Annotated in this window: 47 protein-coding genes, 1 tRNA gene and 1 pseudogene (2 of these 49 running past the window's edge); 26 read left to right on the forward strand and 23 right to left on the reverse strand. The window is 50.6% G+C overall.

From position 1 onward, the window contains the following. From H9I36_RS00620 to H9I36_RS00650, 7 genes are all read left to right on the forward strand, one after another. On the forward strand, window positions 1–1,104 hold the end of the coding sequence (locus H9I36_RS00620; protein WP_187383456.1) for a right-handed parallel beta-helix repeat-containing protein. It extends 5,109 nt beyond the left edge of the window; only the last 1,104 of its 6,213 coding nucleotides appear in the window; its start codon lies beyond the left edge, outside the window; it ends in the stop codon at window positions 1,102–1,104. A 72-nt stretch (window positions 1,105–1,176) separates the two neighbouring features. Beyond that, the gene (fabF, locus tag H9I36_RS00625; protein WP_187383457.1) at window positions 1,177–2,445 is read left to right on the forward strand and encodes a beta-ketoacyl-ACP synthase II; all 1,269 of its coding nucleotides are present in this window, start codon (window positions 1,177–1,179) and stop codon (window positions 2,443–2,445) included. 50 nt (window positions 2,446–2,495) lie between these two features. After that, on the forward strand, window positions 2,496–3,713 hold the full coding sequence (fabV, locus tag H9I36_RS00630) for an enoyl-ACP reductase FabV (RefSeq protein WP_187383458.1): 1,218 nt from the start codon (window positions 2,496–2,498) through the stop codon (window positions 3,711–3,713). A gap of 101 nt (window positions 3,714–3,814) precedes the next feature. Next, window positions 3,815–4,738, forward strand: a complete 924-nt coding sequence (gene pyrB / locus H9I36_RS00635) for an aspartate carbamoyltransferase (protein WP_187383459.1) — start codon at window positions 3,815–3,817, stop codon at window positions 4,736–4,738. Window positions 4,739–4,819: 81 nt separating this feature from the next. After that, entirely contained in the window at window positions 4,820–5,272 is a 453-nt protein-coding gene (locus tag H9I36_RS00640) for an aspartate carbamoyltransferase regulatory subunit (RefSeq protein WP_255422611.1), read from the forward strand. After that, window positions 5,269–6,768 carry a dihydroorotase gene (locus H9I36_RS00645; protein WP_187383461.1) on the forward strand — a complete coding sequence of 500 codons (1,500 nt, stop codon included), beginning with the start codon at window positions 5,269–5,271 and terminating at the stop codon, window positions 6,766–6,768. Before H9I36_RS00640 ends, H9I36_RS00645 begins: the two co-directional genes overlap by 4 nt. 175 nt (window positions 6,769–6,943) lie before the next feature. After that, complete coding sequence (locus tag H9I36_RS00650; protein ID WP_255422613.1) at window positions 6,944–8,200, forward strand: M48 family metallopeptidase; 1,257 nt, start codon at window positions 6,944–6,946, stop codon at window positions 8,198–8,200. Between the two features lie 99 nt (window positions 8,201–8,299). Here H9I36_RS00650 and amrB read toward each other — a convergent pair whose 3' ends face one another. The 9 genes from amrB to H9I36_RS00695 all read right to left on the reverse strand — a co-directional run bounded on the left by amrB (window position 8,300) and on the right by H9I36_RS00695 (window position 18,973). Beyond that, on the reverse strand, window positions 8,300–9,085 hold the full coding sequence (gene amrB, locus H9I36_RS00655) for an AmmeMemoRadiSam system protein B (RefSeq protein ID WP_187383462.1): 786 nt from the start codon (window positions 9,083–9,085) through the stop codon (window positions 8,300–8,302). A 74-nt stretch (window positions 9,086–9,159) separates the two neighbouring features. Then, complete coding sequence (locus tag H9I36_RS00660) at window positions 9,160–11,883, reverse strand: DUF3160 domain-containing protein (RefSeq protein WP_187383463.1); 2,724 nt, start codon at window positions 11,881–11,883, stop codon at window positions 9,160–9,162. 208 nt (window positions 11,884–12,091) lie between these two features. Beyond that, entirely contained in the window at window positions 12,092–13,846 is a 1,755-nt protein-coding gene (locus H9I36_RS00665) for a S1C family serine protease (protein ID WP_187383464.1), read from the reverse strand. Window positions 13,847–13,918: 72 nt separating this feature from the next. Next, window positions 13,919–14,527, reverse strand: coding sequence for a hypothetical protein (locus H9I36_RS00670; RefSeq protein WP_187383465.1), 609 nt, complete (start codon window positions 14,525–14,527; stop codon window positions 13,919–13,921). Next, complete coding sequence (locus H9I36_RS00675) at window positions 14,517–15,203, reverse strand: hypothetical protein (RefSeq protein ID WP_187383466.1); 687 nt, start codon at window positions 15,201–15,203, stop codon at window positions 14,517–14,519. The genes H9I36_RS00670 and H9I36_RS00675 overlap by 11 nt, the downstream gene beginning before the upstream one ends. A 158-nt stretch (window positions 15,204–15,361) precedes the next feature. Further along, on the reverse strand, window positions 15,362–16,069 hold the full coding sequence (locus tag H9I36_RS00680) for an SGNH/GDSL hydrolase family protein (protein WP_187383467.1): 708 nt from the start codon (window positions 16,067–16,069) through the stop codon (window positions 15,362–15,364). Between the two features lie 8 nt (window positions 16,070–16,077). Continuing rightward, window positions 16,078–16,701, reverse strand: a complete 624-nt coding sequence (locus H9I36_RS00685) for an imidazoleglycerol-phosphate dehydratase (RefSeq protein ID WP_187383468.1) — start codon at window positions 16,699–16,701, stop codon at window positions 16,078–16,080. 30 nt (window positions 16,702–16,731) lie between these two features. Next, window positions 16,732–17,586, reverse strand: a complete 855-nt coding sequence (gene hisG, locus H9I36_RS00690; protein WP_187383469.1) for an ATP phosphoribosyltransferase — start codon at window positions 17,584–17,586, stop codon at window positions 16,732–16,734. Between the two features lie 232 nt (window positions 17,587–17,818). After that, on the reverse strand, window positions 17,819–18,973 hold the full coding sequence (locus H9I36_RS00695) for an iron-containing alcohol dehydrogenase (RefSeq protein ID WP_187383470.1): 1,155 nt from the start codon (window positions 18,971–18,973) through the stop codon (window positions 17,819–17,821). 203 nt (window positions 18,974–19,176) lie between these two features. Between H9I36_RS00695 and H9I36_RS00700 the strand changes: the two genes are divergently transcribed. The 3 genes from H9I36_RS00700 (at window position 19,177) to H9I36_RS00710 (ending at window position 28,025) form a co-directional block, all read left to right on the forward strand. Beyond that, window positions 19,177–24,864, forward strand: coding sequence for an alpha-2-macroglobulin family protein (locus tag H9I36_RS00700; RefSeq protein ID WP_187383471.1), 5,688 nt, complete (start codon window positions 19,177–19,179; stop codon window positions 24,862–24,864). Continuing rightward, window positions 24,861–27,221, forward strand: coding sequence for a penicillin-binding protein 1C (gene pbpC / locus H9I36_RS00705; RefSeq protein ID WP_187383472.1), 2,361 nt, complete (start codon window positions 24,861–24,863; stop codon window positions 27,219–27,221). Before H9I36_RS00700 ends, pbpC begins: the two co-directional genes overlap by 4 nt. Window positions 27,222–27,335: 114 nt before the next feature. After that, window positions 27,336–28,025 carry a metallophosphoesterase gene (locus H9I36_RS00710; RefSeq protein WP_187383473.1) on the forward strand — a complete coding sequence of 230 codons (690 nt, stop codon included), beginning with the start codon at window positions 27,336–27,338 and terminating at the stop codon, window positions 28,023–28,025. Between the two features lie 127 nt (window positions 28,026–28,152). Here the strand turns inward: H9I36_RS00710 and H9I36_RS00715 are convergent, their stop codons facing one another. Further along, window positions 28,153–29,115: a formylglycine-generating enzyme family protein gene (locus tag H9I36_RS00715; RefSeq protein WP_187383474.1), complete on the reverse strand. Its 963-nt coding sequence runs from the start codon at window positions 29,113–29,115 to the stop codon at window positions 28,153–28,155. A 179-nt stretch (window positions 29,116–29,294) separates the two neighbouring features. Next, a complete protein-coding gene (locus tag H9I36_RS00720) occupies window positions 29,295–30,245 on the reverse strand; it encodes a magnesium transporter CorA family protein (RefSeq protein WP_187383475.1) in 951 nt (316 codons plus the stop codon). Between the two features lie 189 nt (window positions 30,246–30,434). Here H9I36_RS00720 and H9I36_RS00725 point away from each other — a divergent pair, with 189 nt between their 5' ends. The 5 genes from H9I36_RS00725 to H9I36_RS00745 all read left to right on the forward strand — a co-directional run bounded on the left by H9I36_RS00725 (window position 30,435) and on the right by H9I36_RS00745 (window position 32,436). After that, window positions 30,435–31,007, forward strand: a complete 573-nt coding sequence (locus H9I36_RS00725) for a hypothetical protein (protein ID WP_187383476.1) — start codon at window positions 30,435–30,437, stop codon at window positions 31,005–31,007. A gap of 102 nt (window positions 31,008–31,109) precedes the next feature. Next, the gene (locus tag H9I36_RS00730; protein WP_187383477.1) at window positions 31,110–31,355 is read left to right on the forward strand and encodes a hypothetical protein; all 246 of its coding nucleotides are present in this window, start codon (window positions 31,110–31,112) and stop codon (window positions 31,353–31,355) included. A gap of 131 nt (window positions 31,356–31,486) precedes the next feature. Continuing rightward, complete coding sequence (locus H9I36_RS00735; protein ID WP_187383478.1) at window positions 31,487–31,735, forward strand: hypothetical protein; 249 nt, start codon at window positions 31,487–31,489, stop codon at window positions 31,733–31,735. A 43-nt stretch (window positions 31,736–31,778) separates the two neighbouring features. Beyond that, entirely contained in the window at window positions 31,779–32,018 is a 240-nt protein-coding gene (locus H9I36_RS00740; RefSeq protein ID WP_187383479.1) for a DUF6364 family protein, read from the forward strand. Beyond that, entirely contained in the window at window positions 32,011–32,436 is a 426-nt protein-coding gene (locus H9I36_RS00745) for a type II toxin-antitoxin system VapC family toxin (protein ID WP_187383480.1), read from the forward strand. The genes H9I36_RS00740 and H9I36_RS00745 overlap by 8 nt, the downstream gene beginning before the upstream one ends. 205 nt (window positions 32,437–32,641) lie before the next feature. On the opposite strand, the gene H9I36_RS00750 is transcribed toward H9I36_RS00745, so the two are convergent. From H9I36_RS00750 to cysS, 4 genes are all read right to left on the reverse strand, one after another. Continuing rightward, complete coding sequence (locus H9I36_RS00750; RefSeq protein ID WP_187383481.1) at window positions 32,642–34,231, reverse strand: transglutaminase domain-containing protein; 1,590 nt, start codon at window positions 34,229–34,231, stop codon at window positions 32,642–32,644. A gap of 113 nt (window positions 34,232–34,344) precedes the next feature. Continuing rightward, window positions 34,345–35,067, reverse strand: a complete 723-nt coding sequence (locus tag H9I36_RS00755) for a hypothetical protein (protein ID WP_187383482.1) — start codon at window positions 35,065–35,067, stop codon at window positions 34,345–34,347. Continuing rightward, on the reverse strand, window positions 35,048–35,617 hold the full coding sequence (locus H9I36_RS00760; protein WP_187383483.1) for an RNA polymerase sigma factor: 570 nt from the start codon (window positions 35,615–35,617) through the stop codon (window positions 35,048–35,050). Before H9I36_RS00760 ends, H9I36_RS00755 begins: the two co-directional genes overlap by 20 nt. A 15-nt stretch (window positions 35,618–35,632) precedes the next feature. Further along, a complete protein-coding gene (gene cysS / locus H9I36_RS00765; RefSeq protein ID WP_187383484.1) occupies window positions 35,633–37,102 on the reverse strand; it encodes a cysteine--tRNA ligase in 1,470 nt (489 codons plus the stop codon). 49 nt (window positions 37,103–37,151) lie between these two features. Between cysS and murB the strand changes: the two genes are divergently transcribed. The 4 genes from murB (at window position 37,152) to H9I36_RS00785 (ending at window position 40,514) form a co-directional block, all read left to right on the forward strand. Continuing rightward, on the forward strand, window positions 37,152–38,084 hold the full coding sequence (gene murB, locus H9I36_RS00770; RefSeq protein WP_187383485.1) for a UDP-N-acetylmuramate dehydrogenase: 933 nt from the start codon (window positions 37,152–37,154) through the stop codon (window positions 38,082–38,084). A gap of 83 nt (window positions 38,085–38,167) precedes the next feature. Then, entirely contained in the window at window positions 38,168–39,358 is a 1,191-nt protein-coding gene (locus H9I36_RS00775; RefSeq protein ID WP_187383486.1) for a Crp/Fnr family transcriptional regulator, read from the forward strand. Window positions 39,359–39,383: 25 nt separating this feature from the next. Then, window positions 39,384–39,926, forward strand: a complete 543-nt coding sequence (locus H9I36_RS00780) for a hypothetical protein (RefSeq protein WP_187383487.1) — start codon at window positions 39,384–39,386, stop codon at window positions 39,924–39,926. A gap of 81 nt (window positions 39,927–40,007) precedes the next feature. Continuing rightward, a complete protein-coding gene (locus tag H9I36_RS00785) occupies window positions 40,008–40,514 on the forward strand; it encodes a DUF192 domain-containing protein (RefSeq protein ID WP_187383488.1) in 507 nt (168 codons plus the stop codon). Window positions 40,515–40,683: 169 nt separating this feature from the next. Here the strand turns inward: H9I36_RS00785 and H9I36_RS00790 are convergent, their stop codons facing one another. From H9I36_RS00790 to H9I36_RS00820, 7 genes are all read right to left on the reverse strand, one after another. Next, window positions 40,684–42,582 carry an FAD-dependent oxidoreductase gene (locus tag H9I36_RS00790; protein ID WP_187383489.1) on the reverse strand — a complete coding sequence of 633 codons (1,899 nt, stop codon included), beginning with the start codon at window positions 42,580–42,582 and terminating at the stop codon, window positions 40,684–40,686. A gap of 12 nt (window positions 42,583–42,594) precedes the next feature. Next, entirely contained in the window at window positions 42,595–43,761 is a 1,167-nt protein-coding gene (locus tag H9I36_RS00795) for a tetratricopeptide repeat protein (RefSeq protein WP_187383490.1), read from the reverse strand. A 1-nt stretch (window position 43,762) separates the two neighbouring features. Then, entirely contained in the window at window positions 43,763–44,710 is a 948-nt protein-coding gene (locus tag H9I36_RS00800) for a PilZ domain-containing protein (protein WP_187383491.1), read from the reverse strand. 202 nt (window positions 44,711–44,912) lie between these two features. Beyond that, on the reverse strand, window positions 44,913–45,125 hold the full coding sequence (rpsU, locus tag H9I36_RS00805; RefSeq protein WP_016520808.1) for a 30S ribosomal protein S21: 213 nt from the start codon (window positions 45,123–45,125) through the stop codon (window positions 44,913–44,915). Between the two features lie 119 nt (window positions 45,126–45,244). After that, window positions 45,245–45,853: a helix-turn-helix domain-containing protein gene (locus H9I36_RS00810; RefSeq protein WP_187383492.1), complete on the reverse strand. Its 609-nt coding sequence runs from the start codon at window positions 45,851–45,853 to the stop codon at window positions 45,245–45,247. Window positions 45,854–45,929: 76 nt separating this feature from the next. Further along, window positions 45,930–46,964, reverse strand: coding sequence for a hypothetical protein (locus tag H9I36_RS00815; RefSeq protein ID WP_255422614.1), 1,035 nt, complete (start codon window positions 46,962–46,964; stop codon window positions 45,930–45,932). 128 nt (window positions 46,965–47,092) lie between these two features. Further along, the gene (locus H9I36_RS00820; protein WP_187383493.1) at window positions 47,093–47,632 is read right to left on the reverse strand and encodes an outer membrane protein assembly factor BamD; all 540 of its coding nucleotides are present in this window, start codon (window positions 47,630–47,632) and stop codon (window positions 47,093–47,095) included. A gap of 648 nt (window positions 47,633–48,280) precedes the next feature. Between H9I36_RS00820 and H9I36_RS00825 the strand changes: the two genes are divergently transcribed. After that, window positions 48,281–49,840, forward strand: a complete 1,560-nt coding sequence (locus H9I36_RS00825; RefSeq protein ID WP_187383494.1) for a YifB family Mg chelatase-like AAA ATPase — start codon at window positions 48,281–48,283, stop codon at window positions 49,838–49,840. 123 nt (window positions 49,841–49,963) lie between these two features. Further along, entirely contained in the window at window positions 49,964–51,610 is a 1,647-nt protein-coding gene (locus H9I36_RS00830; RefSeq protein WP_187383495.1) for a DUF438 domain-containing protein, read from the forward strand. 446 nt (window positions 51,611–52,056) lie between these two features. Here H9I36_RS00830 and H9I36_RS00835 read toward each other — a convergent pair. Then, a tRNA-Leu gene (locus H9I36_RS00835) sits at window positions 52,057–52,139 on the reverse strand. Between the two features lie 70 nt (window positions 52,140–52,209). Between H9I36_RS00835 and recQ the strand changes: the two are divergent. The 5 genes and pseudogenes from recQ to H9I36_RS00860 all read left to right on the forward strand — a co-directional run. Continuing rightward, window positions 52,210–54,117 (forward strand): annotated as a pseudogene (gene recQ, locus H9I36_RS00840) (DNA helicase RecQ). 141 nt (window positions 54,118–54,258) lie between these two features. Then, window positions 54,259–55,515, forward strand: coding sequence for an ABC transporter substrate-binding protein (locus tag H9I36_RS00845; protein WP_187383496.1), 1,257 nt, complete (start codon window positions 54,259–54,261; stop codon window positions 55,513–55,515). Between the two features lie 395 nt (window positions 55,516–55,910). Then, window positions 55,911–56,801 carry a carbohydrate ABC transporter permease gene (locus tag H9I36_RS00850; RefSeq protein ID WP_187383497.1) on the forward strand — a complete coding sequence of 297 codons (891 nt, stop codon included), beginning with the start codon at window positions 55,911–55,913 and terminating at the stop codon, window positions 56,799–56,801. After that, window positions 56,794–57,633, forward strand: a complete 840-nt coding sequence (locus tag H9I36_RS00855; RefSeq protein WP_187383498.1) for a carbohydrate ABC transporter permease — start codon at window positions 56,794–56,796, stop codon at window positions 57,631–57,633. The genes H9I36_RS00850 and H9I36_RS00855 overlap by 8 nt, the downstream gene beginning before the upstream one ends. Continuing rightward, a protein-coding gene (locus tag H9I36_RS00860) for a sugar-binding transcriptional regulator (protein ID WP_187383499.1) crosses the window boundary here: on the forward strand, window positions 57,630–57,671 show its 5' end (the start). 894 nt of this gene lie beyond the right edge of the window; only the first 42 of its 936 coding nucleotides appear in the window; it begins with the start codon at window positions 57,630–57,632; its stop codon lies off the right edge, out of view. The genes H9I36_RS00855 and H9I36_RS00860 overlap by 4 nt, the downstream gene beginning before the upstream one ends.

Here is a 57,671-nt window from a genome sequence, read left to right on the forward strand (position 1 = left end):
GGCAGCGGCAGCACGTTTGTTATGAAAGACAGCAGCGAAACCAGGATCTACGGCAATGAAGTTAAAAAATCCGGTGGCACAAATATTACGACGATAGGCGGCGGCGTATGCGTGGTAGATGGCGCTTCGTTCACAATGGAAAAAGGTTATATAACCGAAAACAAAGCTGTCGAAGGAACTGTGCCGTACTTCGGAAAAGTCGGCGGCGGCGTGTGCGTGGGCGGGCACGGAAGTGCCGACGACACCGGTTATACCGACGATAACGCAACGTTTACGATGAAAGGCGGCATGATCCGCAAAAACGAAGCCGGGGCAGGCGGCGGCGTTGCCGTTATGAGTAAGGCATCCTTTATCATGAAAGGCGGTACTATCGGCGGTGAGGAAGCGTACGCAAACAAAGCGACCGGAACCGGAAACGACGGCTTCGGCGGCGGCGTTGCCGTCATGCACGGTACCTTCACTATGGAAGGTGAAAGCAGCATCGTAGGCAATACGGCAGACGGCTCAGGCGGCGGCATATACGGCATGAAGATGAACGGCAATGAAGGAGAAATCATCATCAAAGGCTCAAGCATAATAAAACGCAATACAGCGAATGTATCGAATAGCCCTGCAGGCGGCGGAATATATGCATCTCATAAACTGACCGTAGAGGGTTCGGCACGGATAGAAAATAACAAAGCGCCGAACGGCGATGGCGGCGGTATTGTCTGTACCAATAATGCACAAGTTGACTTTGCCGGCGGTACGATTACCGGCAACACTGCAACACGCTATGGAAAGGGCGTGTATATCAGCCCCTTGTCTTCGGGTGCATTTAATATGTCAGGCGGTGCAAAAGCAGATACAAACAACGACGTGTATTTGGACGCAAGCGGCTCCGATAGTGCAAAGATCACCGTTAACAGTTCGCTCACCCCTGCAGGCGGCACGGCGGCGCGTATTACGGTACCGGATGCAAATTATCAGACGACTACGCAAGTGCTTACGGGCAGCGCAGTAGGCTCGGAATACGGCAAGTTTACGGTAACGCCGCAAGACTCAGGCGGCGGCAATGTGCAGAACTGGAAAGTAGACAGTAGCGGCAACTTGCAAACGCAGTAAAGTTACCTCTAAAAACTGCAATTTTTAGAGGTTCCCATTGAATAAAAACGTCATACCTTGTACACTGAATCAATGGATATTCAATCACGGCGGCGTGTTGTCATTACGGGTTTGGGTGCCGTCACTCCGCTCGGAAACGATGTCGCATCGACATGGGCGGGCATTAAAGCCGGCAAAAGCGGCATCGGAAAAATTACTCTTTTCGATGCTTCCGATTATCCCGTAAAGATCGCGGCCGAAGTAAAAGATTTTTCACTCGACGCGTACGGTTTGGATCACAAAGTCGTGCGAAAAATGGCGCGATTTACGCGCTTTCTTACGGCCGCTTCTCTGCAGGCCGTTCGCGATGCGGGCTACGACGAATCGTCTTTCGGGGCGGATGCATCGGGTATCGTAAACGGCGTCGGTATCGGCGGCTACGATGCGATCGAAGACGGTTTTAAAAAATATTGCGATCCCCGCTTCGGCGTGAGCCGTCTGCCTCCGCTCACCGCTCCGATGATGCTGCAAAACGAAGCTGCCGCAAACGTCAGTATGCTTCTCGGCGTGCACGGTCCTGTATGGACGATTTCGACGGCATGCGCTTCAGGTACCGATGCGATCGGTCTTGCCTCCGATTTGATTCGAAGCGGCAGGGTGGATGTATGCATCGGAAGCGGCACGGAAGCGTGCATTACGGGATTTAGCATCGGCTGCTTTCAAGTGTTGCAGGCGCTCGCATCTTCGTTCAACGATTGTCCGGAAAAAGCGAGCCGCCCCTTCGACAAAGCGAGAGACGGCTTTGTCATGGCCGAAGGAAGCGCCGCCCTCGTGCTCGAAGAACTCGAACACGCGAAAAAGCGCGGTGCACGCATCTACGCGGAAATCGCAGGTTACGGATCGTCGAGCGACGCTTATCATATAACCGCGCCTACTCCCGACGGTTCGGGGGGGGCGCTTTGCATCGAGCGCGCTTTTGCCGACGCGGGTATGCAGCCTTCTTCGGTTCAGTATTACAACGCGCACGGCACGTCCACTCAGGCGAACGACGAAACGGAAACGAAAATGATAAAGCGCGCTTTCGGCGATCACGCGTATACATTGGCGGTATCTTCGACGAAGAGTATGACCGGTCACATGATCGGAGCGGCAGGTATTATCGAAGCGCTCTTTTGCATCAAAGCGATCGGAGACGGTTTTGCACCTCCGACGATGAACCTCGACGACCCCGATGTCGAGCACGGCTGCGATTTGGATTACGTTCCGAACAAAGGCAGAAAAATGAGCATCGACGCGGCGGCGAGCGTATCGCTCGGTTTCGGCGGACATAACGGGTGCGTCATCGTTAAGCGGTACGAATAAAGAGAGGCGGAAGTTGATACTTCCTGCAAAAGTTTTTATGAGAGGTAGTTATGATTATTAAACCGATGGTTCGAAGCAGCATCTGTATCAACGCGCATCCTGTTGGCTGTGCAAAAGAAACGGAAAACGAAATTGCGTATATCAAGACGCAAAAAGAAAAGCGCGGCATCAAGGGTGCAAAAGAAGGCGGGGCGGGACCGAAAACCGTGCTCGTGCTCGGCTGTTCGACGGGATACGGACTCGCAAGCCGCATCGTGGCCGCATTCGAATACGGAGCCGACACGATCGGCGTTTCGTTCGAAAAAGCGGGAACTGAAACGAAGGGCGGCACACCCGGCTGGTACAATAATGCGGCTTTCGACCGCGCGGCGAAAAAAGAAGGACTTGCATCCGTCACGCTGAATGCAGACGCCTTTGCCGACGAAACGAGAGCGCTCGTCATCGACGAAGTGAAAAAGCTCGGAGCTAAATTCGATTTAATAATTTACAGTCTTGCAAGTCCCGTGCGTACCGATCCCGATACGAAAGTGCTCTACAAATCGGTAATCAAGCCGCGCGGAAAACCCTACAGCGGAAAGTGTATCGACATTATGACCGAAACGCTGAAAGAGTCGAGCGCGGAGCCGGCGACGGAAAAAGAGATCGCAAGTACGATCAAAGTGATGGGCGGAGACGACTGGAGACGCTGGATCAAACAGTTGTCCGATGCGGGAGTCCTTGCGCAAGGCTGCCGTACGATCGCGTATTCGTATATCGGACCGGAACTCAGCCATGCGATTTACCGCGACGGCACGATCGGTACTGCAAAGCTCGATTTGGAAAAAGCGGCGCTTGACTTGGACAAAGATCTGAAATCGTCGGTCGGTGGAGGCGCGTACATTTCCGTCAACAAGGGACTCGTCACGCGTTCGAGCGCCGTCATCCCGATCATATCGCTGTACCTGTCGATTTTATTTAAAGTGATGAAAGAAAAGGGAACACACGAAGGATGCATCGAACAGATGGAGCGTCTCTTTGCCGAACGGCTTTATACGGTCGACGGTACGGTTCCGACCGACAGCGAGCACCGCATCAGAATCGACGATCTCGAACTTGCGGACGACGTGCAGAAAAAATGTCTCGAAAATATGAAGTCGGTAACGCAGGAAAATCTTCGCGAGCTCTGCGACCTCGAAGGTTACAAGCACGACTTTCTCGCTGCAAACGGGTTCGATATCGCGGGCGTCGATTACGATAAGGACGTCGCTCGCATGGATACGATCGATTGAACGGCGCTTGATGCCGATAAAAATTATTAATTAATAATTTTGCTCCGTCTTTTGTGCCGAGCGCAAGAGTCGGGGCGGAGCCTAAGCCGCGGGAGGTTCGTATGTTGGAAGGACGCCACCTTATTGAGCCGGATGATCTTTCCGTCGAAGAGATCGATGAAATCTGCTCTCTTTCCGAACAGATGATCGTCGATCCCGCAGCGTTTCAAGATGTGTGCCGCGGGAAAATCCTCGCGGCGCTTTTTTTTGAACCGAGCACGCGCACGCGTCTTTCCTTTGAAGCGGCGATGCTCCGTCTCGGAGGCGCGGTCGAGGGTTTTTCGGATGCGCAGTCAAGCTCCGCGGCAAAAGGGGAATCTCTTTCCGATACGATTCGGGTCGTTTCATCCTATGTAGACGTCATCGCGATGCGCAGTCCGAAAGAAGGTGCGGCGCTCCTCGCATCCCGTTTTTCGTCGTGTCCGATCATAAATGCGGGCGACGGAGGCCACTTCCACCCGACGCAGACGCTCACCGATTTGGTGACGATACGAGAGCTTCGCGGCGGTTTTGAAAATCTTACCGTAGGTTTTTGCGGGGATTTGAAATTCGGGCGCACCGTACACAGTCTCGTGCAGGCTATGTGCCGCTATAAAAATAATAAATTCGTCTTTATCAGTCCGAGCGAACTGGCGATTCCCGAATACATTCAGGAAAGCGTGCTCGATGCCTCGGGCGCCGAATATGAAAGCGCGTACCGTCTCGAAGACGTTATCGATAAAATCGATATCCTCTATATGACGCGCGTGCAAAAAGAACGCTTTTTCAACGAGCAGGATTACATCCGCTTAAAGGACAGCTACATCCTGGACAAAGCGAAGATGAAGCTTGCGAGACCGGATATGATCGTGCTTCATCCGCTGCCGCGCGTAAACGAAATAGCGCCGGAAGTCGACGACGATCCGCGCTCTGCGTATTTTAGGCAGGTGAAGTACGGCATGTATGCGCGCATGGCGCTCATTGCAAAATTGACGGGCTGTCTGTAGGACGGTTTTAAAAATTCGGTCGGTTTTTTAAGCGGCCTTACATTGCAGTTTTTTTGGTTCCCGATACAAGCGGAGGCGTTGATGAACGTAACGGCAATTAAAAACGGTTTGGTAATAGATCACATCAGAGCGGGTACGGGCTGGCGTATTTTCCGCCGGCTCGGTCTCGACGCTTCTTCTTTTACGTCGGCGCTCATCATGAACGTGCCGTCGCAAAAGAGCGGCAAAAAAGATATGATCAAAATCGATAATATCATCGACATCGATTTTTCGGTACTCGGTTTTATCGATCCCGACATCTGCGTCAATATTATTAAAGACGAAAAAGTCGTTCGGAAAATCAATATGGCCTTGCCGCCGCGCGTGCAAAACGTATTCCGCTGTAAAAATCCGCGCTGTATCACGGCGAGCGAAAACTTCGTTCCGTCGACCTTTTTGCTTGTCGACCGCACGAAGAGATTGTACCGCTGCGAATTCTGCGATGCGCTGTATACGGCGGGTGAAGGCGGAAATCCCGTGGAGGCGAAGTCGTGACTCGCGCTCTTCTTTTTTACAATGCGCGCCTCCTCGACGAAGCGATCGACACGCCCGGTGCCCTGCTTGTCGTGGACGATAAAATCCGCGCGGTCTATACCGGCTATTTTACGAATAAAAAAACGACGGAAGCTCTCGCACTTTCGGTGCTTGCAGAAGACGGCTATGAGCATCCCTTCGTCGAATATGTCGACGCGCAGGGGCTCACGCTCATGCCCGCTTTTATCGATATGCATGTGCACTTGCGCTATCCCGGGCAGACCCAAAAAGAAGATTTGACAAGCGGATTGCGCGCGGCTTGTGCCGGAGGCTTCGGTACCGTCGTCGCGATGCCGAACACAAAGCCCGTCGTTTCATCGCAGATGAGTGCGCTCGAAATCGATCGGGAAGCCGCTTCTCTCGGACTTGCCGGTGTGATACAGTCGGTGAGCATCACGAAGGATTTCGGAGGCTCGGATACCCGACACATCGAAGACCTCGACGCATCCCGCGTGCCGCTTATCACCGAAGACGGAAACGATGTCGCATCCGCTTCCGTCATGCTCGACGCGATGACGAGAGCTGCCCGGCGCGGCATCATCGTAAGCTGTCACAGTGAAGACGCATCGCTTGCGGCCGCGGCAAAGACAGATCGACGTGAAGCGCTCAAACTGATGGAAGCTTATCACCTTGTCGCGTGGGGAGCGGACGACGACGATGACGTTCCCGACGAAGTGCTCGACAAAATCGCGAGCCTTTTGACAAAAGCGAACGATCTGCTCGCGCTTGCGGAAAACAGCGCGACGATCCGCAATATCATGATCGCGCGCGAAGCGGGATGCCGCGTACACATCGCACACGTGAGTACGGCCGCCGCCCTCGATGCGGTGCGCAGCGCAAAAGAATCGCTTTCGGACGATGAAGAAGACTACCTTGCCGATGAAGCGGACGCCGCCTACGAAGCCGTCCTTGACGGTACGCGCTATGTACCCGAAGCGAGGGAAGAAAAACGTTTCCGCGTTACCTGCGAAGTAACTCCGCATCACTTGGCTCTCTGCGGTACCGACGAACCCTTTATACGCGCGCTCGTAAATCCGCCGCTCAGGAGCGAAGACGACAGAGTCGTACTCCTTGAAGGGCTCCGCGACGGTACGGTCGATGTCATCGCAACCGATCATGCGCCGCATACGCTCGAAGACAAAGCGGCGGGCAGTCCCGGCTTTACGGGGCTTGAAACGGCCTTTGCGGTGTGCAATACCGTTCTCGTTGCAGGCGGTCAGCTCGGAGCGAAGAGATTGTCGGCTCTCATGTCGGCAAATCCCGCGCGCATTCTCGGTCTCAACAAAGGCGTGCTTGCTCCCGGTTTCGATGCCGACATCGTGTTCGTCGATCCAGAAGAAAAGTGGACGGTGGACGCGAACACTTTTTTCAGTAAGGGGAAAGCGACTCCGTTCGACGGACGGGAACTCGTCGGCAAAGTAAAAGAGCTCTTTGTCGGAGGCAGGCGGGTACTGTAACGGATGCTCACGCATCGTCGCTGTCGGGTGAACGCGATCGTGCAGGGCAAATGTCGCGCAAACGTCGTACGTGCCAAGCGAATGCCGCGCACGGGACGCATCTTGTGCAAACGCCGAGCGCGGACTTCATTTCACGCGCTTGCTCCGTGCAAACGCTGCGTGCTATACTCGTGCCATGCAATTTTCAAACCTTTTTGTCATCCTCTATTGTGTCGGAACTTTTCTTTCGTTTTTATTAAATAATTTTATTGAGAGACTCCAATACGTGTTTCGAAAAAAATACGGACGCGACATACCTCCGGAACTCGCGCCGTATATCACGTCGCGTGATGCGGAAAAAACCTGTGCGTATAAAGATGCGCGCTATCGTCTTTGGGTTTTCGAATACGGTGCATCGACGGCGCTCGGCGCGGCTTTGCTGCTTTCGGGCTTTTATCCCTGCGTTTTCCGTGCTCTTAAGTCCGTATCCGATAATCCGTATGCGCTGACGCTCATCTTCGCGATTACGGTATCAATCCCGTCCGCCGTCTTATCGCTCCCGTTCGAATGGTATGAAGAGTTCGTCATCGAAAAGCGTTTCGGTTTTTCTTCGATGACGCTTCGGCTTTGGATCGCGGATAAGCTCAAATCGATCGCCTTAGCCCTCATCGTGTCGGTGCTTTTACTTTCGGCGATGACGGCGATCTTCGAACACGTGAGTGCATGGCCCTTCGTGCTCGCAAGTGTTTACGTTGCGTTTTCGCTTCTCATGTCGTTTATTTATCCGCGCCTCATCGCCCCACTTTTTAATAAATTTACTCCTCTCGGAGAGGGTGCGCTCAAGTCGCGCATTTCAGATTTTATGGAGCGCACGGGATTCAAATCGAGCGGAGTTTTTATCATGGATGCGTCGAAACGCAGCAAACATTCGAATGCGTATTTCACGGGCTTCGGAAAAACCAAGCGCGTCGTGCTTTACGATACGCTCGTCGAACAGCTTTCGGTCGATGAAGTCGGCGCCGTCCTCGCGCACGAACTCGGCCACTATAAAAAACATCACATCGTAAAGCGTTTTGCCGTGACGATCCCGCTCGTGTACATCGTCCTCTTTGCCGCCGCCCGGCTCACTTCATGCGAAGCGCTCTACAGCGGATTCGGCTTTTCGTATGATGCGGCGCTTCCGTACATGAAATTCATCGCGCTCTTTTTGTTGTCGGAAGTTTTCGGCGGCTACGGCATCTTTGTTCGGCTTGTTTCCAATTTCTTTTCGCGAAAAGACGAATACGAAGCCGACGCATACGCAAAGAAATTATGCGGCTCCGGAAAACCGCTTTCGTCCGCGCTCATCGCATTGAATCGGGAAAATAACGGCGAAGTACGGACGGCGAAAATCTACAGCGCGTTTACCTATTCGCACCCGACACTGCTCGAACGCCTTCGCGCGCTGGAGTAGGGGCGGTTTTCGCTGCGCTTGCGGGCTTATAAGCGGGCGAAGTATCGCTGTAAGCGCAGCTTTATCAGCTGATACTTTCCAAGCTCGCCATTTACCCTTTTAATAAAACAGCGAAAAATAATAACTTGTAATATCGTCTTCCCCTTTTCCCGAAAGTTCGTACGATGTCGTGTGAAACAAACGGGCGCATTTCGTATCTTCGTCGATGAGATGTGCGAGCGCATAGATGCCGGGTCGATTGTCGCACACCGCGTATATCCACGTCTTCTTCGACGGTGCATCGAAAAAGATGCGCGAAGATGCATCCTTGCGAGCGGTCTCTTTTATATCGCTTAAATGAGAAAAGTCGGTCGAGATCAATAAAAAATTGTGTTTTCTGTTTCGGCGTGTAAAGTAAGGCGCGAGTGCACTTGTCAATTTTTCGGCATCGCTTTGGTTTACGGGCGGTTCTCCGCCAACGGCGACGGCTGCGACGCGGGCGTTCGGAAAATAGCGCGCGATATAGGGGATGAGCGTCGTGATGCCGTGTTCGAGCGGAAACACTTGCGCATCGTATGAAACGCCGAGCGCCTTTGCGAGGGCAGCTTCCGTCTTTCGTTCGGTCATCGTCGTGCGCCCGCCTCCTGCGTTCCATGAAACGTCGTCAAGCGACCACTGCTTTGTCGAAAGACCCCAATGCGAGGGGCTTACGATAAAAAACGTCCGCACCTTCCGCCTTGCGGCGATCTCGCGAAAGAGAGCGTCGATTTGCCCGTGCGCGAGCAAGTGGTGGCTTACAGTCGCCGCCCACGGAAACGAATCGGAGGGCGGAAGCGCTTCGAAGGGAAGTTCGATCGAATACGGTTCGCTATCCTGCTCTGCCGCCCATGTCGGTATGAAATGCACCGTATCCGCCTGTTTGCTTGTTAGGCGGAAAGCGCACATACATATTGTTAATAATGCGGCGGCAAAGAGTGGGCTTAATAATATGAGAAAACGCCGTCGTCGGGTATGATCCATCCTCTTTCCCAAAACGGATAATACGCTTCGATATTTCCGTCTTTTCGATATACGATTTTTTTCCATTCTTCATCGGTCATACGTTTGTTGATCGGTACGGCGAATTCCGCGTAGCTGAAACAATAGCCGACTGCGATACGCTTGCCGCCCTGTCCGTCGTTGAGCGCGACATAGATGCGCAAAGGAGAGGCGATGCCCGTTTCGAGAACCGTTCCCGACTCCGCATCCGTAAATACATCGGCGATGCATGCCATTTTAAAAGCGTCTTCGTTGTTCGTGTACGCAGCGTCGAAACCGTTGTGAACCAAAACGTATTTTTCGAGTTCGGCGGCGATTACGGGTATCCATCGATTTTCTTCGTCGCTTATCAGCTTGTCGACCGCTTCTTTTTTGCATATCGCGAGTATCTTTTGATACATTTTCAAAAGACCGTTGAGCACGATTTCCGCATCGGCGTCGAGCAGATCGTAAGTCGTGTACACCGAGCGCAGCTTTTGTACCGAATTGAGCGATGCGATCCAAAAGGGGATATTCGGTTCTATGTAATGCGTCGGGCGCGGGATCGGCTCGGTCCTGAACGTCGGTTCGAAATCGCCGCCGCCGCCTTTTTCCGCATAGCACTGTTTGGTATATAAAATCGTATCGTGCCGAAGTTCCGCCCACGCACCGTGAGCCGTTATAAGCGATTTTAAATTCCACAGCGGTGTTTCGGTAAAATAAAATCCCGCACCGCTTTCAAATTGTGCAAGCGTTTTGATTTGACGCAGCACTTGCGTATAATAGGTTTTATTCCAATAGTCGTCGCCATACGAATCGATTTCGCGTTCGATCGCATCAAGCGTTTCGCGGAACCCGATCGCTTCATGCTCTTTATATTCGTTTTCCAAAAGCAGATCCGCCGATCGGGAACCGAACGCTTTTATGATATCAAGACCGCTTACCATAGTGCGGCCGTAGATCGTATCGCCGACGATTTTCAGAAGGCGGGGAGAAGAAACTCTGTAATGAATTGCCGAGTCGAGCGTAAATCGCTGACCGAAAAGTCTCCAGCCCGCAGGCGGCTCTGCCCCATCGTTTGATCTGCCGTAAAACGCGCTTTCGGAACCGATCGCAGGGGGACGAAGCTTTTCCCGGCACAGCTTCATAAAATTAATAATATTTTTTCTGTCGGACGACCACGATGCGAAATCGGATGTGCGCGCCTCTTTCCACAGCGGAAGCACGTCGTAAAAACTCAAATCGTCCGAAAGACCGATGAGGTCGGTGATCGGATTGAAAAGCGAAGCCCATTGATCATAGAGCGCCGCATTTTTCCGCACCGTATCGATTATAAAAAGCGCGGCTTTTTCCGCTTCGAGAGTCTCGCCCGAATCGACCTTTTCACGGGCAATCAAAAAGTGAATGCGCCCGTACCACATCTGCGCGCGAAAATACGCTTCGAGCGCTCCGTTTTTCGTGTAGTGTCCGCGCGCTTTATACTGCGAAAAGTCTTCCCGTACGCTCGGAAATACGGAAAGCGGCAGCGCCGAACCGAAGCCAGCTTCCGTTTCCGCTTTTTTTATGCGCTTGTAATCTTCGACGACTTCTTTCGGGTACTCGGAAAGAATTTTATTTTCATCGCGCTCTTCGTATGTTACGGTTTTTTCGTAGCCTATGTTTTTTTCGATTCTTTCGGGCGCCGTACGGAGAAGCGCTTCGGCGACTTGAAAATACATGATCGCTTTGTTTTTCGTTTCGGCATCGGCGTCCGCATTCGCTTGAAGAGAAGCGATACAGTTTTGAGTGAGCGAAAACAGCTTCGGCATAAATGTGAACTCTTCCGTGTATTGCAGCATTCTGTCGAATATGAGATGCTGCGAATGCGCAATCAAATCCGTCGATATAAAATACGGGATAAACGAATCCTTCCTGCCGATTTCGCGGTAAAATGAAATCATATCATCCGGGCGGTAATATTTCCGAAGCGGTGTTTTTTGAAAGGCGATTCTGTTCGCTTCGAGCGCCGCTGCGATATCCTCGCCGAGGGGTGTATACCCAACGACGGGATAAAACGCATCGTAGTCGGAATGCGTTCGATAAAGCTCTGCGGAAATCCTGTTTTTTTCGGGCGGATCGTCGAGACCGAAGAGGTCGGCGCCGAATACATAGCCCGTTTTGCCCTGCCACTCGACGGGATAAAACCAATTGTAATTGTCTTGAAACGGAAATGTGCGGCGCGTGTAATCCGGCTGCGTCGTATCGGCATTGATGATTTTTTCTCCGAATATCCTGACGATAGAAGCAAAGGGAATAGGAGTGCCGTGCATATCGTTTTCGTTTTTGATCGAAGCTTCTCCGTTCGATATATCGATATCGAAATCCGATTCGGGATAGAGCATGCATACGCGGCTTCCGACTACAGCCGTGCGTGCATATTTCATCCCCTGATCGGGAAAAGGCACGAACGTAAGTGCGTCGTTTACATACGCTGCGTGAGCGTCGGTATGAAAGGTACCGTCGGCGGCATCGAGCCGTTCGAATGATACGGCGCTTGTATTGTTATAGCGGGGGAGCGGTAGAATTTCTTCGGTCGTTTCCGCTTCGCTCGTCGATCTCATTTTCGTCTCCTGACGCGCAGGATCGACTTTCGCTTTTGTGCAGCTTATAAACAATATCGATAAAAAAAGAAATATGTATGCACGCATTACATAAGTATATCGTCGTACCGGGGATTTAACAATATACGGATGGCGCACTATCGATGCTACACACGATATAAACAATATGTGTACCGCCTCCGCGCACCGGAACAGGAGATCGGCAATATGCGAACGGGCAAAAAAAATCCCGCCCGATTGAGAGCAGGATTTTATCGGTGATAACGGATTTTATTTCTTTAATTTATATGTTCTGTTATCTTTCAAACAATTTTACGCCTGCGAATATGAGAACGCCGTTCGACCGTACTCCGAGGTCTTTGAACACTACGGAATAATTCGAATGCATATACTGTACGCCGACCATCGGAGCGAAGCCGTCGGTTACGTAATACGCAACGTATGCGCCGCCGCCGATACCGAAGTAGAGACGGTCGGAACGATTATCGCCCGCGAGTGTCGTTATGTTTGTAAGACCGAGGCGCGCTTCCGCAAAGGGCGCTACGATGAATTTATTAAACGCAAGAGGCACTTGAAAACGGATCGCACCGCCGACGGTCGTCATCGATTTTGTTTCCCGATATTTTTCCTCACCGTACTTATCGAGGATGGCAACATTGTCGATTTTTTCGCTTTGTATGAAGGGACCGCCGCCGAAGAATTTATTCATAAACAGAGCCGACAGATTGAAACCCGCCGATTTCTTTTCCAACGGAATGATCACGCCGCCCGAAATATTGATAACGTAGGGATCGTCGATTTCAAAGCCCTTTACGCTGCCGGACGAATTTCTTTTTTTGGTGCTCTTTTTTGCGGTTTTCGTATTTTTTGCATTCCCGAATTCCGAAAGCCTCCAGTTTCCCTGCTCTTCCGTCCACAGCGAAGGAATCGCTTCTTTGCCTTCGGGCGTAAAGGAAACCTTCATGCCGTTTGCCGATTCTTCCGCAGCGCTTGCTTCCGTTACGAGTGCACCGTCCGTACCTTGAAATTCGTTCCACACTTTGTATGCGAGTGCATAGCGCAAGCCTTCGATCGGATCGTATGCAAATATTTTAACGATGACGGTACGGATGCTTGACGGCGCCGTAGCGAGCGCTTTTATAAATTCGTCGCCGGCGCTTTTCGCGACCATTTCGTTCGAAATGTATTTTCCGAGCGAAAAAAACATTTCGTCTTTGTTCGCCGTCGATGCGATAAATTGTTTTACGCGGTCGTCGATGTTTTGCTTTTTTCCGCCGGCAATGCTTTTTTCAACAAAGGATTTGACGACTGCCGCGGGGATCGAAAAATTCGTCGATTCGCGGTATGTCGCTTTCCACGTGTTGATTCCGACGACGGTGTATCCCGCTTCGGTATTTGCATCCGCCGTCAAAAGCGGGCCGCCCGAATTTCCCGCATCGACTTGCGCCGAATGCTGAATGAGCGTGGAAATATCGGGCGAGAGGAGTTCTTTGATTTTCGCTCTCGCATTCGTTACCGTGCCCTTGCCGAGCTGCCACATCGGCTCTCCTCCCAATCCGGGAAAGCCCGCCGACCACACTTCCTCTCCATCGCGCACTGTGCTGCCGCTCAGCGTAAAACCTTTCCGCGCATACGTGTCGGGCAGGGCGACGAGCGCGATATCGATATCTTCGTCTGCGGCGATGATTTTGAGTTCTTTGTAATTGGAATTGGAACCGTCTTCGTTTTCAAATTCGACGTCGACCGTTTCCGCTTCTTTGACGACGTGCCGGTTCGTGACGACATAGGGCTTGCCGTTCGACGCATAGAACACGAAGCCCGAACCGAAGGACCCTTTGAGGTATGCGTCGATGTCTTTTGCATACGAAGCGTATCCGCGGTTTGAAAGTTTGTCGCGGTATTCTTCCAAAAAGGAAACCGTTTTTTCAGGCAGATTGCTGCGCACGATACAAACGTAATTTCGCAGCGGCGCCGTAAAAGCTGCTGTCGCTAAAAAGTACAGGACCAAAACGCCGAAAAAGCGTTTTTTGTTAAAATTGGTGATCGCCATGCTTTATATTATAGCGACGGGAAAATAATTGTGCAATGTTCCGCCGTACGGTTTCCCCGTACGGCTTTGCAGTCACTCTTCAGCGCTTGTCAATGCCGCACGATAGAGCTGTACGTTTTTTCCGAGTTTTTCGTTAAGCGCTTTATTCGCCGCTTCGAATTCGTCGAGCAGAACCGGTTTTGCCGGCCGCAGATAAAATCCTTCAAGCGTGTACACGAACGTACCGAGGTATACGTATTGCGCTTCATCGGGAAACCGGATTTTAAATCGTGCCGGCAGCGAGAGGCGCGCTTTTTCGTTTTCGAATAAAAGCACGCTGAACGAATGCAAAGTATACCCTTTTTTAAAAAGGCTTTTATCGAGTATGAGTTCGGAAAAGTCGCCGAATGTAAACGTTTTGTCATAGACGGAAAATAATGTTTCGACGGCTTTTGACTTCGTAGGATCCGTTCCGGGATAGATAATAAAATTATATTTTATCGGAACGTCTTTTTTTCTCTGCGAATCGAAACCCGTCGCATAGAATTCTGTATCCAGAGGTTCGGCAAATACGACGCGGCAGATAAACGCGACTTCACCCTTTTTCGCCGCCTGCCAATCCTCACTCTTCGGACTTCCGGCATACAGCGCAATGCAAAACCAACACGCAATGCAATACAACAATATTTTTTTACCGTGCATGATTCAACTCCTCCAAACGCGCCCGCAGCAGGGGCTCCCATGCCGTATCCGCATAAAACTTGAGAGCGTAATTGACGGCATTTTTTTCACAATCGATTAAATCCATCGCGTATTTTTCGGGCAGTAAACCGGGATCCTCTTTATACGTGCGCAGATATACTTTGATTTCGCTCTGCGATATAACGTTTTCAAAATCGCCGATAAAGTATAAACCCGGCTTTTGCGGCGCGGTAAAATCGTGGACGGAGGGATCGGATTGAATTCCGTCGTCGCCGACAGTAACGGTGTTGTACTTTTGATATGCCCGGAAATAATACGCTTTGTATTGTCCGCCCGGCACGACGGGCTTAAAGAAAAAATATTTCCCGCCGATATATTCGAGGTGCTGAGCGGGTTTCCTTCTGTCTACCTGCAGATACGATATTGTCGACGGCGGTGCGTTGGTGAGGACGCCGACGTGGTACGTATTGTAACTGCCGTAGACGAGGACGGAATTTTCCGGCGTATAGGTTTCGCTCAGCATTTTGATAATTTCCCGTTTTTTTACGGGAGACGTGGATTGATACAATTCTCCGGCAGTGTCGTTCCCGGTTTCGGCGAGCTTTGTCGTCGCGCAGCCCGCCGTAATAAAAATACAGCACAGGGCGGCAAAAATACCGGCGAGTGATTTTTTCATGTGACCTCCGATAACATTTGGAAAGCACCGGTTGTATCGGAAAAGCGTCAACCGGCATCGATCATATCTTAGCACTGCGTTGCGAAGCTGTCAACGAAGAACACGTTAACATATCGATGAACGATACCGCATCTTTGCACCGCACATCGGTCTGCCGTTTAAAATTCTTTGTGCAGGCGCGGCAGTTCCCGGATCCACACGTCCGCCATGTATGCGTAGCCCGAAGCGTTCGGATGAATCCCGTCTTCGCACATGAGCGAACGATAATCTTTCGCTTCGAGCATGACCATACGCATATCGATGTACTGGACACCGTGACTGAGGGCGTATTTTTCGATCGAAAGCGAATAGAGTTCGTGAGCACGGTACAATTCGAACACATCGCCGGAGAGAAAGGCGTCGATGTTTTTTTTGTTTTGACCCGAGGTGATCGTTTTATACCAGCGGTCGAGAACGAGCGGCGGCATCGTCATCAAAAGCGGGGTGATCTTGTACGCGCGGAGCGTTTCGACCGCTTCGTCGAGCATACGCAAAAAGTCAGGCAGCGGATTTCGAGGTTTGTGCGGAGCATCGGGGTTTTTGCTTATCGGCGTCCAATCGTAATCGCAGTCGTTGCCGCCGCTTTCGACGATACCGAGGTCGCAGCTTAAACCTTTTTCCATGTCGCGCTTGAGCGTGCGAAGCGCTTTATTGATGATGTTGCCGAATACGCTTTTATTGATGAGCGTAAAGCCGAGCTTTTTTTGAGCGAGGACGAGACTGTTTTCTTCTTCAAGGATGTCAAAGCGGCTTTCGCTGTAACCGGTGACCGCCCCTTTTAATATCGAATCTCCCCAGACCGCTATCGTGTGTATTCCGTTTTCCATACTGCGCCTCAGACGATGATGCCCTTGGTCGAAGGGATTTCCCCGCACCTTCGAACGTCGAGTTCGACGGCGCTCCGTATCGCGCGGGCGGCTGCTTTAAACATCGCTTCGATTTTGTGGTGATCGCTTCTGCCGCGAATCGTGTCCAAATGCAGATTGCATTTTGCGCCTCCGACAAAGCCCTGCCAAAAATCTTCAACGCAGTCCGTTTGAAAGCTCGCTTCTTTTCCGTCATCGCCGAGCGACACGAGGGGTATGCCCGAAATTTTTCCGTCGAAGACGAGGTAGGAACGTCCTCCGAAATCGACTGCGGCACGCGAAAGCGTTTCGTCCATCGGATAGATAAAAAATCCCGAACGCGAGATACCGGCGCAGTCGCCGAGCGCTTTTGCAAAGCAGCTTCCGAGCACGATGCCCGTATCTTCGATGAGGTGATGCTGATCGACGTTCAAATCGCCTGAAAGCGTGCCGCTCAAATCGAAGAGGCCGTGTTTGCAAAAAGAGCGCAGCATATGATCGAAAAATCCTATCGGATTTTCTACCGTGTATTTTCCGCTCCCGTCGAGGTTGAGGGTGAGCGCTATCCGCGTTTCGCCCGTGTTCCGTTCTATCGATGCGATTCGTCCTGCCATAGCACGCTCCGTGATTTGTTAATTATTAATTTATGCCAGCACTTTCCGAAGCTCGTATTCGAGGATATCGACCGCACCGAGTTTTTTCAGTTTCGGTAAAAGGAGCGGCACTTCGGATTTATCGACCGCAATTTTGACCGCGTAGCCGTCATCCCCGTACAGCGGAGAAACGGTCGGACTTTTCATCGCTGGAATCTCTTTGATGAGCGTATCGAAGATGTCTTTCGGACAATTCATTTCGAGCATCACTTTGTTCCGCGCATTGAGCACCGCTTCGAAGAGCATTTTCAGTTCGTCGATCTTTTGCTTTTTTTGCGGGTCTGCGAGCGCCGTCTTCGATGCGAAAAAACACGTCGAGCTTTTCAAAATCGTGTCGACGATGCGGAGTCCGTTTTCCTGCAGCGTGCGCCCCGTCGCAGTATTGTCGATGATCATGTCGGCATCGTCCGGCGGGAACACTTCGGTTGCGCCGTATGTCCGCACGATGATACTGTCGATTTTTTTGCTTTCGAGCCACTTGCGCGCGATCTGTTCGTATTCGGTTGCGACGACGACGCGCTTCGTTTGAAGCGTGTGATCGTCGAGCACGTTCGGCACTGCCGCGACGATGCGCACTTTGTCGAAGCCCAAGTCCATGATTTCTTCGACATCGGCTTTCGTCTCTTCGATCCAGTCGCGGCCGGTAAAGCCCGCATCGTGAGAACCCAGTTCGAGCAGTTTGCCGATGTTCTGCGGTTTCATCACTTTCGCTTCCAAATCGCTTTGATTGACGATGGGGCGGTATGCACGCTCGGGCAAATCGACTTTGATGCCCGCGCCGCTTAAGAGGCCGACGACGTTTTCGTAGATCCTTCCTTTCGGAAGAAGCAGTTTTAATTTTTCCATAGATTTTAAACTATAGCCCAAAGGCTCGGATAAATCAATCGTTCGTTCGCGCGTTGTTCATTCGCGCGTGCAGGTTTATCGCGCTGCATCATTCGTCGATTGTCTGTCAAAACGGAGAGACGGAGCTGTTTCAAAAGTCGGGGACAATCCCATGCGAAAAAAAACCGCAGCGAAAGCCTTATACTTCCGTTGCGGTTAGAATCACGCTGCTGCACAAAGCGCGCGGCTGCTTTTAGAAGTCGATGTCTTTGCCGTAGTATGCAGCGAGGTAAATCTTTTTAATATCGGCAGGCGATGTTTTTCTCGGATTGGTAAGCGTACACGCATCGTTGAATGCCCGCTCGCTCATCAGATCCAATACTTTGAGGAATGCATCTTCGGGGATGACGGTGTTTTTGCCTTCTTGAATCGTGCGCGTAATGCCGACCTTTCTATTTAAAGCCGTCACCGCTTTTGCGATATCATCTATACCCAAAGCGCCTTCCAATTTGCTGTAGCGGTCGGTTTCCTTTCTGTTGTAGTCGATGATGTACGGAAGCATGATGGCGTTCGCCTCTCCGTGTGTCAAATGAAATTCTCCGCCGATTTTATGCGCCATAGAATGCACGATGCCGAGCGAACAGTTGCTGAACGCGATACCCGCAACGGTAGATGCCGTATGCATCTTTCCGCGCGCTTCCATATCGCCGCCGTTTGCGACTGCCCGTTCGAGATATTCGAATACGAGCCGGATCGCTTCGAGCGCATAGGGATCGGTGTAATCGTCATGGGCGGTCGAAACATACGCTTCGATCGCATGCGTCATGACGTCCATACCGGTTTGCGCCGTAACGAGCGGCGGCATCTTTGCCGGAATTCTATCGTCGACGATGGCGATGTCGGGGATGATATCGGGACTGACCAAAGGATATTTGATATTTTTTTCTCTGTCGGTGATAACGGAAAACGCCGTGATTTCGGAGGCCGTACCGGACGTGGACGGAATGCCGATCAGTTTCGCTTTTGTCCGCAGCTTCGGAAATTTGAATGCGACCAAATCGTCGAAATTATAGCCGGGATATTCGTAATACACCCACATGATTTTGGCTGCGTCCATCGAAGAGCCGCCGCCCAATGCGATGATCCAGTCGGGTTTGAATTCGGCCATCTTCGCCCCGCCGTCTTTACAGGTTTTAACGGACGGATCGGGTTCGACGCCGTCTATGACTTGCACCTGCATTCCCGCTTTTTCCAAATAGCCTTTGGCTTCGTCGATGAATCCGAATTTTTTCATCGAACTTCCGCCGGTGACTATGACCGCTTTTTTCCCTTCCAGCGTGGAAAGGAACTCCAATGCACCTGCACCGTGGACGATCCTGTTGGGGATACTGAACGTTGCGTACTTCATATTACCTCCTGGTTTGTATATGAGCTGAAAGCGGCGCCGATGCAGGCGTCTCTTCCAGCGTTCTTCCGCATGGCCGTATATATGTATTCGATCGATTTCGTCCCGTTTATCATAGTGATCTGCGATTGTTTAGTAAAGATTAAAACGGTATAATTTTTTGAAATCTGCGGCGGCATATCGCATTTTTATTTGGAGACAGCTGTATGGGTAAAATCGCGTGGTCAAAAATTTTCGGAAAATATGAAGCGCCTGAATGGATGAAGGCGATCGGTCGTTTTTTTTTCCGCAATAAAGCCGGATTTAAAAAGGCGCGGAAAATCGCGCTCATTTCGCTTGCGTCCCTTGTCGGTCTCATCGTGCTCGCCGTTGCGGCTTTGTTCGCGTGGGTGTTTATCGAGTCGAAGATGCCGGTCAAAATGGAAATAGGTTATTCGGTCGAAGAGCCGGATTTGCTCGAAAATGCGAAAGATCCGCTCGTCATTTCATTCAACGGTTCCGCGGCGAAAATCGACGATGCCGATAAAATCATTGCCGGCGGCATAGCGATGAAACCCGATATGGCCGGCGAATGGCGATGGATCGGTTCCGACGAACTCGTCTTTACGCCTTCCGAACCGTGGCCGCTCGGTACGCAGTATCAGATTTCATTTTCAAAAAAAGATTTTGCAGACCACGTTAAAATCCGTTCGTATACGGCAAAATTTTCAACCGACGATTTTTATGCGGAAATCGAAGATGAGGAATTCTGCATCGACGCCGCCGATCCCGCAAAAAAATATATCTCTTTTTCGCTTCGTGCGAATTTTCCGATAAACTCCGACGGCATAGAAAAGCTCGTCTCGCTTTCTCCCGATATGAAAAATCCGAAAAGCGGTACTTTCGAAAAGCGCAGCTATACGGTCACGGCAGGTTTGAGCGACGATAAGCGCACGGCGTTTTTTGCATCCGAACCGCTCGGCGTGCCTGCAAAAGACGTAACGATGAACATCGCGATTGCGGCGGGAATCAAATCGGCTTCGGGCGGATCGCCTTTGAAAAAGATGACGGCTTCGGTTACCGTTCCCGGTTCTTCAAGCTATGCTAAAATCGAATCGATAGATTTTACCCTTGTCAAAAACGACGCGCAGGAATACGAGCAGGTGATCGCGATCGAAACGACGGCGAAGATAAGCGCCGATAATTTGCAAAGCGCGCTTTCGGTATACGAGCTGCCGCAGGATAAACCTGCAGAACCGGGCAGACGCGGCGAAAAAGATTACGAGTGGTACAGCGAAGAAGAAGTTACCGACACCGTTATTAAAAACAGTAAAGCGCTTTCGTTTACGGCGCTGCCGTCGGAACTCGAATACGATACGATGCATTCGTTTGTAATCGATGCGAAGCCGGGCACGTATCTGTACGTCACGGTAAAAGACGGCGCAAAATTTTACGGCGATTATTATCTGACCGACCCTCACGGAGAAGTCGTAAAGGTGCGCTCCTATCCGAAAGAGACGACGATTTTATCGGACGGTACGATCATTTCGATGCGCGGCAGCAAAAAGATTCCAGTGCTTACGCGCGGCGTCGACAAAGTATACTACACGGTGTGGCGCATGCAGAGCGACGAAATCAATCACATCGCGTCGATGTCGAACGGCGATATGAAAAATTTTTCGTTCAACTACGACTATATCTTCAATCAAAACAATGTGAGTGCGGTCTATCGTTCCGACGCTACGGTCGCTGCGACAAGCGCGAAAAAACCGTCGTACACGAACTTCGATTTTTCAAGCTATTTGAATTCGATCCCGTCGCAGCATCTCAAATACGGTCTCTTTTTGTTCCGCGTGTCGAGCGAAAAAAACGGGCACGGAGACGAGCGGCTCATCCTCGTAACCGATCAGGGGATCATCGTTAAAAAAAATGCAGATAAAACCTGCGACGTATTCGTGCAGTCGATTGCGACGGGACGGCCACTTGCGGGCTCTGAAATACGAGTCGTCGCGCTCAACGGCGACACGCTCGCTTCGGGCATTACGGCATCCGACGGTCACGTAACGCTTCCCGCTCTTTCGATGAACGACAAGGAACATCGTCCCGTCGCCTATACTGCGATAAACGGAGGCGACTTCGCGTTTATGCCGTATGCCGATTACGGACGCTCGCTCGATTATTCGGATTTCAATACGGGCGGCGAATACGGCGCGCTCGACCCCGATGCGATTCACACCTATATTTTTTCCGACCGCGGCATCTACCGGCCGGGAGATACCGCAAAGCTCGGTCTCATCGTCAAAGCGGGGGATTGGGCGAAGAGCCTTGCAGGAACACCTCTCGCCTACGTCGTTACGGATCCGAACGGCACGGAGATAGTCGATAAAGAATTCGCGCTCAACGACGCGGGCTTTGAAGAAATCAAATTCGCCACGCAGTCCTACTCTCCGACCGGCGAATACAACGTTTCCGCATATTTCAGAAAACAGCGTTCCGACGGAAAAATCGAACGCGTTTTTCTCGGAAACGAAACGGTCAAAGTCGAAGAATTTTTGCCGGATACGCTTTCGATTTCGACGGCTTTCGACCCGCTTCCGGCTTTAGGCTGGATCCGGCCGGCAAAGCTTACGGGTGTCGTAAAGCTGAGAAACCTCTTCGGCACGGTCGCGGCGGGCAATAAAGTTTCGGCGGAGATTTCGCTCGCTCCGGGATATATGCGTTTTCCGCAGTACCGCGGCTACGTATTTTCCGATCCGTATACCGGAAAAGATTCGTATACGGAAACGCTCGACGAAAAGACGACCGACGATGAGGGACGGGCTGAGTTTGCGCTCGACGTCGAAAAATTTGCCAAAGCGTCGTACCGCATGACCTTTACGGCCGACGGTTATGAAAAAGGCAGCGGCCGTGCGGTCTCTTCGCAGTCGTCGGTGTACGTTTCCCCGCTCGAATATCTCATCGGTGTAAAAGCCGACGGCGATCTTTCATACATCAAAAAGGATTCGGCGCGCGAACTGACGCTCATCGCAGTCGGCCCCGATCTCAAACAGAGAGCGGTGTCGGGAGTCGAACTTGCCGTCACGGAAAACCGCTACGTGTCCGTGCTCGTCAAACAGCCGAACGGCGCGTATAGATATCAATCGGTAAAAAAAGAATATCCGGTATTTACGAAAACGGTTACGATCCCCGAAGCGGGATTGAAATATCGGCTTCCCGTTTCGGATGAAGGCGATTTTACGCTGACGCTGAAAAACGGAGAAGGTCTCGAATTTAATAAAACGCCGTATTCCGTTATCGGTGAAAAGAATTTGCAGCGAAGCCTGTCGCGTACCGCGGAACTCGAAGTAAAGATGGAAAAAAGCGATTTCCGTCCGGGAGACACGGCGCAGCTTTTTATCAAAGCGCCGTATGCGGGAAGCGGTCTCATCGCCGTCGAACGCGATAAAGTGTATACGTACAAATGGTTCCGTTCCGACGGCGCGTCCTCTCTGCAGGCGATTGCGATTCCGCAGGGACTTGAAGGAAACGGCTATATCACGATCATGTACGCGCGCTCCTACGACTCCGAAGAAATCTACATGAGTCCCTTCTGCTATGCGGCCGTTCCGTTTTCGGTCAGCCTCGAGCGGCGTACAAACGAAATCACGCTCGATGTAGCGCGTGAAGCCAAGCCCGGAACCGATTACACGATTTCGTATTCGAGTAAGAGGCCGGGGAAAATCGTCGTCATGGCGATCGACGAAGGCATTTTGCAAGTTGCGCGCTATAAAACGCCCGATCCGCTTGCATACTTTTTTAAAAAGCGCGCGCTCGAAGTTTCGACGTCTCAAGTGCTCGATTTGGTTTTGCCCGAATACAATATCCTCCGTACGCTCGCTGCAGCAGGCGGCGGTGAAGACTACGATCTGCTCGCGCACAATTTGAATCCGTTTAAGCGAAAACAAAACGAGCCGGCCGCTTATTGGTCGGGCATCGTCGACACGGGGCCCCAAAAGAGAAACCTTACCTACCGCATTCCCGATTACTTCAACGGAAGCCTCCGCGTTATGGCCGTCGCCGTGTCGTCCGAGGCGATAGGCGTCGCACAGGCGTCGTCGGAGATAAAAGACACTTACGTCATCGTGCCGAATGCTCCGACTTTCGCGTCCCCCGGAGATACTTTCGACATATCGGTGACGGTAACGAACAACGATAAGGGTTCGGGCAGCGATGCATCCGTCGTGCTCAGCGCCGTTCCGACCGCTCACTTTTCGATCACATCCGCGCAGTCGGTAACGCTCAAGATCCCCGAAGGGCGGGATGCGACGGCGACGTTCGGCATAAAAACGAATGACGTACTCGGAGCTGCGGATATCGCATTTACTGCAAAGGGCGCTTCGCATTCGTCGCGCATCACTTCCTCGATGAGCGTCCGCCCGTCCATGCCGTATCAAGTGCGGCTTACGAGCGGGCGCGTTACAAAAGACAAAGCGAGCGTCGACGTCGATAAAAAAATGTACAACGAATACGCGACGAGGGAAATCGCGCTTTCGTATCTGCCGAGCGGGCTGGCAAAGGGTTTGCAGTTTTATCTCGAAAAATATCCCTACGGCTGTTCGGAGCAGCAAGTGAGTATGGGCTATCCCTACCTCTTCCCCAACTTGCTCAAAGAGTCGGGCAAAACGAAGGCCGATGCGCAGGAAGCGATCGACAATGTCGTCGCAGCTCTTCAGTCGAGACAAAAGTCGGACGGTTCGATCGGATTTTGGACGCACCGTTCGGAAAGCTGGGCTGCGCTCGACGCATACTGTGCAATGTTTTTAACAGACGCGCGCGAAAACGGTTATTACGTCCCCGACGTATTTTTTAACAATCTGCTCGGCGTTTTGAAAAAGAGGGCTGCCGACACGGACGGCGGCGTATACGGCCGCGCGTTCTGCGTTTACGTGCTCACGCGGAACGAAACGGTGACGACGGATTATATCAATTCTCTGCGCAAAGATATGGATCGCGACGATAAAGCTTCCGTTGCGGGCGTTTTCCTCGCCGCATCGTATAAAATGCTCGGCATGGCGTCGGAAGGCGAAAAGCTCGTCTCGCGCGTAAAACGCGGGGTCAAAACGGCCGATACCATCGGCTTTTTCGAAGATGACTTGTATTTCAAATCGGCGTACCTCTACCTCATTTCGGAATATTATCCCGAAAAACTTTCCGCCCTTTCCGCACATCTGCTCGAATCGATCGAAGACGAAATCGTTCACCGCCGTTACGCATCCCTTTCGGCCGCGATGACGCTCATCGCGATAAAAAGCTATCTCGCGGCAATGCCCGCATCTGAAACGGGAAAATTTACCGTTGTCGAAGAATCGGGCAAAACGACGAAGACGCTTACGCCGCAGGGCGAAAAAGTCTTTACCGCCGAGTTCGCATCCGATGCGCAAAAACTTCGCTTGACGAACGAGGAAAAGACGAATCTCTTTTATCAAGTAACGCAGGGCGGATTTTTACACGATATCCCCTCAGGCGAAACGAAAGACGGCATCGAAGTGTACCGCGAATTTGTCGATGCGAACGGCAAAAAAATCGATGCGGTAAAACTCGGCGATGAAGTGACGGTAAAAGTGAACGTCCGTTCGACGAAAAACAGATCGATACGCAACGTCGCCGTCGTCGATATGCTGCCCTGCGGTTTGGAAGCGGATATCGCGTCCGTACGCGAAAGCGATACCGGCTGGAAACCCGATTACGTGGACATACGCGAAGACCGCATCGTGCTCTTCGGAACTGTGACGCAGGAACTTAAAACGTTCACGTACAAAGTGCGAGCCGTCAACTCAGGGAAGTACACGGTGCCGCCGCTCTTTGCCGAAGCGATGTACGACGGCACGCAGCGCGCGCTCCGTCCGCAAAAAAGCATAACGATCTCCGATAAATGAAAAAGCGTCATGCGGCAGCTCTCGGCGTTGCGGGAGCGCTGCTGCTTTTTTGCGTTGTCGATGTCGTCCGCAGCAAAGCGAACGGCATCCTCGACGGCATCTCTTTTTCAGGCGCCTATGCCGATCGAAACGGAAAACTCCTTCGCGTATACCTGACGCCGGACGAACGCTTTCGCATTTATAAACCCGTTACGGAATTTCCGAAAGAATTTCTCGAAGCGCTTTTGCTTCGGGAAGACCGGCGCTTTTACCTGCATCACGGCATCAATCCCGCATCCCTCATACGCGCGGGCTGGGAAACCTACGTAAAGCGATCGCGCGTTATAGGCGCGTCGACGATTACGATGCAGACAGCAAAATTGAAATACCGTCTGTACACGCGAAGCATTCCCGGAAAACTCGCGCAGATTTTTTTAGCGCTCCGCCTCGAAGTTTTGTATTCGAAACAGGACATACTCGACGCGTACGTCAACCTCGCACCCTGCGGAAAGAATATCGAAGGCTTCGAAGCGGCTTCTTATTATTTTTTCGGAAAAAGCATCGAAAAAACGGATCTGCCGCAGCGCCTCATGCTCTGCGTACTTCCGCAAAATCCCGCAAAGCGATGTCCCTCCGCATCTCGTGTCCCGGACGAACTCATCGACGCGAGACTCTCGCTTTTCGACGAATGGATAAAGGAACGTCCGGCGGCAAGCGGCGAGCGCTCTTTCGTCGCATCTCATCCTCAGCTCGTCTGCGCTTTTCCCGACGAAGCGCCGCACTATACCCGCATGCTCGAATTGCAAAGACCGCATCGCGCACATCCGCAAAAAATTATTAAGACGACAATCGATTCGAATTTGCAGGAACTCGTTGAATCGCGCATCCGTTTTTTTATCAACAGGAAGCGGCATTTGGGCATTACGAACGCTGCAGTCCTTCTCGCAGATTCCGAAACGATGGAAGTGCTTGCGGCAGTCGGTTCGGCGCGTTTTTACGACGATGCCATTCAGGGGCAGGTAGACGGAAACATTGCAAAGCGTTCGCCCGGCTCCGCGCTGAAACCTTTTATATACGCGCTCGCCCTCGATCAGGGGATCATCCATTACGGTACGATGCTCAAAGACACGCCGTCGAGCTTCAGCGAATATACGCCCGACAACTACGGCAACACATTTAAAGGCCCGATAAAAGCGTGGCAGGCGCTTACGGAAAGCCGCAATATCCCCGCAATAACGCTCGCACGGAAATTGAAAAATCCCGACCTCTACGATTTTTTAGCGGACGCGGGCATCTCCGCTCTCAAAGCGAAGGACAGCTACGGACTTTCGATCGTGCTCGGAAGCGCGGACGTAACGCCCTTCGAACTTACGACGCTGTACGCTTCTCTCGTAAACGGAGGCACGGAGCGGCCGCTTAAAACGGTTATGAGCGAAAGCCGTGCGGCAATCGACGACGCATTAACAATTAATAATTTTAAAGAGCATCGACTGTTTTCGCCCGAAGCTGCATTTATCGTGTGCAAAATGCTCGAGCAGAATCCTCCGCCCGTCGAAGCAAGATCTGCCGAAGCGAAAGCCGTTCCTGTCGCCTACAAAACGGGAACGTCCGTCGGCTTCCGCGATTCGTGGACGGCGGGCTTTTTCGGCAAGTACGTGATGTGCGTGTGGATAGGAAATTTCGACGGCGTCGGAAACAATGCCTTTCTCGGACGCAGTGCCGCAGCTCCTCTTTTTTTTGCCATCGCCGACAGTATGATCGCGTCGGGCAGAGTCGGCGTATCCTTGAAGTTTCCGCATGAGGGAGTGACGAAGATACGCGTGTGTTCCGTGTCGGGTGCCGTTCCGACCGACGACTGCCCGAATACCGAAGAAGCGTGGTTTATCCCCGGAGTGTCGCCGATAGCGAAGTGCCGCATTCATCGAAAGATAACGATCGACACGAGAAGCGGCTACCGCACCGATGAAACCGGAAAGCCGTATTGCAAAGAAGTCGTGCGCGAATTTTGGCCGAGCGATTTACAGGCGCTTTTTGCCGAAGCGGGACTGCCGCGGCTTCTTCCTCCCGATTATCCGCCCGAGCAAAGCAAAAGCGGTTTATACAAAAGCGGCTATCCGCCGGAAATACGCTCGCCTCTCAAACATACCGAATACGTGTTCCGCTCGTCCGATCCCGCGCGCAGTACCATCGTTTTGAGCGCGTCCGCCGATGCCGATACGAAAGAATTGTTTTGGTTTTCGGGCGCGTCGTTTATCTGTAAAAGCGCGCCGGGCGAAAAATACGAATGGAGACCGTCTCCCGGCATTTACGAACTCACCGTCGCCGACGGCAAAGGCAGAAGCGATTCTTGTACGGTAAAGATTCGAAGCGCGGACTAGAGCCGGCACTTCGGACTCCGTTGAAGAGCCATGTGCGCATCGCATGTGATTTTCGCCCCGCTGTCTTTTTTATTAAAACAGGTGTATACTGTTCTGAGAAAACGGGAGAAGCCTATGAAGTTTTTAGTCATATCCGATTTACACGGAAATATTTCGGCGCTCGAAAAACTCGAGGGAGAGTTTAAAGCGGTCGATGCGGTTTTGTTCGGCGGAGACTTCGCCGCCTTCAAGCACGCGGAAACGGGTCTGCCCGCGCTCGAAGCTTTGTGCAAAAAGCACGACGTCATCTTTTCCGTTATCGGAAACTGCGACGAACCGGATTTTTTACACGAAATCGAAAAAAAAGATATCAGCGTCGAAGGCGCGCTCGTCTACCACGACGGCATTTGCATCGCGGGAAGCGGCGGCGGCAGCAAGTTTACCGGTACGACGCCGAACGAACGAACGGAAGACGAACTCCTGTCGGATTTCGACGTCGTCGAACGCGCTTCGGCAAAGAGCGGCGGCACGTGGAAAAATCTCATACTCATTTCCCACAATCCGCCGAAAGATACAAAGTGCGATGCGGTAAATCCGGCTTTGCACGCGGGCTCGCAAAAATTCCGCGAATTTATAGAACGGATAAAACCGCTCGCCGTTATCACCGGACATATTCACGAAGGGGCGGCGATCGATAAAATCGGAGCGACGACGGTGATCAACCCCGGTGCACTCCTCGACGGAAATTATGCCGTTATGGAAATCGCCGAAAACGACGGCGAGTGGAGCGTCGCAGACGCGGAACTTCGAAAGACGGATCGATAGCGGCGATCCTGTGGGAACGAAAAATTAACAATTATTAATTCGATTTCAGGTTTAATCAACATACTCCGGTGCGGTATGTGAGACAAGATCCCGCACGAAAAAACTCGAATTTTTCCGATCATCTGTGTTACTCGCTCGATGCGATTCGAAAGCCCATGTAAGTATAGGATTCGTTCGGATCGAATGCGTAGCGATCGCCCGCGTTGATAAAGGGCGTGTATTCCGAAACGCTTCCGCCGCGGCTTACGCGTTTTGAACCGTATGCGGGGCCTGTATACCGCACTTCCTTTTTTTGCTCCGTGTAATCGGCAAACCAATCCCAGCAAAACTCGAGCACGTTGCCGCTCATATCGTATATGCCGCTTCCGTTTGCATTTCCCGATCCGGGAGCAGGCGGCGCTTCCGGTGTAAATACCGTGCCTGCCGTTCCGACGATCCGAGGAGCATCCGCATTGCTGCAGTCCCATGCGACAAACGACGCGTCATCTCTTCCTTCATCCCCCGTTTCGCCGCTTGCCTTATCGCCTCGCTGCATGCCGCTTTTCGTTATGCGGGCGGCGTACTCCCATTCGGCTTCCGTCGGCAGCCTATAGCCGTCGGCGTTCCAGTTGCATTCGGACAGGTCGCACGAAGCGGTATCGGTCGAATCGCGCAGCACTTTTCCTTTATACGAATAGCACGGCGTTTTATTTTCGATTTCGCTGAGCGCATTGCACCACACGATCGCATCGTACCAATTTATCGCCGTAACCGGAAAATATTTATCTTCGTCCGTCGGCTCGCCGCCGCGTCTGCCTTCCGAGCCGCCCTGTCCGGGGTTTGCAAAAACATAGCCGCGCCCTTCCGCGTCTATACGCACGGCGTACCAAAGCGCGTATGTCGTTTCGAATTTATTGATTTTAAACGGCAAAACGGTACGTTCGGCCGTATAGGTTTGACTGTTTTCGCCGATGATGAAAGTATGGACGGCGTTTCCGTCGGTCGGCCGCGTCATATCGAGGCCGCCGAATGTATCGCTTCCGCCCTTCGCGCAGAGCGGAAATGCCGTACAAAAAATTACTGAAATCAGTACGATAGCATATTTTTTCATAAGTTCTCCAAAAGAAAACGCTCAAGCGATTTTTGCATCCGACCTCAGCGACGACGATATTTCGGACGGTGTTTTTTTATCATATCTTCTCGTTATTAAAATATAAAAAATTACAAAAGGTTTCAACGTAATTCGATTTGCCGAATGAACCTGCAGGCCGAGCGCGGATGCGGTACCGATTATTTTTTTATCGACGTGCGATCGCGGAGCATGAGCGCGGTGATGATCGTTGTAAGGATGCAGCCGCCTGAAATGACGAACATGCCGACCCACCCGTTGCTTGAAAACGGCAGCGGTACGTTCATGCCGAAAAAGCTCGTGATAAACGTCGGCACCATGAGCACGAGATTGATGACGGTGAGGCGTTTCATGCTGACGTTCAAATTGTTCGAAATGACCGACGTAAAAGTGTCCATGAGTCCCGCGAGGATATTGTTGTAGGTTTCGGCCATACCGATCGCCTGCTTGTTATCGATGTCGACATCGTCGAGCCAATCGTAATCGTCTTCGTCGAGATTTAATAATTTCGTTCTGCGAAGTTTTTGAAGCAAAAGCTGATTGCTTGTAAGAGACGTCGTAAAATATTCGAGCGACTTTTGCAAATTGAGAAGCTTGACGATTTCTTTGTTTTCGATCGGTCCCTGCAGTTCGCGTTGCATGGCGGTCGTCTGACGATTTATTTCTTTTAGATAGCGCAAAAACGTCGTGTCGGCGCGGCTCATCAGTTTGATGATAAAAGCCGGAAAATCGTCGAGCGAGATTCCCTTTATGGCACCCGAAGCGATATCGCCGAGTATGTCGCAGCTTGAAGAGCAGATCGTAATAATCGTATTTCCTTCGATCACGATACCGAGGGGAATCGTATAAAACGACACTTCCGCAGCCGCATCGTACACCGGCATTCGTATGATGACGAGCACGTACGAGTCTCCCTCTTCGATGCGCGAAAGTTCGTCGGGGTCGAGGATATCGACGATGTGGTCGTAATCTATGCCGCAGCTCGTTTCGAGAAGTGAAGCGTCGATGCTCGAAACGTTGCGGGCGTCGACCCACGTGCGGTTTTCGGTATTCAAGCGTTTTCCGGGGACGCGGACGAATTGTCCGTTTTTTTGCTGCCAATAAGAAATCATCGCGGGTGAAATCTTAGCAGAAAAAAGCGCAAAGCGCAATGAACGAAAATGGGACAATATAAAATGTTGTCTTTTCGGACGATACTGTGGTATAGTAATATGAGGGTATAAAATTATTATAAATAATATTATTATCACCATTAATGCATACGGTTACATAATAATTACGGTACATAAGTAAAAGATTCTATGACAATAAACGAATTTGAGAATACATATTGGTACATGGGTGAACTCAAAGCATTAGCAAAATTTCTTGAAATTCCTTTTGATTCAAAAATACGAAAAGATCAACTTGAGGCGTTGATTATTCAATTTTTGGAAACCGGAACGGTAAATCAAAAGAATCGTTTTCCGATTAAAAATCGGAATAGAGATATATTGAATAATCATACGTATGTTGAAAATTTCAGCAACAAAAAAGAGACGTGGGAATTCATACAGAGTGAAATGGATAAACGAGTTCCGGGATTAAAACCGAAATCGGGTGCAAAATATTGGCTTAATCGCTGGATTGAAAATAAACTTTCTCATGGTGAAAAAATAACTTATGATGATGTTATTTGTGAATATATTCGGTTAAACCAAACTGAAGGAAGGCTTCCGCAAATTCCATCCTGTAAATTTAATAATTTTATAAGCGATTATCTGGCGAATGAAAAAAATGCAACAAGAGAAGACGCTTTGGAAGCATGGACTAAGTTAAAAGATATGAAGGTCAAAAAAGATTATATAACGTGGAAAGAGAATAAAAATACATAAAAAATTTCGCCTAACACCCGCTTCAACGCTGACAAACGGGACTGAGCCCTGTTGCAGATTAAGCGAATGTGACGGCTTACCGAACCGCATGGGAACTAAAAAATGGATGACAAGATTGATGAAACAAATGTAAATGAAAAAAATATCGATTACAGTAAGTTTGAAGAATTGTTTTTCGAAAATGTCAGAAAAGGAGAAAAGTATCAGCATTTTCTAAATCTCAGTTCTCAATTAGATTGTATGCTTATTCGAAGTATTTTAGCTTCAATGAAAATTCCAACTTATGTTGAAGGTGAAAATATGAATCAACAACCCCGACGCGAGCGTCGGGGTATGTTGTTCTCATAAGGTGGTTGCAGTCGGCTTTAATACCCTTCGTTGCGACGCAAGCGTCGGGGTATTAAACCCTCCGCGCGAATAAAATTTACGGAGGTACTGCAACTTTTATAACAACTGTTTTTAAAATAAAGTTATACATTTTGATCGATGATTACGATGAGGCATGTATAGTTGTAAAAGACTATATTAAAAATAAACTGGAATCCCTTTCTTCTCGAAAAGGGAAAGATACATATTTAAAGGCTTTTCAAATACTTTCCGCCCCTTATATAATTTCAAATTCCCAAGAAATACTCGGTATTTCAATTATGAGTAAAAAAACAATGGACGAAAAACCCGAAGAAAATATTTTTTCTCGGATTTTTAATGCTTTATTCAAATTTATTTGACATTACGTATGGATTTTGTTATTCTATACGTAATGAGGTTCGTATGGACGCAAAATTAACTTTAAGCATGGACAGTTCCGTTATTTCTTCAATGAAGGGATATGCTTCCGAAAATAATTCCAGCATATCACAGATCGCTGAATCATTTTTCAGAAATTTGCTTTCTTCTCAATCGAAGAACAGAAAAATATCGCCGCTGGTTCAAGAATTAAGCGGAATAATTCCTGTTGAGAAAACCGACAAAAGCGATTATATAAACTACTTGGAATCAAAGTATGAGTAAAGTGCTTTTTGTCGATTCCGATGTCATTTTAGATGTGCTTGAAAAGCGTGAGCGATTTTATGAATATTCCGCTCAAATTCTTTCTTTGGGTGATGAGAAAAAGGCAAAGCTTGTTACAACTTCTTTAGCTTTTGCAAATATTTATTACTTGCTTCGTAAGCATTTAGGGATTGAAAAAGCAAAAGAAAGTTTAAGGAAACTCAGGATTATTGTAGATGTGATTTCCGTGAATGCAAAGGAAGTCGATTTGGCTTTAAATTCGGAGCTTTCGGATTTTGAAGATGCACTGCAATATTTTACGGCATTGGACGGTAAGATAGAATTTATCATCACAAGAAATGTTTGCGATTATAAGAATCCGAAATTGATTGTCCAGACTCCTCAGCAATATATAGAGGGGCTTAATAACAAAAAATAAGACTCGAAAAAGCTTTGTAGCCGATAAAGGGGTCAAGTCCGTGTGCGGTACAACCGGTTGTTAGACAGATGCCTTGTGCGGTGGAAGAAAAATAATTTTTTTGAATAAAGTAAAAATCTTTTTTCATATGCCGCGACGTAACTGAGGTTGTTAAAGCCCGACAGCAAACGCCTTATGAGAACAACATACCCTTCGTTATGCTTTTTTAATACACGCCGAGGATGGCGGGATCCGCCCAAAACGAACTGTATTGAACGGTGCCCTGCGACGATTCTTCCCAGACGGATTGGAGCGCATAGCCGCGCGGATGCTGTACGATTTTCGTGTTGCCCGCACCGGGCTTCAAATCGTTGATACCGCGGCTGAACGTGATGTGCTGCGAATCGAGATTGCCGAAATAATAATTTCGTGCGTCTCCCGTTTCACCCCAGCCTTCATACGACAATCCCGCACCGAGGGAGGGATCGGCGGGAATCCATCCGACGCCGTGCAGATAGAATTCGCACCACCAGTGATTGCGCGTATGGAGATCCCGATCGACGAGTACGCCGCAGTCCGTAAGCGCGGGAATGCCCGCCGCCCGTAACAGCGCAGTGTAGAGAAGCGCAAAACAATAAGCGTCGCCCCGCTTGCTTTTTATAAGATTGAGGGGCGATTCGGGTTTTGAGGCGGCATCGCGCAGTTTGTAATTGTCGAGCATATACGTATAGATGAGTTTCGCTTTGACATAGGGATTCGTCTCTTTTCCGACGATTGCTGCGGCAAGGTTCGTAACGGCTCTGTCGTCCGACGGAATAAATTTATCCGCCCTCGTCGCCGATGCGTAGAGCGCTTTATTCATATCGTCATAGGGCCGTATGTATTTCGGCTGGACGGTGCTTTTGACTTCGTATACCGAAATAACAAAATTTTGTGAAAAGCGTCGTTTTGCGGGCGACGGACCTTTAGTCGCCTGCAGCTGATGGACTATCGTATTTTGATAATCGGCGATTGCGGGTTCGGGATCGCATTCGCTGAGTTCGGCAAAAGGTTGGGCTGCGGTGAGTACCGGACGCGGAAAATAAAACCTGATCGTCGCCGGCTGTTTTGTTTCGATATTGTTTATATCGGCTGCAAGCTGGGCGATATAGGTGCGCTGCATGCCGTACGCTTTCGAACCGGCGCGAGGATCGATAACGATTTTTTGCGAAGCGGAACGACCGGCGGGCGTTTCGACATACAGCGATCCGGAAGCTGCTCCGTCGGGAACGCGCACGCGGATTTCGGTATCGCTCCAAAATTCGTAATCGAAATCGCTTTTGCTTGCAGGGATGTACAATGTGCCGACCGCTCCGGTTTCGTATGAAAGGGCACTGCGGTTCGGCGGGGTTTCCCGTTCCGTCGTAAAATATACGTCGGCCGTATCGTGCGTATTGCCGAAATTTTTTCCGAATATGACGACGAGGTCGCCTACTGTCGGAGCGGGGTTTGAAATCGATGCGATAATAGGAACGGAGACTTGCGCTTTCGGACGGACGGCTACGGGTATCTCCCGCTCGTTCGTAAAAAAAGACGGTTCGGATCGACTCGTTTTCGTTCCGACAAAGACGAGGCCGTCGCTGATAGTTGCGGGCAGGATGACTTTGATCTCCGTGTCCGTCCATGAGATGTATGAGCTTGCGGTGAGTTTGCTGCCTGCGAATTCGACATAGCCTTCATTTCTGATGCTGCCGAAATGTTTTCCCCTAATGACGACGAGATCGCCCGGAGCGCCGATGGGAGGTTCGAGTTTTTCGATGACGGGTTTTCGCCGCATTTGCATCGTGATTATAAAAACGATACAGGATACGAAAGCGACAAGCGCCGCGGCGCACATCGTCCGAAACAGCGGCGACTTTCTGAATGAATAGCTGAATTGTCCGGACGAAATCACTTGAGCGAACTCACAAGCTGTGCGTTTGCAAAATCCATGTCGGCGTTCTGCGAAACGAAGCCGATTTCAGGTATGCCTATTTTGATCGCGAGGGAACTGCCGTTCGTAAAGTCGGGGCGGAAGAGGTCAACGTCTTCGAGCTGACGTTCTCCCGAACGGGATGCATCGAAACGGGCACCGTCGAATGCGCCGAAAGACGCATCGAAAGCCGTGCGGTATTCCGCATTTGTGCCGTATGTTTCATCCGCCCGAGACGGCACGAATGCGTGCGGCTGTTCGATATTGCCGTTGATGACGACGTTGTTTTTTGCAAGTTCGACGCTTGTGCTTCGTGAAATCGGATTGATCGCGGCGGTTTGCGCTGCGGAAGGAGAGCGGAGTACGCGTACGGGTATGATGAGCGCGAAAATTGCCGCGGCCGCCGCTGCGGAAAAGGCGTATCGGAAATTGTGTTCGGAAAAGCGGTACACACGCTTGGTCGTTTTGCTGTAGCTGAGGCGCACTTGGAGGCGTTCCCAGCTTTTGTCGAGAGACGCTTTATCCAATGTCATGCCGTCCGCTTCCGAGCGGAATGCTGCGCTTGCGGCACGAAAGGCTGCAAGCTTTGCCGCACATTTCGGGCACGATTTGATATGCGCTTCGTATGTTCCGACGTATGTTTCGGGAAGTTCGTTATCGAGATACACCGAATGGATATCGTTACCGGGGCAGATAGACATCGTCTTCTCCTAATAATTTCGACAGCTGTTCGCGCGCGCGAAACACGCGGACTTTTACGTTTCCTTCCGTAATGCCGAGCGTCTTTCCGATTTCTTTATAATTCAAATCTCCGTATTCGCGCAAAATCAAAACTTCGCGCAGCTTTTCCGGAAGCTGTGCGAGCGCTTCACGCGCTTTTTCTGCGGCTTCCGCTTTGAGCACGTCGATTTCGCCCGACGGCGCCGTCCGATGATCTTCGTACAGCGCTTTTTGATACGCTTTCCGCTCGCGTCCCTTCCGCTTGACGTAGTTGAGCGATGCGTTTTTTACGACGCGAATGAGCCAATACTTCGCATCGTTGAGCGACGGAAAGACGAGTTCTTTTTCGTTCGCTTTGATGAGCGAATCGTGCGCCAAATCTTCCGCCGCTTCTTCGTCGGCGACAACCCTGTACGAAATGCGGAACAAAAGCTGCATCGTCGCGTCGTATATCGTTTTAAAATCTGCGGGATTGCCCGCGTTGAGCGGATGAGACGATCCCGATTGATTTTCCTCTACCGTAGTAAACACGATAACTCCAAAAAGTTACGGCTGCTTCGCCGTCCGCTTCCACACCGGCCCCTCCGGCGTATCGGTGATGACGATGCCTCGCGAAACCAAATCCTCTCTGATTTTGTCGGCTTTTGCGAAATCCTTCGCTTTTTTCGCCGCCGTCCGCTCCGCAACGAGGGCGTCGATTTCGGCCGCTTCCGCGTCTCCTTCGTGCGTTTCGATAACCGCGGCGGACTCGAGCTTTGCCGCTTCCGCTTCGATTTTGAGAGCGAGTACGCCGTCCATCGTTTTGATGAGCGAAAGCGCTTCTTCCGCTTTCAGTTCGGAATCCTTTACGGCAAGGTGCAGCGCGCTCATCGCCTGAGGAGTCGAAAGATCGTTTTCGAGCGCGGCTTTAAAAGAATCGATATAACCTTGCGCTTTTTTTCCGAGCGAAGAAGAGGCTTTTCCGTGAGATGCTTCGATAATCTGCGCGGCGCGTTTTACGAGCGCTTTCCGCGCGTTTTTCGCGCTTTCCATCGCGTCCCAGCTGAAAAACACTTGGCTTCGGTACTGAGCGCCGAGCAAAAAATAGCGGTAGTCGAGCGCATCGTAGCCCTTATCGGCGAGCGTTTGAAGACGCAGAAAATTCCCCGCGGACTTCGACATTTTGTCTCCGTCTCCGGACGCATCGTTTTTGACGACGAGGAATTCGTTGTGCAGCCAATAGTTGACCCATTTTTTACCGGTTGCGCCTTCCGACTGCGCGATTTCATTCGTGTGGTGGATCGGGATATGGTCGATGCCGCCGGTGTGAATGTCGAAATGATCGCCGAGGTATTTCATGCTCATCGCCGAGCACTCGATATGCCAGCCCGGGTAGCCTTTTCCCCAGGGGCTTTCCCACGACAGCGCCTGATTTTCAAATTTCGATTTTGTAAACCACAATACAAAATCGTAGGGATTGCGTTTGTTTTCATCGATGCCGACCCTCGCTCCGGCTTTTTGATCGTCGAGGCGGAGGTTTGCGAGCTTTCCGTAATCGGCATACGTGGACACGTCGTAATAGAGGTTTCCGCCGGACATATAGGTATGACCGTTCGCTTCGATGCGCTTTATCAATTCGATCATATCGGAAACGTGATCGGTCGCTTTGCACACGACGTCGGGACGGCGGATATTGAGCGCATCCAAATCCTTAAAAAACGCATCCGTATAAAACTGCGCGACTTCGAGCACCGATTGATGGCGTTCTTTCGCAGTCTTGACGATTTTATCTTCACCCGAATCGTCATCGCCCGTAAGGTGCCCGATATCGGTGATGTTCATGACATGCTTTTTATCGTAGCCGAGGTAGGAAAGCGTGCGGTCGAGTATGTCGAGAAATACGTATGCGCGCAGGTTTCCGATGTGCGCGTAATTATACACCGTCGGACCGCAGCCGTAAAAACCGACAAAGCCCGGCGTAATCGGCACGAAATCCTGCATTTCCCGTCCCATCGTATTGAATACCCGTAATCCCATAAGCAATCCCTATCGAAAAGTATAGACGTTTTCAGTATACTGTAGCGTAATGACAAGCATACGCGAAACGGCTGAAAAATTCAATACGGACGATTTTAAAGGCCGCATTCTCTTTTCCGAAACGATGGCAAATCACACGACTTTCCGTATCGGAGGTGCCGCACCCCTTTTTATAGAACCCTTCGATGTTCCGTCTCTCCGCTTTGCGCTTTCGGTTTTAAAAGCCGATGTCGTGCCGTATTTCGTGCTCGGCGGCGGAAGCAATATCGTCGTATCGGACAAAGGCTTTGAAGGCGCCGTCGTTTCTATGAGCGCACTCTGCGATATCGAAACCGCAGGCGAATGTGTCGCGTGCGGAGCGGGCGCTTCCGTTTCGTCGGTCGTTTCGTTTTGCACGGAGCATGTTCTCTCGGGGCTCGAACCGTTTGCGGGGCTTCCCGGAAGCATGGGCGGCGCGGTATATATGAACGCAAGATGCTTCGACGTATCCGTAAGCGATGTCCTCTCAGAAGTCCGCTATATCGACGGCTCTACGCTCGAAGAAAAAACCTACCGCTTCAACGCAGCGGATTGGGATTATAAAATATCGCCCTTTCAGAATACGCAGCGGATCGTCACGCGCGCGGTTTTTAAAACAAAAAAGCTTTCCGAAGACAAAAAAAACGAAATCGCAGAGCGCTGCAAAACCTGCGTCGCCGAGCGAAGCGCAAAGGGGCATTTTAAATTTCCGAGCGCGGGAAGCGTGTTCAAAAACAACCGTGCATTCGGAAAGCCGTCGGGAAAAATCATCGACGAAGCGGGATTGAAGGGGATGCGCTCCGGCGGTGCGCAGATTGCTCCGTGGCACGGAAACTTTATCGTAAACACCGGAGGCGCAACGGCGAAAGACGTGCACGATCTCGTAGATCGCATCGTCGAAACCGTACGGCAAAAGACGGGGTTTACGCTCGAATGCGAAATAATATTTTGCGGAATACGGTAAAGATAAGTTGAATTTATGCCGATTTTAAAGATTGACAAACAAGGCAGTGGAATTTATACTTATAAAACAGAGGGCGAATCGAATTGCTGCAATTATCATTTGTAAATTTTAGAAAAGGATCTTACCTCGTCGTTGAAGGGAAGGCAGAAAGCGATCGCTTCTTTATCATTCAAAGCGGCAATGTACGCTGTTTTAAAGCGACCGATGCGCCCGGCGGCCCGATTAAACTGCTCGGACCGGGAGACTTCGTCGGCGTTATCCCGTGTATGTCGGGGCATTCCCAAATCGAAACCGTTATCGCCATCACCGACGTCACCGGTATTTCCGTCCGCCGCGATCAATACCCCGAACTCATCATGCGCAATACGCCCGTCGCCATGAAGATCATCCGTACTTTTGCAAACGGTATGCGCTCCATGAACGAAACGCTGACAAAGCTGACGCTCAACAACGTTGTCGCCGACACCCCCGAACACATATTCGATGTCGCCGATTATTACGATAAAGCGGGTTTTTCGGATATTGCAGTATACGCCTATTATCAATATCTCAAAGCCTGTCCGCGCGGTCTCAATGCGGGGCGCGCAAAAGAGCGTTTTATCGTACTCAAAGAGCGCACACATGCGGTGTATTTTGAGTCGACGCCCGACCTTATGCGAGTCTATCCGAAAAGCACGATGATATTTTCCGAAAGTCAAAACGGCCCGGACATGTTTATTATCCAGGAAGGGCAAGTGAAGATTTCGAAAGTCGTCGACGGCAACGAAGTAACCCTTGCAATGCTGAAAAAAGGCGATATGTTCGGTGAAATGGCGCTGCTCGAAAACAAGCCGCGCTCGGCAAGCGCGATCGCACACGAACCGTGCAAACTCATGGCGGTAAACCGGCAAAACTTCGATTTGATGGTTGCAACCCAGCCCCAGCTCATCTCGCGCTTGACGACGATGCTCGCCGACCGCTTGTGGTCGATGTACCGGCAGATAGACAACGCGAACTTGCACGATCCGCTGCACAAGCTCATCGACATCCTCGCGCTGCAAGTCGAAAAAACGAAGCTCAATCTTTCACAGCAAAACGTCCAATATCAAACGGATTTGACGCCCTATGATTTGGCGAATATGTGCGGACTTCCGAAAGAGCAGCAAGCCGAAAGCCTTATCCGATTGCAGTCCGATTCCCATGTCCGCTTTGTCAACGGAAAAATCCTCGTGCCCGACTGCCGCGAACTTGTCAAACAGGCGGCATTTTACCGCAAGCAAAACAACAACGCGTAACAGGGCGCGTGATGCGGAGTTTCTTATGAAAAAAACGATCGCAGCTGCGTTGTTCTTTTTCACCGCGCTTTTTGTTCTTGTCGCGCAAAACGCACTTCCCCTCGGCTACGGCGGTATCCGGCTCGGCATGACGCTCGACGAAGTAAAAGAGCGTTTGAAAAAAAACGGCGAATTCGGCTATCACGGAGAGCGGGACGTGTCGCTGCTTCCCGGAGAAAACCGCGTGCTCATAGAAACAGATGCAAAATCGAGAGGCGTTTCGTCGTTTCTCGACCGGTGCTATTTTCAATTTTACAAGGGCCGCCTCTATATTATGATCATCAATGTCGATCGGGGACGCATGGATCACTACAGTATTTTCAGCGCTCTGTGCAAAAAATACGGAAACCCGACCTCTCTGTCGCCCGAAAAATCGGAGTGGAAATCGGATACCGTGACGATGAGCCTCGAGCGGCCGCTTGCGATCAAATATGTAGACACGAAAGTCTTCGACGAATTGAACGCCGCATCCCTCGTTCCGCTTTCCGCCGCCGAGATGACGCGCGAACTGTTTTTGGACTCGCTGTGACGGACGATATGCAAAGCCCTTTGCACGGTACGAAGGAAAGGGAAGAGTTATCGATGAAAAAAATATTAAGGAGAAATATTGATGATGAAGTTAATAATTTTTAAAATCGTTGAAAAAATAACCTTCGGGAAAAAAGCCGCCGCTTGCGCAGTGCTTTTTGCCGCCGCGCTCTTTTTCGTATCCTGCGCGAGCGATGCTCCGATGGAAGTCCAAACTCTCACGCTTAAAAGAGCAGACGGCAGCACGGTAAGCGTCCGCGCGGAAATGGCGCGTACCCCTGCCCAGCAGAGACGGGGTCTTATGGATCGCAAGAACATCCCCGACGGCACGGGAATGCTTTTCGTGTTCGACAAAGACGAAGTGCTTTCGTTTTGGATGAAAGATACGCCGCATCCGCTTTCGATCGCGTATATTGATTCGAGCGGACGCATCCGCGACATATACGACATGACGCCGTTCAGCCTCGCGCCCGTCGTGAGCACGGTGAGCGTGCGCTATGCGCTCGAAGTGCCGCAGGGCTGGTTCAATCGCGTCAACATAAAAATCGGCGATAGGCTTGCCCTCGATTTCGACACGAGTGCGCAGTAGTTCGGCAGCACAGGACGCGAAATGTAAACATCTGCGGCACGCGGAGTAGGTACACCGCGCGCGAAATGCAAGTGCCGGCAAGTACGCGGATGCTTTGTCAGCCTCGCGCACTTGCACTGATGCGTGCGGCTTTTCGAAGCGCGCACATCCGCAGTTTAAGTTGCATCTCCTATAATTCTTTTACGTATGCCGCCATAGTGCGTCCCGCGAGCGTTCCCGAGCTGAGCGAAATGCCGAATGCGGAACCTTCATTATCGTAATACGGTGCGGTAAACGCGCTTCCCGCGTCGATACCCGCGGCATAGAGTCCGGGAATCGGCTTATTGTTCGCGTCGAGCGCACGGAGACTGTCGTCAACTTTTACACCTCCAAGCGTACACCACGCGCTCGTTTCATATTCGAAAACGTAAAACGGTCCCTTCGATACGGGCGTGAGGAATACCGGATTTTTATAAAAATCTTCGTCCTTGCCCGTCGCGCACAATGCATTGTAGCGGGCTACCGTTTTTGCGAGAGAGGTGAGAGCGAAATGAGAGGCCGCTTCTTCTATCGTATCCGCTTTATACGCCCAACCCTGTTCGATCGCTTCGGCAAGCTGAGAGGGTGCTTCCGTCAATATTTTGATATGGGCTGCCGATGCCGGCGCTTCCGCCGACAGATTGCGTTCGCCCGCAATCCAGCTTTGCGGTTTTCCGAGCGTTTCGAAAATTCCCTTCGTGCATACGGATTTGTAATATGCGTCGTCCATTACTGCGTAATATTTTCCTTCCCTGAGTGCCGACTGCGCGCCGCTTAAAGGTTTATTTGCCATGACGTCTTCGCTGAAAAAACGGTTGCCGTCGGAATTGACGATGAGACCGCCGTAAATACCGAAACGTAAATTTTGATTGCATTTTATCGTCCATTGTCCCGCCTTTTTATTTGTGGCGGAAAATTCATTGGCGACGATACCCCAGTTGCGGTCTTCAACTCCGCCCGCATCCAATATCATCGCAATACCGTCACCGGTCGAAAGCGTATTGCCCAGTGGATTTACCGTTATGTTACCGAATTTTTTCCGAATAAATTCTTCGCTGCCCAAATATCCGCCGGTCGCGACAAGAACGGCTTTCGCGTTGACGATGACTTTCGTGCCGTCCGATTTTTCCGCTTCGATACCGATCACATGCCCGTCTTTTACGATGAGCTTTTTCCCTGCCGTTTCAAATAAAAAGTTTCCGCCCTTCGATTCGATTTTTTCCCGGAGAAAGCGCATTCTGTCGGCACCTTTCTGTTTGATACCGTGCCGGGCGCGGAAACCGATTCCGTACGCATCTCTGCGGAGGTAAATATCCAAACCGAGATCCTGCATCATATCGATCGTTTCCCCCGATACGGCAAGGCATTTATGCAGCAGCGACGAATTGATCGTGCTGTTTGCGAAATCGTTCATGTGCGTATACAACTTCTCAAGCGTAAGATTTTCGCCTTCCGTTTTTTGAATGCGAGTACCGACAGCGATGGGTCCGCCCGCGACCGCTCCGTTGCTCACCGCGACGCTTGCGCCTTTTTCCAAAACGATGACGTTTGCACCCGCTTCGGACGCGGCGATTCCGGCAGTGAGACCTGCCGCTCCCGCTCCGACGATCACGATATCGGCGGAATACGTTTCGGATTTTGCAGCTGACGCATTGCGCGCACTTTTTTTCAGCGCGTCGGGATTCGCGCCGGCTTGCGTTACACAGTCGGCAAGTGCTGCGAGCAGTGCCTTCGATGAAATCGTCGCACCCGCGACGGCATCGACGGCAAGCGTTTGCTCATCGATAACTTTTTTCGCAATTTTTTCAATCGCGACATCTCCCAAGCCGGCCGTTTCCGCGCTTTCAAGGACGTTGATTTCTTTGATGCGCGAATCGGTAAATAAAACGCGGATTTTGATATCCCCGTTTCTGCCGGCGGCGGTCGCGGTATAATCGCCCGCTTTGAACGCGATCTTCGGTTTTCCGCATGAAAAAAATACCGCTGTGATCGCAGCGATACCCAGTACCGTAAATCTCCGTACGATACGCCCGATAAAATCCGTGTGCATAAAAACTCCTGTTTACGTATTTCCGTTTTCCGCTTTTTCCAATTTCAATAATTCCGACGCGGCGATTTTATCGTCGGGGGCAATTTCGAGCGCCGCCGCAAAATACCGTTTCGCTTTTTCGACATCGTTTTCTTTCAGCGCGACGAATCCCAAATTCGATATGATTTTCGTGTTTTCGGGATCGAGCGACAGCGCGCGCGAAAGATAGCGCTTTGCTCCGGCAAGATCGTTTTGTTCCATGCGGCAGATCGCAAGCTCGTTGTACGTATCGCAGTTCGACTCTCCTCCGGGACACGAAAGCGATTCCAAAAACGCCTGTTCCGCATCTTCGTAGCGTCCGATTCTGCGAAGTCCCCAGCCGAGTAAAAACCACGCGTTCCACACTTTTTGATTCGTTTTGATAAATTGTTTGATCTCTTCGAGCCCCTTTTCTTCCTGTCCCGATGAAATCAAATCGTAAGCGGCTTTGAAATGGGCGTCGTCCATGCTTTGATTGCGGATATTATCGACGATTTCCTGTGCGCGCTCTTTTTTGTATATGCCGTTTTCGCCGAGAGAAGCATCCGGCACGTCGCAGGTGAGCGCGATATAGGTTTCAAAGCAGTCTTTCGCTTCTCGGTACGCGTATTGTTTGAGGTAAAAAAATCCGGCATTGAAAAACGCATCGGGGATCGCAGGTTCGGCATCTATCGCCGCTTTGTAATAGCCGAGCGCGTCGTTATCGTATGCATCGGCATCTTCGTTCAATCCCGAACGGCGGTACGAATTTGCCCGCTCGTCGAAAAAAAGCGCGGTGTTGAGCACGGTCGTCATATCGTCGGGATCGAGACCGCGAAGCGCCGCGAACATTTCTTCTGCGATATCGAAGTCTTCGTTTTTCGCTTTTAAAATCGCCGCTTCGGAAAGCTCCCGTTTGATGTTCGGCCGCGCTTTTTGCAGCAGCGAGCGGTAATAGTCCAAGTGTTCGTTGTGTTTGTCGTAAGCGAGTACGGTGAGAATGCCTGCGAGGATCTGCTCCTGAGTCAATTCTTCGACATTGAACGTACCGGGCGCGTCTCCGGCTTTTTTTTGTACCGGCAGCGGAATTTCCGGATCAACTCGCATCGCATTTCGGGACAACGAAAAATCTTCGGGAAGTTTAATGTAATAGATCGTATCGAGAGGATTTGCGGGATTCATATTATTTTCCTGCTATCGTATTGGGAATATTTTGTACTGACGTGCCGCGTGAAGCCGCCGCATTGAGGCGCGCTTTCATCGTTGCCGCCGCCTGTTCGACTGTCTGCGCCTGTGCGGTCTGCGCCTGCATGGATACATCGAGGAGATTCTTCTTCGTCATCGTAAGGTAATCGTTGATGTGCAGTTTATATACGGACGGTACGGTATGTTCATCGAACTTGATGCTCGCAGTGACGATGTCCTGTCGACCTTCCGCAAAGACGGCGCCGACGATCGTTCCGCGTATGTCGACCGTTTCCACCGGATCATCGAAGCTGATGCGCAACATGATTTCTTTGTCCGCTAGAAATTTCGGCACTCCGAGCAAAACGACTTTCGCGCCGGAAAACGACAGGTCGCGCAAAATGCACTTGCGCGGCACGTTTTGCACATAGATGAGCGTATCTTCTTTTTCTATGCCGAGCCTGTGCCGCGCTTCGCCTGTCATGATGATGCGGTCTTCTTTGCGCTGAACAAAATTGATATTCGCTTCGATGAGTGTTCCGATTTTTACTATAAAGTCGTCGGGCGGCCGCTGCGTATACGTGAGCGTTACGACGGCAAGCTCTTTCGAATCCATATACTGCGCAACCTCCGTCACTTTTCCCGCGATAAAAAAACTCATCGTTTCCGTACCCTTGTCGATAAAAAAGCAAAAGCGCAGACTGACCGGCGGAGCGTTTCTTTGCGTGATCACCGCAAAGGCACCGCCCGCTCTGCCGATAATTATTTTCGCCGCTTTAAATGAAGTGGAATTGATAATGCACGGCCATTGTCCGCCGCCGCATTTGATGTATATTTGCCGTGGTGCGACACGGAGCGTGTGCAGGATTTCGCGCGAAAAAATCACTTCTTTGTCGCTGTAAGAATCGTAATAATTCGTTATCTGCTGGTTGGTAGCGATCGCCATATTTTAAATGATAACCAATTGATATGCGTTCGTCAACGACACGGCATATCGATTGTGAATATCGATACAAAATATCACAGGCAAACCGCTTGTCGGGAGTTAAACAAAAACGCCCGCCCCGGGGCAGGCGCGTGTCGTACGATTTGTTGCTCACTGCAAATGACCGTACGCAATCGGCACAGAATACGGCAAACACCTCGTATCAATATGCCGATTTCGATTCGTGACGCGGGTGCGTCTTTTTCATCAGCTTGCGCTGAAGCGCTTTGTTTTTGCGATTCAAAATCGTAGAGGGCTTTTCATAAAACTCACGCTTTTTATATTCGCGGATGATGCCTTCTTTTTCTACCATTCTCTTAAAACGTTTGATCGCTTTTTCAAGGTTTTCGGAATCATCGACTGCAATAGTCGCCATCTGTTTCGCCCCCTTCTGACCGGTATACCGAGTAAGATCTATACTATAGCATACAATGTACCTGTTTTGCAAGAGCGGTATTGACAGAGCGATATCGATATTTTTTAAATTCTGTTTTGCTATTCCGTAAAGCGCTGCGGCGGCGTGACGATCCAAATCGCTTCCGCGTTTTCTTTCATTTTATTTTCAAGCATGTGCGATGAGCCTGCGGGAAACGAAGCGCTGTCTCCCGCTTTCAGTTCGTATACTTCATCTTCGTACTTGAGCGTGATGACGCCTTTGACGACGACGCCGAGTTCCCAGCCGATATGGCCGTACGAACCGCGGTGCGTGCGGGAATGCGGCTTCATTTTTATGACATACGCTTCGAATCGATTTTCGTTTTCCGATCTGTCCGATACTGCAAGTTCTTCGTATATGACGTCATCTTCCGAAATCGTTCGCCGTTCGTCGCTGCGCGTGATTTTGACCGGACGCTTGCGCCGGTATTCTTCGAATAAAAATTCGAGATTAATGTCGAGCGCGTCCGCGAGCGCGAGCAACGTATCGATCGCGGGAGAAACTTTATTGCGCTCGATCTGCGACACGAGGCTCTCGCTCACTCCCGCTTTTTCGGCGACGACTTTGAGCGTCATGCCTTTGTGTTCGCGCACCATACGCAGCTTTTCGCCGAAATGATAAGGCACTCGTTTGCTCTCTTTTTTACCGGCCGAATTGATTCGTGTCATCGTTTCCTCTCGTCGTTCCTCATTCGCCGTCTGCTGAAGCTGCGGATGGCGGCATTCGATTCGTACATTTTGTTCGTTATACGTTTTGCTCGGTAACAAATTGGATAAAGTAATCTTCGAGCGTTTTATGCGGACCGGGCAGCTTCATCCGCGCGCGTTCTCGGGCGTCGTCCCTGCGGATCGTATAGAGCGAATAAAAATCGCGGTAGTCGAGCCCCGCATCCGTTTTAACATGCGTGCCGAGGTAATCGGCCACTTCGTCGCGCCCGATCGCCGCTATGCCCTTGGTACGCAAAATCGTGCGCAGCTGCGAAATCTGCTCGTACGAAATGCCGAACAGAAATTCTTCCATCGCTTGAGAGACGCCGGAATCGCTTAATTTATTTTTAATAAAACCGAGCCACTGACCGTCCATCTGCATCGAAATGAGCAGGAGTTCGCTCGTGCCCATCATCGTGCCGAACGCGGGAGCGAGTTTTCTGCGCGCCGTCCACACTTCGTTGAGGATGGGTGCGATAACTTGAATGCGGTCATCCGTTCGGTATTCCCACAGCATGAGCAGGGAATAGCCCCATTGACGGCGGATTTCACGCGACAACGTTTTGTCTCCGATCAAATTCAAATACACGTCTTCGGCTAACAGCGAAAACATCATCGTAACCGCTTCGGTCATGAGCTCTTCTGAAAGAGATGCGGGCGCTTTGATTCGCGTGCTCTGTTTTGAAAGCGAAGAAAATGTGTGCATTTTTGCAACGAGAAAGCCTTTGCCGAGGCTCGCTTTCGACGGCAAAAGCAGCGTACGATCTCCCGCTTCCTGATTGTCGATGAGCATCTCCACGAGCGTTTTCGGCGTACGCATGCCGCCCGGTAAATCGTGCTGTTCGAGGAGCGACGGAAACAGTGCGATTGCGCGTGCGAGGTGTTCGAGGTCTTTCATCCGGTCTTTGATTATCAATACGCGCTCGGCATCCGCTTCTCTCATGTATACGAGCAGATCGTCGATGAGCTTTTTTTGTTTTTCCGTGAGGATGACGATGCCTTTGTCATCCCTGCTGCGTGCGATATTATCGGTATCGTAGATGTGTTTGATATCGACGGGAGAAGTAGTCATTTCCGTATCGATCGTCCTTTATTAATAATACTGTGAATTTTAACAAACGAAACGTCGTTCGTCAATGTTTCGTTCAAATCTCGAGTGGAAAATACCGATCCGCCCTGATGTATGGCGACCGGTATTTTTTATTCCGCCGCCTGTGATCCTTGCGCATCGACGGTCTGCGATCCCTGTCCGCCCGTATCTTGCGTTTTTTGTACGGTCTCGTTTGCCGTGTCCGCGCTTTCACCTTTTGTTCCGACATCCGTCTGCACTTCGCTCGATTTTGTTTCCGGCAATTTATTTTTCGGGATACGCTGCATACCGATTTCCGCCAATTTATTGTATGCCCCAGGCAGCACGCCCGGCGTCGTCGATGCGTACATATCGAGTATCTCTTTAAATGACGCGTACGCTGCCGCGTATTTTTTTTGTTTTAGGTAGAGATGCCCGAGTTCGTATCGCGCTTCCACATAGACCGACGAATCGATACCGTACCGCGCGATCACCGTTCTGTAATAGGTTTCCGCGTTTTTATATTGAGCGCTTCCGTATGCGTTTTGTCCGAGCTGAATGAGCTGCGTGGAAGTTAAATCTTCAGGGATATCTTTTACCGTACGGCACGAAGCGAATAAAAGCGCACCGCACACCGCCGAGGTCAATGCAATAACAGTAATTTTCTTCATAACACCTCCAGTGTACAATGAGAAGTATAAAAAAAGCAAGAGCTTGAGGATTCCGAGCAATGCGGAGGAATCCTCAAGCGTCTTAATAAAAGAAAAACGGCTCGGCCGTTTTTCGCCTCTCGACTTCTTATAAGATTGCGAGCAGTGCGCAGCAATCGCTGAGCGTCTCCTATCACAAAGCGCGCATAAATGCCGCGCTTTGTGTCCTCATAAGGAATTGCAGTCGGCTTTCATACTTTTCATTGCATCCGAGAGGATGAGGTATGAAAGCCTCCGCGCGGATAAAAGAAAAACGGCTCGGCCGTTTTTCGACTCCCGATTTCCTATAAGATTGCGAGCAGTGGTCGTTCGCGGTACATCCGTGTACCGCTCACTACCGTATTTTTGCTACGCAAAAATACGCAGCCGTTTTGCCAAGATACGACACGGCATCCATGCCGTGCATTGAAGGACGTTCCCCGCGCAACTTGCAACGAGCGCATCGAAGCCGAACGATGAGCTCATTTTTTCAAAAAATCTTTGTGCATATGCTCCGAAACTGCACTGTTGCAGACGATCTTATTTAAGGATTTAAGGAAATCGCATTTTCAAAGTACCTCTAAAAAACAGTTTTCAGAGGTTTCCATATATGCATGGAGCATAATGTGTATGCAGATTTTTTCGTTTTCTCCGTTCGGGTACGAAGGCGCACTCGTTACAGTCGAAGTGGATATCAGGCGCGGCATTCCCGCCGTCGATATCGTCGGGCTTGCGGACGGCGCGGTAAAAGAATCGCGCGAGCGTATGAGAGCTGCCGTACAGAATTCCGGCTTCGACTTTCCGCCGGAGCGCGTGCTCGTCAGTTTATCGCCCGCCGATATGCGGAAAGAAGGTGCGGGCTTCGATTTGGCGATCGCGCTCGCCGTTCTCCAAGCGCGGAGCGGCAAAAATTGTATTTCCGATTCGCCTTCCGTCCTTGTTATGGGCGAACTTGAGCTTTCGGGAAATGTGCGAGGCGTGCGTGCCGTCCACGCTGCCGCTTCCACTGCCGCTGCTTCGGGTATTTTTAAATGCATCGTACCGCTTTCGAACGCAGACGAAGCGCGCGAAGTGAACGGCATGAAAGTGTACGGAGCGGCGGCTCTCGAAGATGCATTTTCCGCGCTCGCTTCGGATGAAGTTTTTACAGAGCGCGGCCCTTCACTGCAAAACGCCTTTGTGCCGGAAAACTGCGTCGAAACGGAGGGCGTGCTTTTTCCGCCCGTTACCGAAGGTTTTGAATTCGCCGATATCGCGGGACAAAGTTTTTTTGTGCGGGGCTTGCAGATTGCGGCGGCCGGCGGGCACAACCTCATTGCGATCGGCGCTCCCGGCTGCGGCAAAACGATGGCGCTGCAAAAATTTCACGCGCTCATTCCGCTGCTCGCAGTCGAAGAAGCGCAGCCCGTCACGCGCATCTATTCGATTGCAGGGCTCATGCGCGGAAACGAACCGCTTATCAGGGTTGCTCCGTTTCGTCAGCCGCATCAAACCGCGACGATCGAAGGCATATGCGGCGGCGGCATACGTTGTATGCCCGGAGAAATATCGCTTGCACATAACGGCGTACTCTTTCTCGATGAAGCCGCCGAGTTCCGTTCGTCGGTTTTGCAGATGCTCCGCGTACCGATCGAAAGCGGACGCATCACGCTCGCCCGCGCCGGACGCTCGACGATCTATCCCGCGTCGTTTCAGCTGCTCATGGCGGCAAACCCCTGTCCCTGCGGAAACTTCGGATCGAAATCGAAAATCTGCCTGTGCAGCGCCCGCACCGTCGAAACTTATTGGAATAAGTTTTCAGCACCTCTTTTAGACCGCATCGATATGCGCGTTTTCGTCGACAATGAAGGAACGGGGCAGGACGCGGCGCGGACGACGACTGCCGAATTGCGCATGGAAATCGCCCGTGCGGTAAAGACGCAGCGGAAAAGGCAGGGCAAAAAAAACGCAAAGCTTTTGCCGGAAGAAATTGCGAGATGCTGTCCGATAAGCGCCGAAGGGCGAAAGGCTCTCGACAACGCGGCGATGCGCTGCGGGTTTTCTCCGCGTGCCGCAGCAAGCTGTATAAAAGTCGCGCGTACGATAGCCGATATGGCGGGCTGCCCCGTTATACAGGAAACGCACGTAAAAGAAGCCGTACAATATCGAAAAGCATGTACGGGTTTTTTGCCGGAAAATGCGGACGGGTAGGATACGCTCTTTGCGCGACATCCGGCAATGTACGCGATATGTGCCGGCAGATATTTCGTTAGCATAGTGCAATAAATTGACAAAGCGGTGTAAAAATGCTAAAAACACGCACGAGGTTATTTTATGGAAAATATGATGCAGTATCTTAAAGATATCGATAAAGAAAAACTGAAAACGGTTTTGGAAATAAAAGAAGCGTACAACGGCGGGCGGATGAGCCTTGAAGAAGCCAAGCGGATTTTAAAAGAAAAAGTAAAAAAACTTACGCCTGCGGAAATCGCCGTTGCCGAACAGGAGCTTAAAGAATTCGAAGACGAGGAGTGCCGCAAAGAAAACATTCAAGGTATGCTTGTCCTTTTTGAAGATATCATGGACACATCCCGCCCCGATCTGCCGGCCGACCATCCGATCATGTGCTACTACCGCGAAAACGATGCGCTTTTAAAAATCATGCTTGAAATCGAAGATTTGGTTCAATACCCGCTCATCAAAAATCAATGGCTCGAAATCTACGATAAGCTTGCGCAGTATCGTCTCCACTTTTCCCGCAAGCAAAATCAATTGTATTCCATGCTTGAGCGCAAGGGCTTCGACCGTCCGACGACGACAATGTGGACGCTCGACGATTTTATCCGCGACGAGATAAAAGACGCGCGCACGCTTTTGGATGAAGGTAAAGACGACGCCTTCCTCGCGATGCAGCCGACGATCGTCGCCGACGTCCGCGATTTGATTTCCAAAGAAAACACGATTCTGTATCCGACCTCTCTTGCGATGCTCACTCCGGAAGAATTCGAAGATATGAAAATCGGCGACAGAGAAATCGGTTTTGCGTGGATCGATGTAAACTCAAGTTCCGCAAAAAGCGGAGCGGCCGCTTTTTCGAAGGGCAGCTGTGCGGATGCGAAAACTGTGTCGGGTGCAGGCGGCGATTTTGCAAGCGACCTTGCAAAGCTTTTACAAAAACACGGTTACGCAGCTTCTTCCGGTGAAGAGCTCGACGTTACGACGGGACGCTTGACGCTCGATCAAATCAATTTGATCTATAAACACATGCCGGTCGATATTTCCTACGTCGACGAAAATGAAATCGTCCGCTTTTATACCGATACCGAACACCGCGTGTTTCCGCGCAGTAAAAACGTTATCGGTCGCGACGTAAAAAATTGTCATCCGAAAGCGAGCGTCCACATCGTCGAAGAAATTATTAAAAAATTCAGAAGCGGTGAAGAGAACGAAGCGGAGTTTTGGATAAATAAGCCCGGTCTTTTTATCTATATTACGTATATCGCGGTGCGCGATGCCGACGGGCGCTTCCGCGGCATTTTGGAGATGATGCAGGACTGCACCCATATCAGAAGTCTCGAAGGCTCGCAGACGCTTTTGACGTGGAGCAGCGGTAAAAAAGAAAAAGTCTATGCGGACGACACCGCTTCGGGAAGCAATACAGCGGACGCGGAAAGTTTGCCGAAAAAAGAAAGCGCCGGAGCAGAAACGGCTGCATCGGAGCATTATTCGGAAAGTGCGAAAGACGCAAAGGTTTTGCCGCTCAAAGGCGAAACGAAGCTTTCGGATATGCTTGCATCCTACCCGTGGCTGAAAGCCGAGCTTCCGTCGATCAATCCGGCGTTTAAAATGCTTCAAACGCCGCTCGCCCGCATTATGATCCCCAAAGCGACCGTTTCGATTATGAGCGAGCGCAGCCAAATGCCGATGGACGAACTGATCGCGGCGATCGAAGCGAAGATAAAAGCTCACGACGGAAAATAAATCGAGCGGAGCGGCGCAAAGCCCGCCTTTTTGTTTGCCGGCAAAGAGACTTGAATCCCTCCGGTCGAAGCTGTCCAAAAACTTCAGTTTTTGGACAGCTTCCTTGATTTTATATGCGATGTTTAAAATTAAGTCATTATAATACAAAGACTTAATTTTAAACTCGACGGGCTGTCGAAAAAGTAACCGACTTTTGAGACAGCCCCTCCCTGCGGGAACGCCTCCGCTCGCTTCCGGCGGCATCCTGCTGCCGAAAAGTCGTGAGTCGAAAAACGCCTGCAGCGTTTTTCTTTTATCAATACGCTCATAAATCCTATGCACTGCTCGGATTCATGAGCTCTTCTTCGCACCTGCTCAGCGCGAGCTTCCGAGTTCAAGTCTCTGTCTCCGAATGTGCGGCATTTTTATTAATAATTGATTTATATGTCGATATGGAATATTTTCTTTGCCGGCAAAGAGACTTGAACTCTTACGGCCTTGCGGCCAAGGGATTTTGAGTCCCTCGTGTCTACCATTCCACCATGCCGGCAGGGTAAATGTCAATATACCGCAATAGCGGTATATTTGCAAGTGCGCGGTGAAACGGTATAATTATTTTTATGATACACAACGCGGGTGCGGCCGACTTTGTCGGTGCGGAGCCGGAGCGTGTGCTGAAAGCCGTTTTCGGTTACGATTCGTTTCGGCCCTTTCAAAAAGAGATTATCGCATCGGTGCTCGCCGGAAAGGATACGCTCGCCGTTATGCCGACCGGCGGCGGTAAATCGCTGTGCTGCCAGATACCCGCGCTCATCTTCGACGGGCTGACGATCGTCGTTTCTCCGCTCATCGCGCTCATGCAGGATCAAGTGTCCGCCCTTGCCGAAAACGGTGTCAGCGCCGTGTTTTTAAACAGCACGCTCGAATGGGACGACTATTGAAAAGCTTCGGACGATATCCGTTCGGGAAAGATAAAGCTCGTTTACGTTTCACCCGAAGGTCTTGCGACGGAGCGCTTAAAGGATTTGTTTTGTTCCGACGGCGTCAAAGTGAGCTGCGTTACGATCGACGAAGCGCACTGTATCAGCGAGTGGGGGCACGATTTCCGTCCCGATTATCTCGAACTTGCTTCCGTGCGGCATCTCTTTTCCGATGCCGTGTGCCTTGCGCTGACGGCGACCGCGACGTCTTCCGTGCGAGCCGATATTATTAAAAATCTCGGCATGAAACGATGTCGGATTTTTGTCGCGAGCTTTAACCGTGAAAATATTTTTCTCGAAGTGCAGCCCAAGCGGAACGCGCTCGGTCAAGTCGTACATTTTATTAAAAATCATCCGGATGAAAGCGGTATCGTCTATTGTTTTTCGAGGCGCGAAGTCGACGATCTTACGCATTCTCTTTGCGATATGGGATTTTCCGCACTGAATTATCATGCGGGATTAAGCGACGCCGAGCGCGCATCGCATCAGCAATCGTTTATCCGCGACAAAGCGCTCATCATGGTTGCAACCGTCGCATTCGGTATGGGGATCGATAAGCCGAATGTACGCTTTGTCATCCATTATTCCGTTCCGAAATCCGTCGAACAATATTATCAGGAGATCGGCAGGGCGGGGCGCGACGGACTTCCTGCTCACGCGCTGCTCTTATACGGCGCGGAAGACGTACGGAAAGTCCGCTGGTTTTTCGACGAAAGCGCCGACCGTAAAAAATCGGAACGGCTTTTGCAAAGCATGATTTCTTATGCGTCATCAAAGACATGTCTCCGACGGTTTTTGCTTTCCTACTTCGGCGAAGAAGGTGTAAGTCAGGACGCGTTTTCGTGCTGCAGCGTCTGCGCAGCCGGAGAGCTTCCGTCGGTCGATGTGACGCTTCCCTCTCAAAAGCTTCTTTCTTGTATTTTGCGTACGCGGGAGCGATTCGGCGCGTCCTACGTCATCGATGTGCTTACGGGTTCTCGTGCCAAGCGCATTGCGGAAAACGGACACGATTCGATTTCGACGTGGGGTATCGGAAAAGACTTTCCGAAGAGCGATTGGTTTGCGCTCACAGATGCGCTTGTCGATGCGGGCTATCTTCATAAATCCGAAGACTACCGAGTGCTTTCTCTCTCTCAAAAAGCAAAGCGCGATTTGGCTTCGCGTGAAAAAATCGAACTGCCGCTTTCTCTCGGAGCTTTCGAAGCGGAAGATGATCGGCTTCCGGTAGTAAAATCCGCAGCATCGCCTTTCGGATCCGCTTCATTCGATTTTCCGCGCAAAGCTGCAAAAAAATCGCTTCCGTCAAAAATCGTCGATCAAAGCGACGGAGATGCGCTCCGCATCGCGCGGGAACTCAAAGCGTGGCGCAAAAAAATCGCCGAAAAAGAAAACGTGCCGCCGTACGTCATATTCGGAGACCGGACGATAGCCGACATTGCGGCCAAAAAGCCGGCAAATGACGCGGAACTTTCCCATGTATACGGCATCGGTTCGGTAAAAGCCGATCGTTTCGGCAGTGCGATCATACGCATCGTGAAAAATGAGTAAAATCGGCGTATTTGCTTTTTTTATTTGACAACTGACATACTTCGTGTTACAATTCTTCTGGTTTATACTTACAAAAGTAAGTATTATCGATTTGAAATGTAAATTTTCAAACGATAATTAAAAGTTTTTATTGGAGGCGTTATGAAAAAGTTAGTGACAATTGCCCTTGCTTCCGTCGCAGCCTTTGCGGCGTTTGCAACAGGCGGGAGCGATTCTGCCGCATCGGGCAAAAAGACCGAAGTGCGCATCATGGTGTGGTCGTCGACGTACGATCAAAAACTCGCTCCGAACAATATCGAAGCGGATTTTGAAGCGAAATATCCCCAATACGATTTAGTCATCGACAAAATCGATTACAACGATCTCGACAAGCAAACGCTTTTGTCACATTCGACCGGCAACGATTACGACGTCATCATGGTCAATCACTCTTCGCTTTCTTCTTTTGTAAAAGGCGGTGTCGTCGCTCCCCTCGATAAATATTTAAAAGACGGATCGGTGGATCTTTCGTATTTTTCCGAAAGAGCGGTCAAAGCGAGCAGGTTCGGCGGTAAAATGTACGGCATCCCCTTCGATCCGGACTGCCGTATTCTCGCATATAACGTAAAAATCCTCCGCGAGCTCGGAATGCAGCCTCCGAAAAATACGGACGATATGCTGAAAATCGCAAAGGCCGGTTACAGCAAAGGATATTATGCGATGGCGGGCGGACTCAACCGATCGACGTTTTGCGTATACGACCTCGGCGGCTTTATGCTGAACTGGGGTATTCATGTCTACGAACAGGATAAAAACGGCAAATACGTCGCACGGCTCGGCACTCCCGAAGCAGTCGATTATATGAAGTGGGCGCAGCAGATGTATGCGTGCATGCCGCAAGACGGAAACCTCGACAACACCGTCGCGCGGAGTATGTTCGCTCAAGGCAAAGTCGTCATGATGTGGTGGACGCCTTCTCAGATCGCGAGCGTCATTCCGCAATTTGCCGACAGAGCCGATCTCGATTTCGTTCAGATGCCGGTCGGTCCGAAGGGATACCGTTCATCGGCTATGGGCGGTTATATGTGGGGTATCGGTTCCGGCGCGAAAAATCCTGACGGCGCATGGGCATTTTTACGCTATGCGCTCCAGCCTGAAGTGCAGGGAAAAATCGCCCGCGGTCTTCCCGCCGATTCGCGCGCTTTCGACTATCCTCCGTTTAATAAACCGGATTACACCGTATTCCGCGAACAGCTCGCCAAAGCAGAATATCCGTGTCCGCTCACGTCCGTTTTGCCGAAGGTATTCGAAACGTGGAACAGGCGATACAGCGAATGTATGATGAAGCTCATCACTCCCGAAGAAGCGTGCAGACTCGGTCAGCAGGAAGTTCAGGCCGTGCTCGATACGATAAAATAAATTAGGTCGAATGTCGAGTTTCGAAAGTATTTCTAAATAAAGTTATGCTTTCGGCGAGAACTTCGTTCGCTGCGCTCACTACCGAGTTTGCTCTGCAAACTCGCCGTATATGCCGCGGTCGAGCTTTTAGGGTAGGCTTCCGCAAGCCTAACGCTCGAAACGGCACGCAGCCGGAACCTCGCCTCCGCATGATTTTATTCACTCTCGAAACTCGCTGTTCAGTTGGTGAACGAAACAGTTGGAAAATTTCGAGTTTTAGAAAACTCGAAATTGAACTTATTAAAATTGTATAGGGTTCCGCCGCGTTTTGACGGAACCTGCATTTAATTTCAAAATCGATGCCGGTTGAGACGCATTCGGGTCGATCGGCATATCTTTTACAAAGGATTACAAAAATGAAACATAACCGGCTGCATAAAATCGTGCCCTATGTGCTCGTCGGGCCGCCGCTGATCATGATAGCGATTTTTCTGTTTTACCCGATGCTGAGAAATATCATTCTCAGTTTTTTTAATTACAATTTGAGTGAAATCGATCGACCCTTTGTCGGACTGCAGAATTATTTTGCCATGCTGTACGACAGGCGTTTATGGAATGCGCTCGGAAGAACGGGCATTTGGACTGCCGTCAATCTCCTGTTCGCCGTCTTGATCGGCGTCGGTTCCGCGTTTCTCATGTTCAGCGGTTTTAAGGGAAGCGGTGCACTGAAATCGTTTATTTTGATTCCGTGGATTTTGCCGTCCGTCGTAACGGGCTATATCTTTTCGCTTATGCTGAACGAAGATGCGGGAATCATCACGTGGATTTTGAAAGCGACCGGTGTCGTCGGACAGCATTTTTCGTTTTTCAGCAGCGGGCCGCTGTCCATGACTGCGGCTATCATGGCGAATATTTGGCGCGCGTTTCCGTTTTTTACGCTGATGATTTACGCGAAGCTCTGTACGGTTCCGAACGATCAGCTCGATGCGGCGCAGATCGAAGGAGTGCAGGGTATGAAATTGTTTTGGTACGTGCTGCTGCCTTTCGTGCGCGATATACTCATATCGTGTATTTTCTTGTGCTTTATTTGGACGTTTAACGCATACGATATTATGAAAGTTATGACAAACGGCGGGCCGGCGGAAATGACGACGACGATGTCCCTGCTCATTCAGCGCGAAGCCTTTACGTATTTTTCGCTCAGCAACGCGGCTACGATGAGCGTATATATGTTTTGCGTTATGCTGATCGTCATCGGTATCGGCGTGCTCTTGCGCTTTTTGATCGGAGGTAAAAATTATGACTGATTTGAAACGGCGCTCTTTTTTTACGATAGAGATCGTCTATCTGTTTGCCGTGATTTTGTTCATCCTCGTTTTGTTTCCGTTTTATTGGATCTTCGTTACGTCCTTTAAAGAAACGCTTGCGGTATACGAATTGCCGCCTCGTCTTATTCCTCGATCATTCGATTTGAGCAATTACCTCCGCTCTTTCACCCAATACAATGTGGGAATGTATTTTATCAACAGCCTAAAAGCGACGATCGCGACGGTCGTCTTTACGACGTTTTTTGCAAGCTGCGCCGCATTTGCGCTCGCGCGTCTCAATTTTAAAGGCAAAAAAACGATACAGCGATTTCTCGGCGTAACGCAGATGTTCCCCGTCGTGGTGCTCTTGGTGCCGCTCTTTCTTTTGTGTAACAGATTTCATCTTTACAATACGCTTCCGTCGATCGTCATCCCGTATGTCGCGCTGCAGTTTCCCGTTTCGATTATCCTGCAGTCGACCTATTACAGAGATGTTCCCGACGCGCTCGAAGAAGCCGCTCGTCTCGACGGCTGCAATACGTTTCAAATATTGGCGCACGTTTTTTTTCCGCTCGTTACGCCGGGCATCGTCGCAACAAGTGTGTATACGTTTATTCAAGTGTGGCAGGAGTTTCTCATCGCGTCGTCGTTTATCACGAGCAGAAATAAATTTACGCTTACCGTCGGCTTGACGACGTTTCGCGGAGACGAAATGACGGACTGGGGCGCACTCATGGCGACGAGCGTCATCATTGCAGTCCCCGCATTGATTTTGTTTAATCTCGCGCAGGATTTTTTTATCAATAGAGTTGTCGGAAGCGTCAAAGAATGACGGACGATGAAAAGCTGCTCGATATCGCGATCGATTAT

The sequence above is a fragment of the Treponema sp. Marseille-Q4130 genome (assembly GCF_014334325.1).
Lineage (GTDB): Bacteria > Spirochaetota > Spirochaetia > Treponematales > Treponemataceae > Treponema_D.

Excerpts from the sequence above, each read along its gene's own strand:
- fabF (WP_187383457.1), top strand. The coding sequence starts at position 1,177 with ATGGATATTCAATCACGGCGGCGTGTTGTCATTACGGGTTTGGGTGCC.
- fabV (WP_187383458.1), top strand. The coding sequence starts at position 2,496 with ATGATTATTAAACCGATGGTTCGAAGCAGCATCTGTATCAACGCGCAT.
- pyrB (WP_187383459.1), top strand. The coding sequence starts at position 3,815 with ATGTTGGAAGGACGCCACCTTATTGAGCCGGATGATCTTTCCGTCGAA.
- H9I36_RS00640 (WP_255422611.1), top strand. The coding sequence starts at position 4,820 with ATGAACGTAACGGCAATTAAAAACGGTTTGGTAATAGATCACATCAGA.
- H9I36_RS00650 (WP_255422613.1), top strand. The coding sequence starts at position 6,944 with ATGCAATTTTCAAACCTTTTTGTCATCCTCTATTGTGTCGGAACTTTT.
- H9I36_RS00660 (WP_187383463.1), bottom strand. The coding sequence starts at position 11,883 with ATGCGTGCATACATATTTCTTTTTTTATCGATATTGTTTATAAGCTGC.
- H9I36_RS00665 (WP_187383464.1), bottom strand. The coding sequence starts at position 13,846 with ATGGCGATCACCAATTTTAACAAAAAACGCTTTTTCGGCGTTTTGGTC.
- H9I36_RS00670 (WP_187383465.1), bottom strand. The coding sequence starts at position 14,527 with ATGCACGGTAAAAAAATATTGTTGTATTGCATTGCGTGTTGGTTTTGC.
- H9I36_RS00675 (WP_187383466.1), bottom strand. The coding sequence starts at position 15,203 with ATGAAAAAATCACTCGCCGGTATTTTTGCCGCCCTGTGCTGTATTTTT.
- H9I36_RS00680 (WP_187383467.1), bottom strand. The coding sequence starts at position 16,069 with ATGGAAAACGGAATACACACGATAGCGGTCTGGGGAGATTCGATATTA.
- H9I36_RS00685 (WP_187383468.1), bottom strand. The coding sequence starts at position 16,701 with ATGGCAGGACGAATCGCATCGATAGAACGGAACACGGGCGAAACGCGG.
- hisG (WP_187383469.1), bottom strand. The coding sequence starts at position 17,586 with ATGGAAAAATTAAAACTGCTTCTTCCGAAAGGAAGGATCTACGAAAAC.
- H9I36_RS00695 (WP_187383470.1), bottom strand. The coding sequence starts at position 18,973 with ATGAAGTACGCAACGTTCAGTATCCCCAACAGGATCGTCCACGGTGCA.
- H9I36_RS00700 (WP_187383471.1), top strand. The coding sequence starts at position 19,177 with ATGGGTAAAATCGCGTGGTCAAAAATTTTCGGAAAATATGAAGCGCCT.
- pbpC (WP_187383472.1), top strand. The coding sequence starts at position 24,861 with ATGAAAAAGCGTCATGCGGCAGCTCTCGGCGTTGCGGGAGCGCTGCTG.
- H9I36_RS00710 (WP_187383473.1), top strand. The coding sequence starts at position 27,336 with ATGAAGTTTTTAGTCATATCCGATTTACACGGAAATATTTCGGCGCTC.
- H9I36_RS00715 (WP_187383474.1), bottom strand. The coding sequence starts at position 29,115 with ATGAAAAAATATGCTATCGTACTGATTTCAGTAATTTTTTGTACGGCA.
- H9I36_RS00720 (WP_187383475.1), bottom strand. The coding sequence starts at position 30,245 with ATGATTTCTTATTGGCAGCAAAAAAACGGACAATTCGTCCGCGTCCCC.
- H9I36_RS00725 (WP_187383476.1), top strand. The coding sequence starts at position 30,435 with ATGACAATAAACGAATTTGAGAATACATATTGGTACATGGGTGAACTC.
- H9I36_RS00730 (WP_187383477.1), top strand. The coding sequence starts at position 31,110 with ATGGATGACAAGATTGATGAAACAAATGTAAATGAAAAAAATATCGAT.
- H9I36_RS00740 (WP_187383479.1), top strand. The coding sequence starts at position 31,779 with ATGGACGCAAAATTAACTTTAAGCATGGACAGTTCCGTTATTTCTTCA.
- H9I36_RS00745 (WP_187383480.1), top strand. The coding sequence starts at position 32,011 with ATGAGTAAAGTGCTTTTTGTCGATTCCGATGTCATTTTAGATGTGCTT.
- H9I36_RS00750 (WP_187383481.1), bottom strand. The coding sequence starts at position 34,231 with ATGCGGCGAAAACCCGTCATCGAAAAACTCGAACCTCCCATCGGCGCT.
- H9I36_RS00755 (WP_187383482.1), bottom strand. The coding sequence starts at position 35,067 with ATGTCTATCTGCCCCGGTAACGATATCCATTCGGTGTATCTCGATAAC.
- cysS (WP_187383484.1), bottom strand. The coding sequence starts at position 37,102 with ATGGGATTACGGGTATTCAATACGATGGGACGGGAAATGCAGGATTTC.
- murB (WP_187383485.1), top strand. The coding sequence starts at position 37,152 with ATGACAAGCATACGCGAAACGGCTGAAAAATTCAATACGGACGATTTT.
- H9I36_RS00780 (WP_187383487.1), top strand. The coding sequence starts at position 39,384 with ATGAAAAAAACGATCGCAGCTGCGTTGTTCTTTTTCACCGCGCTTTTT.
- H9I36_RS00785 (WP_187383488.1), top strand. The coding sequence starts at position 40,008 with ATGATGAAGTTAATAATTTTTAAAATCGTTGAAAAAATAACCTTCGGG.
- H9I36_RS00790 (WP_187383489.1), bottom strand. The coding sequence starts at position 42,582 with ATGCACACGGATTTTATCGGGCGTATCGTACGGAGATTTACGGTACTG.
- H9I36_RS00795 (WP_187383490.1), bottom strand. The coding sequence starts at position 43,761 with ATGAATCCCGCAAATCCTCTCGATACGATCTATTACATTAAACTTCCC.
- H9I36_RS00800 (WP_187383491.1), bottom strand. The coding sequence starts at position 44,710 with ATGGCGATCGCTACCAACCAGCAGATAACGAATTATTACGATTCTTAC.
- rpsU (WP_016520808.1), bottom strand. The coding sequence starts at position 45,125 with ATGGCGACTATTGCAGTCGATGATTCCGAAAACCTTGAAAAAGCGATC.
- H9I36_RS00810 (WP_187383492.1), bottom strand. The coding sequence starts at position 45,853 with ATGACACGAATCAATTCGGCCGGTAAAAAAGAGAGCAAACGAGTGCCT.
- H9I36_RS00815 (WP_255422614.1), bottom strand. The coding sequence starts at position 46,964 with ATGACTACTTCTCCCGTCGATATCAAACACATCTACGATACCGATAAT.
- H9I36_RS00820 (WP_187383493.1), bottom strand. The coding sequence starts at position 47,632 with ATGAAGAAAATTACTGTTATTGCATTGACCTCGGCGGTGTGCGGTGCG.
- H9I36_RS00825 (WP_187383494.1), top strand. The coding sequence starts at position 48,281 with ATGCAGATTTTTTCGTTTTCTCCGTTCGGGTACGAAGGCGCACTCGTT.
- H9I36_RS00830 (WP_187383495.1), top strand. The coding sequence starts at position 49,964 with ATGGAAAATATGATGCAGTATCTTAAAGATATCGATAAAGAAAAACTG.
- H9I36_RS00845 (WP_187383496.1), top strand. The coding sequence starts at position 54,259 with ATGAAAAAGTTAGTGACAATTGCCCTTGCTTCCGTCGCAGCCTTTGCG.
- H9I36_RS00850 (WP_187383497.1), top strand. The coding sequence starts at position 55,911 with ATGAAACATAACCGGCTGCATAAAATCGTGCCCTATGTGCTCGTCGGG.
- H9I36_RS00855 (WP_187383498.1), top strand. The coding sequence starts at position 56,794 with ATGACTGATTTGAAACGGCGCTCTTTTTTTACGATAGAGATCGTCTAT.